Source organism: Nocardioides daejeonensis, assembly GCF_003194585.1.
Taxonomy (GTDB): domain Bacteria; phylum Actinomycetota; class Actinomycetes; order Propionibacteriales; family Nocardioidaceae; genus Nocardioides; species Nocardioides daejeonensis.
Genome location: NZ_QHKZ01000008.1, coordinates 1 through 57,671, shown reverse-complemented (window position 1 = coordinate 57,671; position 57,671 = coordinate 1). Strand labels below are relative to the sequence as shown.

Genomic DNA, 57,671 nt, shown 5'->3' with positions numbered 1-57,671 from the left:
CAACCGCGGCAACCGAGGCAACCGCGACGACTGAGCTGGGGCTGCACCAGTTTCCCCGCCCGGGCGGGGAAACTGGTACTTGTATGCCGTAGCTACGCACACCAAGTGCAAGATTCCCCGCTTGGGCGGGGAATCTTGTTAACTCCTGGGACTCAGGAGAGCTGGCGGCGTACCTCGGCGGCGACGAAGGAGCCGTCGGCGCGGCCCTTGACCTGGGGCTGTACGACGCCCATCACCTTGCCCATCGCCTTCATGCCTTCACCGGCGGCACCGGTGCTGGCGATGGCGGCGGTGACGATGTCGGTGACCTCCTGCTCGGAGAGCTGCTGGGGCAGGTAGTCGGTGATGACGACCAGCTCGGCGCGCTCCTGGTCGGCCTTCTCGGGGCGCCCGCCCTCGTCGAAGGCGGTGGCGGCCTCGCGCCGCTTCTTCGCCTCGGTGGAGAGGATGCCGATCAGCTCGTCGTCGGAGAGCTCACGCTGCTCCTTGCCCGCTACCTCGGCGTTGGTCACCGCGGTCAGCAGCATCCGCAGCGTGGAGGAGCGGATCTCGTCCCGCGCCTTGATGGCGGTGGTGAGGTCGGTGCGAAGTCGGTCCTTGAGCGCGCTCATGTCACCCATTGTGGCAGCCTTGCCCCATGCTGCTCACCCGGATTCTGGGCGTCGGCGCCGCCACCGGCGTCGCCCTGGCCGGGTACGCCGCCGCCGAGGCTCGTGCCTACACGGTGCGAGAGGTCGCCCTCACGCTCCTGCCGGCAGGCAGCAGGCCGGTCAAGGTACTGCATCTCAGCGACCTGCACATCACGCCTGGGCAGCAGCGCAAGCGCGACTGGGTGCGCGACCTCGCCGCTTGGAGCCCCGACCTGGTCGTCAACACCGGCGACAACCTGGCGCACCGGCGCGCCGTGCCGACCGCCCTCGATGCGATGGCGCCGCTGCTCGACCTGCCGGGCGTCTTCGTCTTCGGCTCCAACGACTACTTCGAACCCGGCCTGCGCAACCCCCTGGCCTACCTCGCCCCCGACCGCGGCAAGCGCCACGTCGACGTGCCCCAGCTGCCCTGGCGCGATCTCCGCTACGGGTTCGCCTCGGCAGGCTGGCTCGACCTGACCAACCGACGTGAGCGGTTGCGGGTCGCGGGTCTCGATCTGGCGTTCACCGGTGTCGACGACCCGCATCTGGGCTACGACGATCTGCCTGCGGTCGCCGGCCCGGCCCCGGACGACGCCGACGTGCGACTCGGGGTGGCGCACGCGCCGTACCTGCGGGTCCTTGACCAGTACGCCGCCACGGGGCACGAGCTGATCCTGGCCGGGCACACCCACGGCGGTCAGGTGTGCCTGCCGGCACTCGGCGCTCTGGCCACGAACTGCGACCTGGAGCCGGCCCGCGCCAAGGGGCTCCATCGCCACCCTGCCGACTCGCGCGAGGGCGACCCCGGCTCATCCTGGCTGCACGTATCGGCCGGGCTGGGCACGAACCCCTACCTGCGGTTCCGGGTGGCCTGCCGCCCTGAGGCAACCCTGTTGACGCTTCTCCCCCGGGGCTGATTTCGGCGGCTGCCGTGGGCTCGGGTATGCTCCGTCACGGTTCACGAGCGGTTCGCCGATCGTGATCGGGCTGTGGCGCAGTTTGGTAGCGCGCTTCGTTCGGGACGAAGAGGCCGCAGGTTCAAATCCTGTCAGCCCGACACCATGATTCAGGCCCGGAGGGGTTTCCTCTCCGGGCCTGAATGCATCTCCGCGCGGGTCTTGTCGGGCCCACCTCATAAGGTCACGCCATGAGCTCCACACGCAAGAGTCGCCCCACCTTCCGCTGCAGCGAGTGCGGCTGGGAGACCACCAAGTGGGTGGGTCGCTGTGGCGAGTGCCAGGCCTGGGGCTCGGTGGCCGAGGCGGCAGTGGTCACATCACGCGTCAGCGCATCGCCGGTCTCTGCCCAGGCGGTGCCCATCGGCCAGGTCTCGGTCGAGGAGTCGCAGATGCGTTCCAGCGGGGTGGCGGAGCTCGATCGGGTGCTCGGCGGCGGCCTCGTGCCCGGGGCAGCGATCCTGCTGGCGGGTGAGCCCGGCGTCGGCAAGAGCACGATCCTGCTCGAGGTCGCCGCCCAGACGGCTCGCGTACGGCGCCGCACCCTCTACCTGACCGGCGAGGAGTCCGCCTCCCAGGTCCGGCTGCGTGCCGATCGCACCGGAGCCATCCACGACGAGCTCTACCTCGCCGCTGAGACCGACCTCGGCGCGCTGCTCAGCCACATCGAGCAGGTCCGGCCCGAGCTCCTGGTGATCGACTCGGTGCAGACCGTCAGCGCCAGCGACGTCGAGGGCGTCCCCGGCGGCGTCAGCCAGGTCAAGGAGGTGGCGGCCGCACTCATCCGGGTCGCCAAGACCCGCAACATCACCACCGTGCTGGTCGGTCACGTCACCAAGGAGGGCAGCATCGCGGGCCCACGGGTGCTCGAGCACCTGGTCGACGTGGTGCTGCACTTCGAGGGCGACCGCAACTCCCGGTTCCGGATGCTCCGTGCGGTCAAGAACCGTTTCGGCCCCGTCGACGAGGTCGGCTGCTTCGAGCTCGGCCCCGACGGCATCGAAGCAGTCGCCGATCCGACCGGCCTCTTCGTCGAGCACCATGCACAACAGGTGCCGGGCACCTGCGTCGCGGTGAGCATGGAGGGCAGGCGGCCGCTCCTGGCCGAGGTGCAGGCGCTGGCCTCGCCAGCCACCTCCGACAAGGTGCGCCGCACCACCTCCGGCGTGGACTCCTCGCGGGTGGCGATGGTGCTGGCGATCCTCCAGCAGCACGGGGGGATCCGGCTGCACGATCGAGACGTCTTCGTTGCCACGGTCGGCGGCGCCAAGGTGCTCGAGCCGGCCAGTGACCTCGCCATCGCGTTGGCGCTGGCATCCTCCCTCCACGACCGACCACCGCCGGTGGGCCTGGTGGCCATGGGCGAGCTCGGGCTGGCCGGCGAGCTGCGGCGGGTCCGTGACCTGCCGCAACGCCTGGCCGAGGCGGCCCGCCTCGGCTTCAAGTACGCCGTCGTGCCCAACAAGGCGGCCCACGGCGGCAAGGAGCGCCTCGTCGACGGCCTCAAGGTCCTGGAGGTCCCCGACATCGCCTCGGCGCTCCGCCTGCTCGGCTTCACCGGCCAGGCGAGCCACCGCTCCTGACCGTCGTGGGCACCTGCTCCGTTGCCGGGGTGCCGACCCGCCACGCCGGAATCCCCACGACTCCGATGCCGCCCGCTGCGTACACTGAGGCGACCACCAACGGATGCTGAACGGGGACGGCGTGGCCAACATCGAACAGGCGGACGAGAACCTCCGGCTGCGCGCAACGCTGTCCTCCATCGCCCCCGGTACGCCGCTGCGTGACGGCCTCGAGCGCATCCTCCGCGGGCGCACCGGTGCGCTGATCGTGCTGGGCCACGACAAGGTCGTGGAGTCGATCTCCACGGGCGGGTTCACCCTCGACGTGCCGTTCACGGCGACCGGTCTGCGTGAGCTCGCCAAGATGGACGGCGCCATCATCGTCGACGCCGACGTCACCCGGATCCAGCGCGCGGCCGTCCACCTGATGCCCGACCACACCATTCCCTCGGAGGAGACCGGCACCCGGCACCGCACGGCCGACCGGGTCGCGAAGCAGACCGGCTTCCCGGTCATCTCGGTCTCTCAGTCGATGCAGATCATCGCCGCCTATGTAGGTCAGACCCGGCATGTGCTGGAGGACTCCGGTCAGATCCTCTCCCGCGCCAATCAGGCGTTGGCCACGCTCGAGCGCTACAAGCTTCGGCTCGACGAGGTGTCGAGCACCCTCTCCGCCTTGGAGATCGAGGATCTGGTGACGGTTCGCGACGTCGTCGTCGTAGCTCAGCGCCTGGAGATGGTCATCCGGATCGCCCGCGAGATCGAGGACTACGTGCTGGAGCTCGGCACGGACGGCCGGCTGCTCTCGCTCCAGCTGGAGGAGCTCGTCACCGGCGTCGACAGCGAGCGGGAGCTGGTGATCCGCGACTATCTGCCGAGCGGACGACGCCAGAAGTCCCCAGAGGAGCTCGTGCACCGCATCGAGTCCCTCTCCCCCACCGACCTGGTCGATCCCGCGTCTCTTGCCAAGGCGTTGGGCCTGGGCACCAGCGAGCACCTCGACGGCGCCGTAGCACCGCGTGGCTACCGCCTGCTGGCCAAGGTGCCCCGGCTGCCGGCCTCGGTCGTCGATGGCCTGGTCGAGCACTTCGGCACCCTGCAGAAGCTGCTCTCCGCTGGCATCGACGACCTCCAGGCGGTCGACGGAGTCGGCGAGCTCCGGGCCCGTAGTGTCCGCGAAGGCCTCTCGCGATTGGCCGAGTCCAGCATCCTCGAGCGCTACGTCTGACCTGCGCCGCGGGTAGTCCCGGAGCAGGTCAGGTGTAGCGCGGGCGACGGACGCAGACCGGTCCGGGCGGTGAAGAGCCCGGGCGGTTGAGGACTCCTGCCCCTTCAGCTCTGGGCCGCATGCCGGGAGATCCTCTGTCGGGTCCGCAGGCGGGGAGATGCGGTCGGGCTCGCCCTCACACGTGACCGGTGGCATGAGAGATAGCCGACCCGGGCGGCCGATGCGAGGACACACCGACGCGTGGCTGACGGCATCCCCCGAGCGCATCACTCCCGTCTGCGGGCTCGCCACGACACCGAGGAGAGAGATGCACAGAATCAAGACTCGGGGTGCCGCTTGGACGCTCGCCGCGTTGGCGAGCGCCACCCTCACCCCCACCACCGTCCTGGCAGCACCCGTCGGAACGGGGCAAGCACCTGCCGCGCAGGCCGCCGGGCTCAGCAACCCCGGCGGCTCGCTGGTCTTCATCCGCGATCACGATGTGTGGATCGCCAACGGCGACGGCAGCAGTGCCCACCGCGTCACCCGCGATGGGACCAGGAACCGGCCGTACCAGTCGCCGTCGCAGTCCGACACCGGCGTGATCGCCGTCGGCCACGGCAAGGACATCGTGACGATGACCCAGGGCGGGACGGTCCTCAAGCGGCTGGACCCGCCACCGCTCGTCGGCCCAGCCAACACCCCTCCCGCCCATGTGTCGATCTCGCCGGACGGCAAGCACATCATCTACACGCTCGCCGCCTACCAGTGCGACCTCGGTACCCCGGGCTGCCGTCCCAGCGTCGCCTCCGGCATCACCCGCTCCGACCGGCTCACGCCAGCGACGACGTACGGCATCACGACGATGTGGTCGCCGTCGTGGGTGAGCAACACCCGGGTGATGCTCAGCGGCGGCTATCTCTACCAGATCATGCTGAAGGATCTCGGCAAGGATCCGGTGCACTGGTTCGACGACCAGGACCTGGTGCCACCGGGCATGTCGACGGATCTCGAGGACGGTGAGCTGTCACCGGACGGCAAGCGTTTGGCCGCGGTTCGCGGCTACGGCGACGACATGCGGGTCACCTGGTACGAGGTGACCGGCAACGCCAAGGTCGGTGCGCCACCGCCTCCGCCCGAGTGGACCTGCATGACCGAGCCGGCGATGGCAGGGATGGCGTCGCCCACCTGGGCTCCCGACAGCCGCAACCTGGCCTGGGAGGAGCCGGACGGCATCTGGACAGCGATCACCGACACCCCTTGTTCGACGCCGCGCCGCATCATCCCCAACGCGAGCCAACCCGACTGGTCGGCGGCGCGCCTGGCTCCGGGTTCGCAGCGGCTGGCGGTGAAGAAGAAGCCCTCTGTGGCCGGGAAGCCGATCGTTGGTCGCACCTTGAGCGCTCGCGCGCCGAAGTTCCAGCCCAGTGCCACCAAGCTCAGCTACCAGTGGTGGTGCGACGGTCGCCCGATCAAGGGCGCCACGAGCACGAAGCTGCGCTTGACCGGCAAGCACCGAGGCTGCCGGATCCAGGTCAGGGTCACGGGGAAGCGCACGGGTCACGTGGCCGCCAAGGCGCTCAGCAAGCCGACCAAGAAGGTCGCCGGGCGCTGACGCCCGCCTCAACCAGAAAGTCCCGGATGTTTCTCAGGTCGAACTCGCTTCCAGACCTGCGAAACATCCGGGACTGCTTCACGGCGGCTCAGGGCTCCTGCGCCCCGTCGCCGGTCGCGCGCTCCTCCGTGGGCGTGCTGGGGTCATCGGAAGGACCAGCCTGCCGTTGGCCCTTCTTCTTGTCCTTCTTGTCCTTCTTCGAGTCGGACTTCTTCTGGTCCGCGCTCTTCTTCTCCTTCTTCGGCTTGCGCGTCTTGACGATCACTTCGCCCTTCGGCTTGGTGAGCTCGAAGTACTGATCGACCGGCTCACCCCCCAGGCTCGCGGCGATCGCGTGGTAGCCGCCGGGCCAAGCCCAGTTGCCGAGTACGCAGCCCTCGGAGGACCGGCGCCCGTTCCAGGCGATGGTGACGACAGCGGGCTTCGCACGTCGCACCACGACGTCATGGGTGCCGAGCACCTGGCCGCAATGTGCGCTCGACCAGATGGGGTCGCTGCCCGAGGTGATCTTCAGCGCGACCGTACGACGTGACACCACGAAGGTGCAGGCCTCCCGGTCGGTGCTCAACTCCAGGGGGATCTCGATACGCGGTCCGCCAGCGGGCTCCCGCTCGATGGTCGGTGCGACGGTGACCTCAGCCGGGTCGCAGGGACCGTCAGGATCGGCCAGCACCACCTTGGGCTTCTTCTTGCGCGGCTTCTTCGTGGTCTGCTCCGTGCCCTGGTCAGGACCGGCTGCCGACGTGTCGCCCGACGCGCGACCCGCCGTGTTCTTCTGTTCGTCGGACCCGCCGCTGAAGAGTCTGGTCACCGTGAAGACGAGCAAGAAGACGACACCCAGCACCACGGCGCGGCGTACCCAGTAGACCCGGGCGGGCAGCGGACCACGGGGTTGCATCGAGCTCATGGGGTCACGGTAGTCAGCCGATCCGCGGCGTTCCGGTTGCCACTCCGAGCCCCGGCCGGCCGCGCACACCCGGCGGTCGCTCCCTAGGATGCAGGGCGATGGACGATCTGCACACGAAGGTGCTCGACTGGTACGACGCCGCGGCGCGCGACCTGCCGTGGCGCCGTCCTGAGGCAAGCCCGTGGTCGGTGATGGTCAGCGAGTTCATGCTCCAGCAGACCCCGGTCAGTCGTGTGCTCCCGGTGCACGAAGCCTGGCTGGAGCGGTGGCCGAGACCGGCGGCCCTGGCTGCCGAGGAGGCCGGCGAGGCCGTGCGTGCCTGGGGTCGTCTCGGGTACCCGCGCCGGGCGCTTCGGCTGCACGCGGCAGCCGTCGCGATCGTCGCCGAGCATGGCGGCGAGGTGCCGGACGATCGGGAGACGCTGCTCAGCCTGCCGGGAGTCGGCGACTACACCGCGGCCGCGATCGCCGCCTTCGCCTTCGGGCAGCGGCAGGTGGTGCTCGACACCAACGTACGCCGGGTCTTCGCCCGCGTGATCGAGGGCGAGGAGTTCCCACCCACCTCGGTGCGCCGCGCGGAGCGTGACCTGGCCGCCCGGCTCCTGCCCGACGACGTACCGACCGCGGCGACCTGGAGCGTCGCGGTGATGGAGCTGGGCGCGCTCGTCTGCACCTCGAGCAATCCCACCTGCGGCGGCTGCCCGATCAGCGACCAGTGCGCCTGGCTGGAGGCCGGACGGCCGGCGTACGACGGCCCGCCCCGCAAGGTCCAGACGTACGCCGGCACCGACCGCCAGGTTCGTGGGCGTTTGCTGGGGGTGCTCCGCGATGCGCCGGGCCGGGTGCCGAAGGCGCGGCTCGACCAGGCCTGGCATGAGCCCGTGCAACGCGAGCGAGCATTGCAGAGCATGCTCGACGACGGCCTGGTGGTGCAGCACGGAGACCTCTACGCACTCCCCTGACTCCCTCCACACAACGTCCTGCCATCAGGTGCCGCAGGCAACCACCACGCAGGACGTCCCGCACAACGTCCTGCCGCCCGGCCGCCCCGACAACCACCACGCAGGACGTCGCGGGGGGCAGCCGAGCTGGAAATGCAGAAGAGCCGCGGAACCCGAAGGATCCGCGGCTCTTCCGACTCAGGCGCTTCAGCCGATCAGGCGTCACCCTCGGCTCGGGGAACGTCGGGGGCTCCCGCGTCCTCACCACCGTCGAGTGCTGCCTCGAGCGGCGGGGCGTCGGGCAGGGGGCTGACCTTCTGGCCCACGAACGTGAAGGACGCCTCGGGGCCCTCGCCCTCGACATCGACCAGCACGATCTGACCGGGGCCGACCTCGCCGTAGAGCATCTTCTCGGCAAGCACGTCCTCGATCTCACGCTGCACGGTGCGACGCAGCGGTCGAGCACCGAGCACCGGGTCGAAGCCCCGCTTGGCGAGCAGGTCCTTCGCCCCCTGGGTGAGCTCGAGCGACATGTCGCGGTCCTTCAACCGAGCCTCGACCGACGCGATCATGTTGTCCACCATGGCGACGATCTGCTCCTGCGTCAGCGGCGGGAACACGATGACCTCGTCGACACGGTTGAGGAACTCCGGGCGGAAGTGCTGCTTGAGCTCCTCCGACACCTTGCTCTTCATCCGCTCGTAGGTGCCCTGGGTGTCGGACGCGTTGCCGAAGCCGAGGCTGACGCCCTTGGCGATGTCACGCGAGCCGAGGTTGGTGGTCATGATGATGACGGTGTTCTTGAAGTCGACCACCCGGCCCTGCGAGTCGGTCAGGCGACCTTCCTCCAGGATCTGCAACAGCGAGTTGAAGATGTCGGGGTGGGCCTTCTCGACCTCGTCGAAGAGCACCACGGAGAACGGCTTGCGGCGCACCTTCTCAGTGAGCTGGCCACCCTCCTCGTAGCCGACGTAGCCGGGGGGCGAACCGAAGAGCCGCGACACGGTGTGCTTCTCGGAGAACTCCGACATGTCGAGCTGGATCAGCGCGTCCTCGTCGCCGAAGAGGAACTCCGCAAGCGTCTTGGAGAGCCAGGTCTTGCCGACACCCGACGGTCCGGCGAAGATGAACGACCCGCCGGGACGCTTCGGGTCCTTCAGCCCTGCACGGGTACGCCGGATGGCCCGGGAGAGCGCCTTGACGGCCTCCTCCTGACCGATCACCCGCTTGTGCAGCTCGTCCTCCATCTTGAGCAGTCGCGTGGACTCCTCCTCGGAGAGCTTGACGATCGGGATACCGGTCGCCACGGCGAGCACCTCGGCGATCAGCTCTTCGTCGACCTCGGCGACGACATCCATGTCGCCGGCCCGCCACTGCTTCTCGCGGTCGGCCTTCTTGAGGATGAGCTGCTTCTCCTCGTCGCGCAGCGATGCAGCGGCCTCGAAGTCCTGGCCGTCGATGGCGGCCTCCTTGCGCTGACGCACGTCGGCGATCTTCTCGTCGAACTCACGCAGGTCCGGCGGCGCCGTCATCCGACGGATCCGCAGTCGGGAGCCGGCCTCGTCGATCAGGTCGATGGCCTTGTCCGGCAGGAACCGGTCGGAGATGTAGCGGTCGGCCAGCGTCGCCGCCGAGACCAGCGCCTCGTCGGTGATGGTGACACGGTGGTGGGCCTCGTAGCGGTCGCGCAGACCCTTGAGCATCTCGATGGTGTGGGCGATCGAGGGCTCGTTGACCTGGATCGGCTGGAAGCGGCGCTCGAGCGCGGCGTCCTTCTCGAGGTGCTTGCGGTACTCGTCGAGCGTGGTCGCGCCGATGGTCTGCAGCTCACCACGTGCCAGCATCGGCTTGAGGATGCTGGCCGCGTCGATGGCTCCCTCGGCAGCGCCGGCGCCCACCAACGTGTGGATCTCGTCGATGAAGAGGACGATGTCGCCGCGGGTCTTGATCTCCTTCAGCACCTTCTTGAGGCGCTCCTCGAAGTCACCGCGGTAGCGAGAGCCGGCGACCAGGGCGCCGAGGTCGAGGGTGTAGACGTGCTTGTCCTTCAGCGTCTCGGGGACGTTGCCCTTGACGATGTCCTGGGCCAGCCCCTCGACGATGGTGGTCTTTCCGACGCCCGGCTCACCGATCAGCACCGGGTTGTTCTTCGTGCGCCGCGAGAGGATCTGCATGACCCGCTCGATCTCCTGCTCGCGCCCGATGACCGGGTCGAGCTTGCCCTCACGCGCATCCTGGGTCAGGTTGCGACCGAACTGGTCGAGAACCAGCGACGACGAGGGCGCCTCGCCACCGGAGCCACCGGTCTGGGCACCTGCCGTCGCGCTCTCCTTGCCCTGGAAGCCGGACAGCAGCTGGATGACCTGCTGGCGGACCCTGTTGAGGTCGGCGCCGAGCTTCTGCAGCACCTGGGCAGCGACACCCTCACCCTCACGGATCAGGCCGAGCAGGATGTGCTCGGTGCCGATGTAGGAGTGGCCGAGCTGCAGCGCCTCCCGCAGGGACAGCTCGAGCACCTTCTTGGCGCGCGGGGTGAAGGGGATGTGACCCGAAGGAGCCTGCTGACCCTGGCCGATGATCTCCTCGACCTGGGCGCGCACCGCCTCCAACGAGATGTCGAGGGACTCCAGCGCCTTGGCGGCGACACCCTCACCCTCGTGGATCAGGCCGAGCAGGATGTGCTCGGTGCCGATGTAGTTGTGCGAGAGCATGCGGGCCTCTTCTTGGGCCAGCACGACCACCCGCCGGGCTCGGTCTGTGAACCGCTCGAACATCTCTGAGTGCCTCGCAATCTGGTGTAGCCACAGGCGCACCCTGACGGGTGCAGACAGTGGTACCAACGTCTAGCCCCACCCTACGTGTTCCCGCCGGCCCAACCCCGTCGGTCCGCTCTCAGCGAACAGGGACCACCCGGCCGTACGCCGTCACCTGAGCTTGACCCGGACCTCACGGGTGACGATGTTCCCGGCTGTGTCGGTCAGCCTGACCGTGGCTCGGGCGACGACCCGCTTGCGCCCGAGCGCGCCCAGCACCGGCTTCACATGCTTCTTCCTGACGGTCAGCAGCAACGTCGTCCGCTTGCCCTTGACCGTCGACCCCTTGACCGCCGGGAGCGGAAGCATGGACGGCCGACCAGCGATCTTGATCGCGCCCGCAGCCTTGAGCCGCACCTCCTCACCGGCACGCACCCTCAGCTTGATGCGGACCTTCTGCCGCTTCTGCTTCTGCACGTCGGCGGCGGTCACCCGCACTCCACGGACCTCGTCTGCAGCGATGCTGCGCCAGAGCTGACCGCCTCCATCCGTCGTGGCGAACCACAGCGTGTCACCGGCGCCGGTCAGCCCCAGCGGCGGCCGTGCCGGCTGGCCCGGGCGCAGGTCGATCGCCAAACCAGTGCCGCCCACGGTGCCATCGGACGACCACAGCTCGCTGCCGTTCCAGCGGGTGAGCGCCGGGAACCACACGCGCCCGGCTGCCACCGCGAAGCCACGGTCCTGGGACTGCAGGTCCAGGCCCCGATCGCCCGCGGCGAAGGAGGTCAGCCGCTTCGTGCCGGCGGCGGTGCCGTCAGTACGCCAGAGCTCCTGACGGCTCCCACGCCTGCCCGGGACGAAGGCGAGGCGATCCATCACGACCACGTCTTGCCCGTTGAGAGCATCGCCGCGCTTCTTGGAGAGCACCTTCAAGAGACGGGTGCCGGCCTTGCTGCCGTCCGTGATCCACAGCCGCTCGTCCGGCTCAGTGGTCTTGAACAGCAGCTTGCCGTTCAACTCGACGAGCGTGGCCGGATTGCTGGGTGCTCCCTTTGCCGGGTTGAGATCAGCGACCTGCCGGGTCCCCGAGACGGTGCCGTCCGAGCGCCACACCTCGGCTCCGTCAGGCCCGCCGTCGTTCACGAAGTACAACGTGTCACCGACCGAGGTCAGCTGCGAGACGTACCCGCCTTCGGTCAGCAGGGTCACTCCGCCTCCGTCGCCGTCGTACCCGTAGAGCGACCGGGGACCGTAGAGCCTCTCGGAGTGGGTCAGGAAGATCGTCCCATCGGCGACGACAAGGTCGTGGAAGAAACCACCTGCAGGGAGTTCTGCGACGGCCCGGGTGCCCGCTGACGTGCCGTCGGTCCGCCACAGACCGAGATCCTGGCCCTGCTCAGGGCTATGGAGAAAGTAGAGGGTGTCACCGACCGTGTCGAAGACGTCTCCGACCCCGGCCCGATGCTCCGGATCAGAGACAGTCAGCCGGGTGGTCCCGGTCGCACTGCCGTCGGTCACCCAGAGCTCAACGCCCTCCGACGCCGACCCGGCCGTGAAGTAGAGGCGGTCGCCTGCCGGACGGATCGCCTGGATCGCGAGGCCATCGAACGCGGGATCTGCCAAGAGACGCTGCGGGGGCTTGTCGGCGTCGACCATCCACAGCTGCCGATCACCTGCACCACCGGCGATGAAGACCAGGGCGTCTCCCCAGCGGGTCAACGCGGCGGGAGCCTTCTCCGTCGGCACCTTCACGACGCCACTCTCGGAGGTCGCAGCGTGCGCCGCGACGGGCGTGACGAAGCCCGCGGTGACGCCCGCCACGGCTACGGCGATGACGCAGCCGACCGCGCGCTGTCGAGCGACCGAGATCCAGCTCTCCGCTCCGTGACGGCCGACGGTCCTGTTCTTGCCGTGCGACACGGCACCCCCCGAGATTTGAGAAGACGTGGTCCTCGACTGTAGCCCAAACCCGCGACGTCGACCTGCGGATACGAAATCCCCTGCGAAGACGACGGCGCGGGTGGCGCCTCCCCTGGGGAGACGCCACCCGCGCCACTCAGATCAGACCCGATCAGTGCGCGGCGTTGTAGGCCTCGCGCACCTCGGCAGGGACGCGGCCCCGGTCGGAGACCTCGTACCCGTTGGACCGGGCCCAGTCACGAACATCGGCGGCCGACGGGCCGGAGGAGGTCGCCGCACGACGGCCGGCACGGCGACCACCACCCACCTTGCGGGCGTGGCCGACATAGGGCGCCAACGCTTCGCGAAGCTTCTCCGCGTTGGCGGAATTCAGATCGATCTCGTAGGAGGTGCCATCGAGACCGAAGGTGATCGTCTCGTCGGCCTCGCTTCCGTCGATGTCATCGACGAGGACGATGTTGACCTTCTGTGCCATGCAATACCCCTGTGGTGACTGCGGCTGATGAATAGGACTCGCACATCATGACACGAGAATGACCCCGATAAACCCCGGGCGGCACGGGAATTCTTCAGCGATTCGCAATCGCGAGGAGAATCAGGAGTTCCGGGCGAAAACCAGTTCCAGGCCGCGGAGCGTCAGCCAAGGCTCGTGAACGGTGAAACTGGCACATTCCGCCATGACAAGGGGGGCGAGGTGGCCGGTGGCAATGACATTGACCTCCTCCTTGGCGAGTCCGAGTTCCGCGATCATGCGCGCGACCAAACCGTCCACCTGCGCAGCGACACCGAAGACCAAGCCGGATTGGAGGGCCTCCACCGTGTTCTTTGCGATCACCGACCGGGGCCGCAACAGCTCCACCTTGCGCAATTGGGCGCCGCGACGACCCAGCGCCTCGAGCGAGATCTCGATACCCGGCGCGATGGCACCGCCGACATACTGTCCTTGAGCAGTGACGACGTCGAACGTGATCGCGGTCCCGAAGTCGACCACGATGCTGGCGCCCGCATATCCCTTCGCTGCGGCGAGGGCATTGATGATGCGATCGGCGCCGACCTCACGAGGATTGTCGGTGAGCACCGGAATGCCGGTCCGGATCCCCGGTTCGACGACGACCGAGCACACGTCGGCGAACCGACGCTCGAGCATTTCACGCCATTCGTGCAGCACAGCAGGAACCGTGGAGCAGACCGCGATACCTGAGAGGTCGCAGGGATACTCGGCCAGAAGCCCTCGCACCAGCAACGCCCATTCGTCACTGGTCCGACGCTCATCGGTGGCGACCCGCCAATGTGCCTCGATCTCACCCTCGACCACGAGACCGAGGACGGTGTGGCTGTTGCCGATGTCGACCGCGAGGAGCGTCATGGCTCAGGCTCCGTCCGGCCGCAGGTCCATCCCCACGTCGAACACGTTGGTGGAGTGGGTCAGCGCACCGACCGCGATGTAGTCGACACCCGTAGCGGCGACCGCGGCAGCGGTCTCGAGGGTCAGCCCCCCCGATGCCTCGAGCGTCGCGCGACCAGCGTTGAGACGCACCGCCTCACGCATCTGGTCGGGGACCATGTTGTCGAGCAGTACCTGCGTAGCGCCGGCGTCGAGCACTTCGGCCAACTGCTCCAGCGAGTCGACCTCGACCTGGATCGGCAGCGGCGGTGTCCGGTCGGCGTACGCCTCCTGCACGGCACGGTACGCCGCCACGACGCCACCGGCGGCAAGCACGTGGTTGTCCTTGATCAGGGCCTGGTCCGAGAGGGACGCGCGGTGGTTGACCCCGCCACCGCACCGCACGGCGTACTTCTCCAGACGCCGCCAACCGGGGGTGGTCTTGCGGGTGTCGCGTACCCGGGCACCGCTCCCCCCGAGAGCGGTGACCCAACGCGCGGTGTCGGTGGCGATCCCGGAGAGACGGCAGAGGAAGTTCAGCGCGGTGCGCTCCGCGATCAACAGCTGCCGGACCGGCCCGGCGACGGTGAGCAACGTCGTACCGCGCTGGACTGCGGTGCCGTCGTGGACCGGTCGCTCCACCCGGACCTCGCTGCCGACGACGTAGCGGAAGACCAGCTCGGCGACGGCGGTACCGGCGACGGTGCCCGCCTCCCGGCTCACCAGGTCGGCCACGCCCTCCTGCGAGCCGGGGATCGTCGCCGCACTCGTCACGTCATCGGTGGGCACGTCCTCGGCCAGCGCGAGCGCGACATGGTCGTAGAGCCCGCGGGGATCAAGGCCGGCCTTCTGCAGTTCGGCGACGAGAGCAGCAGGCAGGTCGTCGAACCCGAGGCGCGCAACGCTCGGCGTGGTGGGTTCGCTCGGTCGCTCGCTCGTACCCCGCTCGGCTCCGTCGCTCGGCGTGGTGGGTTCGCTCGGTCGCTCGCTCGTACCTCGCTCGGCTCCGTCGCTCACAAGGCGGCTCCTTCTGTCGAGACCAGGTCGGCCGTTCCGACCGTGTCGGTCGCCGGGCTCGGACGGAACTCCCGTCGCAGGCGGCGGTCGGCAAGCGTGGTGTCGTGGTGCCCCGCGCAGGCGACGTCGTCACGCTCGGGATGATCTTCGCGCCAGTGGGAACCGCGGGTCTCGGCACGCGCGAGAGCGGCGCCGGCCAGCGCCAGGCTGACCTGCAGCAGGTTGGTGGTCTCCCAAGCCGCTACGCCCACCTCCGGCGCAACCTCGTCGACCATCGTCGCGAGCTCGGTGAGCGCCTGGCGCAACCCGGCCTCGTTGCGGAGCACACCCACGCGCCCGGTCATCGCCGCCTGCAGGCCCGGCCGTACGTCGGCCCGGACGATCCCAGGCACGCGCACGTCGGGCAACGGCGCACCCCAGGACCGCAGCTCGCCCGGCAGGACCTGGGCGATCCGCCGGGAGAAGACCAACCCCTCGAGGAGCGAGTTGGAAGCAAGTCGGTTCGCGCCGTGGACGCCGGAACAGGCCGCCTCCCCGGTCGCGTAGAGGCCCGGGATGTCGGTGCGGCCCCACAGGTCGGTGACGACACCGCCGGAGGCGTAGTGCTCGGCTGGAGCAACCGGGATCAGGTCGACGACCGGATCGACGCCGTGGGAGCGGCAGGTGCTGAGGATCGTCGGGAAGCGACGCTCCCAGAACGCGGTCCGCTGCTCCAGCGTCGTCGCATCGAGGGGAGCGTCGGCAGGTGCACCGAGGTGACGACCGTCCAGCCACATGTGCGGGCGGTCCTGCTCGTGCATGCGCCGGGTGATGGCCTTGGCGACGACGTCGCGGGGAGCCAGGTCGGCGAGCTCGTGCTGACCCTGCATGAAGCGGCCGCCGTCGAAGTCGACCAGCACCGCACCCTCGCCGCGAACAGCCTCGGAGATCAGCGGCTGCTGACCACTGGAGTCGGCACCGAGGTACATGACAGTGGGGTGGAACTGCACGAACTCCAGGTCGCGCAGCCGGGCACCGGCCCGCAGCGCCAGCGCCATGCCGTCCCCGGTGGACACTGCCGGGTTCGTGGAGGCCGAGAAGACCTGGCCGATCCCGCCACTGGCGAGTACGACGGCGCGACAGTGCACCGCGCCGACGCCGTCACGCTGGCCCTCGCCGATCACGTGCAGCGTGACGCCCGCAACGCCGCCGTCGGCGTCGCGGAGCAGGTCGAGCGCGAGCGCATGTTGGATGACCTCGATGGAGGGTGCTGCCTCGACCGCGGCGATCAGCGCACGCTGGATCTCCGCACCGGTGGCGTCGCCGCCCGCGTGAGCGATGCGGTCCCGATGGTGACCACCTTCGCGGGTCAACGAGAGCACACCGTCGTGGTGGTCGAAGCGGGTGCCGAGCGCGATCAGCTCCCGGACCGCCGCCGGGCCCTCGTTGACGAGCACCCGCACGGCCTCGAGGTCGCAGGCGCCTGCGCCCGCGACCAGCGTGTCCCGCTCGTGCTGCTCCGGCGTGTCCCCCGGTCCCAAGGCTGCCGCGATCCCGCCCTGAGCCCACTGCGTGGAGCCCGCGTTGAGCACGTCCTTGGTCACCACCATCACGGTGGCTCCGTCGTCGTCGGCGCGGGCCCGGAGCTCGGCGTCGATCCGCAGCGCGGCGGTCAGTCCGGCGATACCGGAGCCGATGACCACGACATCGGAGCGGGTCACCCAGCCCGGCTCGGGAGCGGTCAGGCGACCCGGCAGCAGCGGATCAGGCGTCGTAGGCACGGGGTGATCCTCCCACCAGTCGCTTCAGCGACCGGCGGTGATGTCGCCCCGCACCAGGCCGCTGCCCTCGGCCGCCTCCGCGGGGTCGAAGCCGGTGGCCAGGATCTTGTTGTCGCCATCGACGAAGACCACGGACGGCTGGTACCCGCGGGCCTCGGCCGTCTCCATCTGGCCGTAGCCGATGAGGATCACCAGATCCCCGGGGTGCACCAGCCGTGCGGCGGCTCCGTTGATGCCGATGACGCCCGAGCCCCGCTCGCCCGCGATGGTGTAAGTCTCCAGACGAGCGCCGTTGGTGATGTCGACGATGTGGACGAGCTCACCGGCCAGGAGGTCGGCAGCGTCGAGGAGGTCCTCGTCGACGGTGACAGACCCGACGTAGTGCAGATCTGCCTGGGTGACGGTGGCCCGGTGGATCTTGCTCTTCATCATGGTGCGCAGCATCAGTTGTCTCCTCCTGCGGTGGACTGTTCCTCAGCTCTGCCCAGGAACACCGGAACGTTGTCGATCAGCCGGGTGTTCCCGACCTTGGCGGCGACCAGCACACGGCCCTCGCCGCGGCTGGGCGCCTCGGCCAGGTCGGGAGCGGTGACGACGAGATAGTCGACCTCCACACCGGTCTGGTCGGTGAGCTCGGAGAGCGCGGCCATGCGGACCGCATCGGGGCCGTCGGCCGCCTTGAGGACGCCGGCGCGCAGTGCGCGCGAGAGGCCGAGTGCCAGCTCGCGCTGCCCCACGTCGAGGTAGCGGTTACGAGAGCTCATGGCCAGGCCACCCTCCTCCCGTATCGTCTCGGCACCGACGACGTCGATGCCCAGGCAGAGGTCGGCGACCATGCGGCGTACGAGCACCAGCTGCTGGTAGTCCTTCTGGCCGAAGACGGCGACGTCGGGGCGGACCAGTCCGAAGAGCTTCGCCACCACGGTGAGGACGCCTCGGTAGTGGCCCGGACGGGTAGCGCCCTCCAGCACGGTGCCCAGCGGGCCCGGCTCGACGGTCACGTGCGGGTCGCCGCCGGGGTAGACCTCCTCGACCGCGGGCGCGAAGACCACGTCGACGCCCTGCGCGGCGCACAGGTCGAGGTCGGCCTCCAGCGTGCGCGGGTAGCGGTCGAGATCCTCGCCCGCCCCGAACTGCAGCGGGTTGACGAAGATCGAGACCACCACCGGCCCGACGCCGGTGGTCGAGCTGACGCCAGTGGTCGAGCTGACGCCGGTGGTCGAGCTTGTCGAGACCCTCTCCTTCGCAACGCGCATCAGCGAGGCGTGGCCGTCATGCAAGGCGCCCATCGTGGGCACGAAGCCCACCCGGCGACCGGCGGCGCGATGCGGAGCCAGCAGCTCCGCAAGCTCGGCGCGGGTGCTGGCCAACTGCGGGCGGACCATCAGCCGACCACCCGGTTCGGTGTCGGCAGCCCGGTCAACGAGGCCTCGAGCACCTGCGACATCTTGGCGGCACGCAACGGCAGCAGCCGACCGTCGGCGACGGCACGGTCGAGCGTCGAGCGGGCCATCGCGACGTACGACGGGAGCGTGTGTGGTGCGCTGTGCACGAGGTCGGCGAGGTGGGCCCGCACGGTCTCCACATCTCCACGCACGATGGGCCCGGTCAGCGCGCGGTCCCCTTGGTTGAGGGCGTTGTCGAGGGCAGCCTCGAGGAGGGGGCGCAGCGTGTCGGCCGGGTGGTCGCCGCCGGCGGCGGCCAGCATCTCCATCGCCTCGGCAACGAGGGTGACCAGATGGTTGGCGCCGTGGGCGAGACCGGCGTGGTAGAGCGTGCGACGCTCCTCAGGCACCCACATCGGACGGCCGCCGAGATCGGCGACCAACGACTCCACGAGCTCCCGCTCGCCGGTGCCGGCGGTCACGCCGAAGACGCAACCGCCCAGCCGCCCGAGGTCGAGCGCCGTGCCGGTGAAGGTCATCGCCGGGTGCAGGGCGATCGGCCGGGCGCCGGCCAGCGTCGCAGGGTCGAGGACGGCCAGGCCGTGCCTGCCGGAGGTGTGGACGACGTACTGCCCGGAACGGATCGCGCCGGCGGCGGCAAGGGTGCTCACCACGTTGGCGAGCATGTCGTCGGGAACCGTGAGCAACAGCAGGTCGCACGAGCGAGCGACGGCTGTGGGCTTCTCGACCGGGATTCCCGGGAGCAGATCGGCGATCCGGGCGCGCGAGGCCTGGGATTCGCCAGCGACCGCGACCACCGAGTGCCCGGCGTCGCGGAGTGCAGCGGCCAGCACGGCTCCGACGCGTCCCGCGCCCACCACACCGACCCGCAATGCTGCGGTCATGACGGTCCAATCTGTTCGTTCCAGTCCCGCCGACCACCCACCGAAGCGGGCCGGATCAGGTACCGGACGTTGCCCTTGCTGGCTCGAACACCAACGCTACGCCTGCCGATTCCGGCTGTGAACCAGAAGGATCGGTGGGCTGGGTCACACGGCGCGGGATCACGCCGTACGGCGCGCGATCACCCGGTAGAGCACCGGATCCTCCCCCCGGTACGGCGAGAGGCCGGTCGACTCGATCTCGAAGAGCAACTCGTCGAAACCGAAGGTGCCCACCAGGCGCTCCCGGAACGCCTCGGCGTTCTGGAACCGGCGGTAGTGGTTGCCGTGCACCTTCTCCGCGTCGCTGTCCTTGTCGGTGCGGAACTCGGCCGCGAAGAGATCCCCCGGTCGCGCGTGGGTGCGAACGGCGGCAAGCAGCCGCTCCTGGATCTCCTCGTTGATCGCGTGCAGGAAGAAACGCAGATAGAAGAGCACCGGTCCGCTCCGCGCACCGGCACCGCGGTCGAGGACAGCACCCAGAGCCTGCTCGTCGGCCACGTCGCAGACCTCGAAGGCGACCTCCTCGAGGCCGAGCCCGGCCGCCTTCTCGCGAGCGTGCTCGATGCCGACCGGCGACTGGTCCAGCCCCAGGACGCGCCGTCCCGCGGCCCCGAAGGCACAGGCGTCCCGACCGTCGCCGCACCCGATGTCGACCACCGTCGCCGGCATGGCCGGGTGCGCGTTGACGAACTCGAAGAACGTCGAACCAGCCCTGTACTCGTTGGTGGCGTAGAAGTTCGCCCAGTAGACCTTGGTGCGCTGGTCGGTGGTGAGCACGCCGTCCTCCGCGGCATCCACCCGGCTCAGGTTCCAGTTGAAACCCGGCTTCGGCAACCGCCAGTCCTCCCCGTAGAGGTGCGCGAGCAGGCGCTCGGGCTGGCGGGGAGCAAGGAAGCGGCCGCCTGCGAAGTCGACCTCCTCGGTGCCGTGCCAATCGGCGCGCCGGAAGGGCGTCGTGCCGGCCACACCCCACGTGATGCGGTAGTTGTCGGCGTCGTCGAACCAGGAGTGGAAGAGGTCGATCTTCCGCCCCGACTCCGGGTCGTGGATATGCAGCAGCCGGTGCCGGAGGTCGACCACCAAGCCGGACCTACGCAGCTCCAGGGCGATCTCGACAAGCTCGCCAGCGACGTCCTCCCCGGTCGCGTGCGACGAGATGTACGCCGCGTCGAAGTCGTTGTCGTGGCTGATCGGGCCACCGTCTCGGACATGCCCGAGCAGACTTCCGTAGACCAGGAACGGCTCGAGTCCACGCTCCGCGAGGACGGTCCGCGTCTGTCCGAACAGGGCCGCGACGTCGTCTCCCCAGGAGGCGTTCTGCTCCAGCGGCGGCACGAAGCTGCCGGACTTGGAGAGCTTGTGACCGGATGCCAGGAGTGCGAGCAGCTCCTCGATGCTCCCGTCGCCGGCCCGACGAGGGCTCAGCCACATGCCGTGACCGGCGATCGGCAGCACCTGGCCGCGGAAGCGCACGGAGACCCGCGCACGCCGACCGAGGAACGCCCACAACCCCTGCACCTGGAAGCTGAAGACCCGTACCTCCTGCGGCGAGTGTCGGCGGTCGTCGCGCGGACCGGCCGTGATGCCGCTCCCGCGGCTGCGCCGGGGGGCCTGACCGTCCTCCTTGACGACCTCCATGCCGGAGAGCGGGACACCGGCCGTGGGATAGGTCGAGGAGATCAGGTGGGGACCGACATAGAGGTCGACGGGCGCAGGCGGCAGGTCGGCCGGGACCGAGACCCAACCGACGAGCTGCCTCGCGGTGAACCTCTCGACGATCCCGACCACCGGCGGCACCGGCTGCGGACGGAGGCTGCGGCGTACGTCGGCCAGGCGGGAGCGGAGAGTCACCCGCCGAACCTTACCGAGACAGACCCGGATCTCCCGCCGCTCCGCGCCCTGCGACCAACACCTCGCCCACAGGCCGGAGCGGCAACGCCGCCTGTCCTTCCGAGCACAGTCAACGCCGGAAACGGCTGAGCAAGGAGGTCGAGGCGGGCGGCTCGGCTGCCCCACGCTGCGTGGCCCGACGCGCCCGACGCTTCAGCCTGCGTTGTCCTCGCATCTCGATCCGCACCAGAGCACTGCTGACTCGCACGGCGGTCTCCAGGGAGACGACTGCCGGCGGCAGGAGATCCTCCGACATGGGCGCGTCCGCCGGGATCTCCAACCGGCCCAGGTCGCCGATGATGTGCAGTCCCTCCGCCTGAAGGGCCTGCAGGTCGGAGACCCGCTGCTCGCTGCGTCGGCGCGCGAAGTCCATCGCCCAACGCGGCAAGGGCGGCACCGGCGGCTCGCCCTCGACCACAGGCTGGGTGCGCATCGCACGCAGCACGCCCTGCCGCATCAGCCGATGGAAGTCCTCCAACGTCCCGCCGCGTTCCTTCAAGTCGATCGCGAACTGACGCAGGAGCTCCACCTCGGGGTAGGTCAGCGACCGGTTGGACCGGACCACATGCTCACGGAGACTCCCGTCGGGGAGGCCGAAGAGCCGCTCGAAGACTCCGAAGAGGAAGCCGTGGTCCTGGTCGTTCGCCACCACGACCGTGACGGCGTCCTCCCCCACCACGCTTCCCCAGCGACGCACCTGCTCGGCCGTGTCGTGCGGTCGCCAGGTCGTCTGCCACAGCACATGCGAGTCGTCCTCCCGCATGACCAGGCGCAGGTACTCCTCGTAGCTCAGGGTGGTCCGTGCCTTCACACCCTGCTGCCACTGCGAGGGGATGAAGGTGTCGTAGCGTCGCGCCACCATGAGCACGTGCGGACGCTCGCCGCCAAGGCTCGCGACGACCTGCCGGACCTGGTCATCCGTCGCACGTCCCAGCTGCTCGTGGCTGATCAGCACACGCGAGGCGCTGGCCGCCGCCACCTCGTCGAGCAGGTCCTGCCATTCGGCCGGGTCGCGAGGCGGCGCGCCACGCTGCCCGTGGAAGCCCAGTGCCTCCAGGTAGGGCCGGGGCCGCTCGGGGTTGCCGGGGTAGAGGACCCCCGAGTCGGCCAACCTCGGGCGCAATGCGGCGAAGGCCGACTGGATCGCCGTCGATCCGGTCTTCTCGGGCCCGATGTGGATCAGGTTGGTCCCCTCGGCCAGCCGATGCACCGCGTCCAGCTCGTTCCCCGAAAGCATGCCCTGAGGATAGCCGGGGAGGAGCGCCTGCCTTCCCGGAGCGGATGAGAGACTGTCAGCCATGGCATCCAGCACCGCCGGACCCACGCGCAACGTAGCCGTCCTCCTCGCCGGAGGCGTCGGCTCCCGGGTGGGCCTGGACATCCCCAAGCAGTTGATCAAGGTCGCCGGCAAGACGATCCTCGAGCACACCCTGGGCATTCTGCACAGCCATCCGCAGGTCGACGAGGTGCTGATCCTCATGTCGCCCGGCCACCTCGACCCCGTGCGCGAGATCGTCCGCACGGGCGGCTACGACAAGGTCGTCGGCATCCTCGAGGGCGGCGCCACCCGCAGCGAGACCTCCTTGAAGGCGCTGGAGGCGATCGGCGACCCCGATGCCCTGGTGCTCCTCCACGACGCCGTGCGTCCCCTGCTGAGCCACCGCATCATCGGTGAGTGCTTCACGGCGCTGGCCGAGCACGAGGCAGTCGACGTCGCGATCCCGTCGGCGGACACGATCATCGAGGTCGACGAGCACGACGTGATCCGCGCGATCCCGCCACGCGCCTCGTTGCGTCGCGGGCAGACCCCGCAGGCGTTCCGGGTCGGCACCATCGCCCGTGCCTACGAGCTGGCGATGGCCGACCCCGACTTCGTGGCGACCGACGACTGCTCCGTCGTCCTCAAGTACCTGCCCGAGGTGCCGATCACGGTCGTGCGCGGCGACGAGCGCAACATGAAGGTCACCGAGCCGATCGACGTCTACCTGGCCGACAAGCTCTTCCAGCTGACGGTCCAGGACCAGCCCGAAGGCCACAGCGACGAGGAGTACGCCGCCGCGCTGACCGGCAAGACCATGGTCGTCTTCGGCGGCAGCTACGGCATCGGCGGCGACATCGCCGACCTGGCCGAGCGCAACGGTGCCCGGGTGTTCCGCTTCAGCCGATCCTCCACCGGCACCCACGTCGAGCGGCGCGAAGAGATCGTCAAGGCGCGCGACGCGGTGCTGGCCGAGACCGGGCGGATCGACTTCGTGGTCAACACCGCAGGCGTCCTGCCGCGCGGCGACCTGCTGGAGACGTCCGAGGAGACGATCTGGGCTGCGACGGAGATCAACTATCTCGCCCCTGTCTTCATCGCCCAGGCGTTCCACGAGGCGCTGCGTGCGACATCGGGCAGCCTGCTGCTCTTCACCTCCAGCTCCTACACCCGAGGACGCGCGGGCTACAGCCTGTACTCGTCGGCGAAGGCGGCCGTCGTGAATCTGACCCAGGCACTCGCGGACGAGTGGGCTGGAGTCCAGGTGCGGGTCAACTGCATCAACCCGGAGCGCACCGGCACCCCCATGCGGACCAAGGCGTTCGGCGAGGAGCCTGCCGACTCCCTGCTCTCCTCCGACGCGGTGGCCCGGACCTCGCTCGACGTCCTGCTCGGCGAGCAGACCGGTCAGATCATCGACGTACGCCGCGACGACCCGTTGGCCACCCTGCTCGAGCAGGGCTGACCGCGCGGCGCGAGGTGCGGGGCGCTCAGAACTCGTAGCCGAACGCTTCGATGTCCTCGGCGTAGACCTCGGCGACCTTCCGGCGGGTCACCTCGTTGTAGTAGTCCTGGTAGGCACCGTGGCTGCTGCGGTTGGTGCGCGGGATCTCGGGCAGCGCCTCCAGACCCAGCCGCTCACGCACGTGGTTCACGTCCTGCTGGAACGTCTCGATCCGGCCGACGAAGTCAGCTGGACGCCCGGGAGCGTTCAGGGTGCGCACCTGCGGTCGCCCCACCTTCTTGATCTTCGCCGTCCCCTCCAGCACGAACGCATCGAAGTCCTTGGCGAACTCGCCCTCCGGCAACCACGCCTTCGGGTTGCGCTGGATCTTGGCGACGACCCGGGCATCTCCCCGGTCGTAGGCGGCGAAGACCGAGTTGATCATGCTCCACCAGGACACCATCCGAGCCCACGGATTCCGCACGAAGCCGAAGACCCAGTAGTCGGTCAGGTCCGGCTCGGCGTCCAACAGGCCGGCCAGGGTGGCGTGACGGGGCTTGCCCTCCACCCGGCGGACGTCGCCGATCTCCTGGTCCATCATCCGGTCGATCGTCGATCCGCCCGTCTTGGGGACGTGAACGAAGAGAGCCCGGCGGGCATCGGAGACGCGCATGGGGCGCAGTCTAGAGGGCACCGCGGCGGGCTCGTCAGGGGCACCGCCGGGCTCGCCGACGAGCTCAGCACCCGTCGAACGCAGGGTTCCCTTTCAGCGCCTCCGCACCAGACGAGCTCCGACCTCACGCATCAGCTGCCGGGTGCTGAGCTCGTCGACCGTCGGCCTCTGCTGGCTGCGCACGGACGGTTGCGGCCGACGCGCCACGCCGCCCCGGCTCTCCTTGCTCGCGCCCTGGCCGCGCTCGAGCGCCCAGGCCATCAGCGTGGCAACGCGGTCGACGCTGAGCCGCTCCGGCTCCGTCGGGTCCGCCGCACGGACCCGAGGCTCGACCTGCAGCAGCCAGGCGGGGTCACCGATCACCGTGGCGCCGCAGCCGGACAGGAAGTCGACGCGTTCGGCGTCGAGCTGCCGGACCCGGTCGACCGCCCAGGCCGGCAGCAGGATCGGCGTCTCCCGCGGATCCTTCGGCATGTCGCGCAGGGCGCGCGCGATGTGCACCTTCAGTCGCTCCCGGTAGCGGTTCCGGTCCACCGAGCCCTCCGACACCGCCTGGTCGAGGCTGCGCAGGAACTCGGCGACGCTGAGCGAGATCGAGCTGTTGCGCGACGGCGCAGCCTCAAGCCGGTGATCCGGTACTCCCATCAACTCACCGAAGACCTGGAGCAGGTGGCTGTGGTCCCCTTCCCGGGCGATCACGAACGTGAGCTGACTCGGGTCTCGGCCCGGCCTCCGAGCCCACTTCGCCACCTGGTCCGCGAGCCGGTGCCGTGCCCAGAAGTGCTCGTGGTGCTCCTCGCCGCCCGCGTCGGCCAGCACCAGTCGCAGCCAGTCGTCGTACGCCGGCGCACGCAGCGACCGCCTGACCCGTTGCTGCCACTGCGACGGCAACAGCCGCTCCAGGGGGCGCACCACGTAGACGACCTGCGTCGTAGCCGGGCCGAGCCCCCGAAGCAGGCGATCCGCTTCGTCGTCCGACACCGACGCGAAGTCCTCGTTGCTGATCCACTCACGCGCTGCAGCGCCGGATGCGCGCAGCCGCTCGACCTCCTCGACCCACCCGGACTGCCCGCTGCGCAGGTCGTTGACGGCCGCACGCGCTCGGGCACCCTCGGAGAGGATGCGGATCCCGGCCTGGGCGAGCGGCTCGCGTCCCACAAGGAACGCAGACTGCAGCGTCGTCGAACCGGTCTTCGGCGGTCCTACGTGGAGCAGCGTCGTACCCTCCATGAGCGGACTCACTTCTGTCCGGTCAGCCATCCCGGCTCCTCCCCCGTTCTCAGAACTCATAGCCGAACGCCTCGATGTCCTCGGCGTAGACCTCGGCGACCTTCCGGCGGGTCACCTCGTTGTAGTAGTCCTGATAGGCACCGTGACTGCTCTTGTTGCGACGCGGCAACTTGTCCAGGGGCGTCAGCCCGAGGCGCTCCCGTACCCGGTTGGCGTCGTCGTGGAAGTTCTCGATCGTTCCGACGAAGTCCGCGGAGCGCTCCTTGGCGTTGAGGGTGTGCACCTGGGGACGACCGACCTTGGCGATCTTCGCCGTGCCCTCCAGCACGAAGGCGTCGAAGTCGTGAGCGAACTCGCCTTCCGGGAGCCAGGCATCCGGGTAGGTCTCGACCTTCTTGACCGCCTTCGGCTCGCCGGCCTCGTAGGCGGTGAACACCTTGTTGACCATGCTCCACCACGACACCATGCGGGCCCAGGGATTCCGCACGAAGCCGAAGATCCAGTAGTCGGCCAGCTGCGGCTCCGCCGCGAGGAGACGACCCAACGGCGCATGCCTGGCCCGTCCGTCGACCCGGCGAGTGTCACCGACCTCGCGGTCGAACATCAGGTCGATCGTGGACCCGCCTGTCTTCGGCACGTGGACGAAAAGGACCCGTCGGGAGTCGGAGACGCGCATGCGGGGAGTCTAGGAGACGGCCCCTGGTCACCACACCGCGGTGACCGGGCAGGGAGCTGGCGACACCTCGTCCCGCCGGCGACGCTCACTGACGAATCCCCCGGTCGGCTGGTGAGAGGATGGACGACGCCGTCACGACGGACGCCGCCGCACCGTCGCGAGGCGATGACGCCAACCACGAGAACAGGACTGTGATCTCTCGAGATGCCCCTGCCTACCTATGTGATCCTCGGCGCCCAGAAGTGCGGAACCTCCAGCCTGAGTGCCACCTTCCGTCGTCATCGGCAGATCCACACCTCGCGTCCCAAGGAGCTGCACTACTTCGACCGCCCCAAGGGCCGCACGCTGGAGTGGTACGCGGAGCAGTTCAAGCCACTGCCTCACCACCGGGCCTGGGGTGAGGCCACCCCGTCCTACCTGTACGACGCCGAGGCCCGCGACCGATGTGTCGAGGCCCTCCCTGACGCGAAGTTCATCGTCATGCTGCGCGACCCGGCCAAACGCGCCTACTCGCACTTCTGGCACAACCATCGCCTCGGCTTCGAGGATCTCGAGGTCTTCGAGGAGGCACTCGACCAGGAGCCGGCACGCCTCGACGGCGACTCACGCACGGCGCGAATCCGGTTCTCCTACCTGGACCGCGGCCGCTACATCGATCAGCTGGAGGCACTCGAGGAGCGGGTCGGCCGGGAGCGCATTCACGTCGTTCTGCTGGAGGACCTGGTCGCCGAGCGGGTACCGACGCTGGAGCAGGTCTTCACCTACGTAGGCGTGGATGCCTCCTGGGCGGAGAAGATCCCCGCGGTGCACACCAACAAGTACCGGGTCGAGCAGAGTGACGGCAGCACCGTGGCCGCGGCGTATCCACCGCTCAACCAGCAGACCCGCGCCCGGATCGTCACCGAACTGGCACCGGAGACCCGGCGCCTGGAAGCCTGGCTGCACCGCGACCTGTCGGCCTGGCTCCACGCCTGAGCAGGCGCCTCGACACCCCGAGCCCCACGTGCTCGACGGTCAGTGACTGCCCAGCCGTCGCCGGACCTTGCCGAGGAGACCGGAACTCTCCGCCTCCTGCTGCAACTGGCTACGGACCCGGCGTACCGTCTTGCGGCGGATGGCCTCCTCCTGCCGGAGCCGGTGGAATCGGGTCATCGTCTGGGCGAACGCCCACAGCTCCCGGTACTCCTCGCGGAGAGCCGCGATCGGCGCACGATCGCCCGGCGCATCGGAGCCGGCCTCGACCAGCAGCGCGTCGAACGTCCGGTCCGCCAGATCGCTCAGGACCCGAGGTACGGCGATCTCGTCCCAGCCGGGGCTCATCCGCCGCAGTGCGGGGTCAAGCAACTCGTCGACCGGGTGCGGACGCTGGTCGATCGGTGGGTCGAAGGTGATCCCGAGGCTGTTGCCGACGCCGGCCAGCTCCGTACGCCAGTCCGCGAGCAGGTCGGGGTAGTGGACGAACTTCCGGGGCGAGTCCGCGGTGAGCTGCTCCGACAGCAGCGCCACGTTGATCCACCCCGACACGGCCGCGACGTCGCGGACGCTGTAGTAGGTGGTGCGGCTGGCAGAGACCTCGGACGGATGCCGGAGCATGATCACGAAGCCCGGCTCAACACCCAGCTCGCGGGCCACGTCGACCCACAGCTCGGTGAACCAGACCATCCGGGGGTCCTTGAGGACCAGCCGCGGGTTCGTCTCGAACCTGGCCTCGAGCCACTCACGGATCGTCCTACGGACCTCCGGGTCGGCCTTGATCTCCGCGACGACAGTCTGGCCGTCGGGGTCGCTGTCGAGATTGCCGAGCCCGGTGCCCTTGAGGAATCTCTTGTGCAGATCGACGACCCAGCGCGGCTCGAAGAACCCGGTGGGGTTGGTGTCGTTCCCCTTGATGGACGCCGGCACGTGGAATCCACTCGCTGCCAGGGAGCCCGCCATCGAGCTCGTTCCGCTGCGCCCAGGACCGATCACCAACACCAGAGAGCGTTCGTCCACCCGTAGTTCCTCCACCTGCGCATTGCTCCCGAGAGCGCTCGACTCGCGAACCTTACCAGCAGGTCGGCGCCCGATCAGCGACGTCGGAACCGGCCGGCAAGCCGTCGGTACGACGACCGCTGGGACGTGCCCGCAGCCTGCTTGCCGGGTGCGGGCGCGCTGCGCTCGTTCGTCCCGCGGTCGTCACCGGTGCCGCGCTGAACCTGCCCGGAGCGCACCGCTCGCCGGCTGCTCTCGGCGATCGCGGTGAGCAGGCGATCGACCTCGTCACCGGAGAAGCGCGACAGTCCCTGGGCGTCTCCTTCGCCGAAGGCGGCGTCCGGAACCCGTAGTCGTTCGAGGTCGCCGACGACCCTCAGGCCCTTCGTCTGGAGGTGGCGGAGTCCCTCGATCCGGCGCTCCGACAGCTCGGTGACCGCTGCGCGGGACCAGACGGGGAGCAGCGGGAGCGGAGACGGGCGATCGACTGTCGGCAACCGCTCCAGCCGTCGCGCTGCCTGCCGCACAAGGGCCACCTTCGCCTCCGAGCTGACACCACGGACCGCGAACGCCTTGTTCCAGCGCCGCAACAGCTCGATCTCCTCGTAGCCGTACGAGCGGTTCGTCCGCGGCACCGGCGCCTCCGCCAGGAAACCGAGCGGCAGGCCCAGCAGTCGCTCGAACGCCGTGAACAGGGCACTGCGGTCGTCCTCGTCCGCCACCAGGATCGTCAGGTTCTCCCAACCGACCAGCTCACCCCAGCGCTGCGCCAATCCCACCGTGTCGTGCGCCGTCCATACGAAGCGCCATCCGTAGTCGTCGGGCCGAGGAGGGCCGAGGACGAGACGCAGCCAGGCGTCGTACGACCGGGTCTCCAGCTGTTTGACGTTCTGCTGCCACTCCGAAGGGAGGTACCTGTCGTAGCGCCGAGCGACAGCCACCACATGGGGATGCTCAGCGCCATAGTGCTCGACCACGCGGCGGGCCTCCTCGCCGGAGGCACGCCCGAGTCGCTCGGAGCTCAACACCACCCGACGATCACCGGCAGCGGCAATCTGCCGCTCCACGAGCTCGTACTCCTCGGGGTCCGGCGGCTTGGTCCCACGACGCAGCTGCCAGTCGAGGAGATGCGCCAGCGGGCGCTGCTGCTTGGCCCGGGAGCCCGGATAGCACACGCCGTGCTCTGCCAGCTCGGCCTGGCGAGCGAACAACGCGAACTGCAGCGTCGTCGACCCGGTCTTGGTCGGACCGAGGTGGAGGAGACGCGTCCGCTCCGGCAGCGGCGTGAGACTCTTCGGCTCCATGGCACTCCCTCCGCGAGGGCTCAGCGCGACCTGAGCCTGCGCGCCGCACGCCGCGACCACGGCTCGGGGCGCGCCTCGCGCAGCCGCGCAAGCTCGGCCTCGGCCTCCGCCGCGCGGGTCAGGGCGTCTTGCTCTCGCTTGATCGAGACCTGCAGCATCTCGGCGACTGCCTCTCCCATCGTCTCGACCGGCACGTGCGGCACGTAGTCCGCACCGGGATCCTCGCGTGGTCGGATCGCCCGGATCTTCTCCGGGTCGCCGACGACCCGGACACCGCAGGCCTCGACGTAGGAGGCGCGCCGGGCGTTCTCCTCGCGGATCCACTCCCATGCCCATGGCGGATGCACGGCGCCCCGGGGGCCCGGCTTCGGACGCTCATTGAGCTTGAGCCCGCGGATCAGGCCCCGGCTGATGTAGTGGGCGCGCAGTGGCCGGGGCACCCCGGTCGACTCGGTGATCGCGTTGAGGGCACGCACCATCTCGCACTCGGCGAAGGAGATGCCGCGGTTGGAGCCCGCCGGCTGGTCGCGCAGCGCTTGCTGCGGAAGCCCGAGCAGTCTCTCGAACGTCCGGAGGATGTCTCCCGGATCGTTGTCGTCCAGTACGACGAGCGTGAACCGCTCGGGGCCGACGACCTCGACCCAGCGATCCACCATCGACTCCACGTCGTGGTGACCAAGCGCGTCACGTCGTTCGAACGGCGTCGGGTCGTCACCGAGCACGACGCGCAGCCAGTCCTCGTAGGAGTCCGGAATGCCCGCCTTGACCCGCTCCTGCCAGAGCGAGGGCAGGAGCCGATCCAGGTTCCGCACCGCGGCGACCACGTGGACGTCGTCGCCGCCCAGCTCGTCGACCAGCCTGCGCGCCTGCTCGGCGGTGGCGCGCCCGAAGTCCTCGTTGCTGACGCAGACCCGCATGTCGGCGACGCCCGCGACCTCCTCGACCAAGTCCGTCCAGTGACGCATCGGCGGCACCTCGGTGCCGGCCGGACGGCCGGCCAGCCCCATCGCCCAACCCGCCTTCCGGCGGCGAGCCCGGGCACGTGGCACGTAGACACCGTGCCCCAGAAGCTCCGCGCGCCCGTCGAAGAGTGCCGACTGCACCGCCGACGTACCCGTCTTGTGGGGCCCGATGTGCAGCAGGTGGGTCCGCTCGCCCAACAACAACGAGTCGTCCGACTCCGCCATCTCACACTCCCAACGATCCGCTACCACGGCAGGCGTCACCCTACCTGTGCCGCCGAGCGTCGGTTCCGACGCTGTCTCTCGGCTCTCCATCTCGCTCGGCTCGGCGGTGGCGAGGACCTTGAGAGCCGGCCGTCTAGGCGTCGCCGCGCGGCACGATCACCGCGTCGACGAAGCGCTCGCCGGCCTTCCCGTCCTCCAGGTCCAGGTAGTCCGCGCGGAAGACCTCGTAGTCGGACCGGTGGCGCGCCTGTACGCCGTCGAGGTCGCGCAGCTGGCCGACGACCTCCTCGGTCGTCCGGGCGAGCGGGCCGGGTGCGGTGAGCTCGAAGTCGAAGAGCCAGCCGCGTGCCGCCTTGTAGCGCTCCAGGTCGGGGACATGGAAGATCATCGGCTTGCCGGTCACCCCGAAGTCGAAGCGCAGTGAGGAGTAGTCCACCACGGCCGCATCGGCAGCCAGGTAGAGATCGCTGACCTCGGGGTAGTCCGTGACGTCGATGCTGTTCCCGCGCGAGCCGTGGCGGAGCCGGGTGCGGGCGTTGAACGCATGGCCGCGAATCAGCAGGACGTAGTCGTCGCCCAGCCCCCGCTGGGCTTCCTCGAAGTCAAAGAAGTCGACCATGACCGCTGACTGGTCGTCCTCAGCGAGGTAGTCGCGGAACGTGGGCGCGTAGAGCACCACCGTCTGGTCCGGGCGGATGCCCAGCGACTCACGCACCCGGTGGCGCAGGGCGTCGCGCTCCGAGGAGAAGAGGACGTCGTTGCGCGGATAGCCGATCTCGAGGACCTCGCCGTGGAAGTTGAACTCCCGTCGGAGCAGCGGCGTGGCGTAGCGCGCCGGCGAGACGAGGTAGTCCCACTCCGCCGCACGCGCGTCGTACGCATCGATCTTGGCCTGCGAGAACTGCTGATGACGCCAGTGGGTGTGGCCCATCACCTTGAACGGATAGCCGTGGAAGGTCTGGACGAGCACCTGACCTTCACGCTTCTGGAAGTACTCCGGCTGGTACATGTTGTCGACGTAGTACTTCACGGAGCCCAGCAGGTCGTACCACTCGCGGCTGTTGACGAGCACCGGGGTGCTCCCCTCAGGCACTGGCACACCGTAGTCCTGAACGGCCCAGTAGACCGGCAGGTCCGAGCCGCGGCGCCGCAGCGCCTCCTGGATCGAGAGTCCGTTGTCGGTGGCACGCTCGCCGAAGTAGGAGCGGAAGAGGATTCCCCTGGTCAGGCCCGACGTCGTCGAGCGCCGGCTCCTCAGCTTGTTCTGCGCGTACTTGCCCCGGACGTCGCCCAGCGGGCGGGCGAGCCGGAGCTGAACCGCTCCAGTCGGGCCGCGGAGCAGGTTGCCCTCGTGGTCGTGGGTGTCCACCCGCACCGGCAGGTCGGAGCGTAGGCGCGGACCGATCTGGAGCGGGAAGCTGAGGTCGCTGCCGTCCAGCAGGTCCACGAAGAGGTCGTACGAGCCGGCCGCGAGCGGTTGCCGACCGAACCGGTAGAACTCGTGACGCAGGTCGAGAACGGCCCGGAACTCGCCCTCCCGCACCTCGGCGGGCGCGCCGATGCACTCCATGTCGAAGCGGACCGCACGCAGACGGAACCGGTCGAGCGACCCGAGCGCGAGGCCGTCGATGACGAGCTCCCCGGTCGGCGTCGTGGTAGCGGACTCCGCCAGAGCACGCGCCGTGCTCTCGATGACGATCAGCTCACGGCTGCGGTTCGTCTGCACCACCAGATGCTGGTCCGCTCGGGGTCGCGGTACGTCGGAGGGTGCGACCACCAGCCGCTGCCCTCCCTCGCCGGCAACCCGGATCTGCCACTCTCGCCCCTCGCCGGGTGCCGGCGGGGGAACCGGTGGAAGCTCGAGCGCGAAGTGGTCGTCGGCGACCCTGGCCGTCACCCGGGCACCGCCGCTGACCGCCTCCACTCGTGCGATCCGATGCCCTGCCGCAAGCGTTCCGCTCAGCCGGCGCCCCCCGACGCCGAGCCCGTGGACCTCGACGCAGTTGCTGTCGAGCACGAAGCGGAGCGCCTGACCGAACCGCCATTCGGCACGGACGCGCCGCCCGTCCCCGAGCAGGCCGCCCGGCACCCGCCCCGCCGCGCCACTGCGCAGGACCCGCGTGACCGGTGTCGTCGCCGTGAAGCCTGCCGCAACCACCTGCAGACAGACCTCCCACTGGTCGCCTTCCTCGGAGTGCTCCACCAGCTCCTCGACCGGGAACCGGATACGGAAGGTGCCTGCGGAGTAGTCGCACCAGAGGTCGTCCATCGCCAGAGGAGTGCTGGCCCGAGGGCTCTGTGTGGCGCTATGGACGAACTCGACGCCACTGCGCACGTTGCGCAGGATCAGGGAGATCTGTGCGGAGAAGCGCGCCAGGTCCACCTTGAGGATGAAGGCCGAACCGGTCAGCTCTCCCCAGACCCGGCCCCCGTCCTCGATCCACCGGATGTTCTCGACGGAGTGTTCGACGGTCATCTGCTCCGGGCGGAGCAGGAAGAGGTCGGTAGGCAGAGCGGGGTCGTCGTGGAACGGCATCTGGAGGAGGATGCCGTCGTCGCGGACCTCTGCCGGCCAGAGGGACGCCTTGGTGTGCTGACGGCGTACCAGCTCCTGCGCGTCGGCACGGCGATCTTGACGTGCTAGCTCGACCAACACCCGTTGAGCCGGCTCCGTCGCCTCCCAGACCCACGGCTCAGCCTGAGCGGAGTAGTGACGCACCGCCGCCGTCAGCTCCTCCCAGTAGGTGTCGTCGATCGTCCCCGCGCTCGCCAGGTACCAGTGGAAGTGAGCGTTGAAGAGGGTCGCCAGCCACCCTTGGTAGCCCCGGGGAGACAGTTCCTTCCGGAAGCTCTCCTCGCTCAGCCGCCACGCCTCGATCCGGGCCCGGAGGTCCTTCAGGCTCGCGGTCTGCTGGCTGATGGAGCTCTTGTCGTCACGCGCCCGGTACTCGTAGACGACGTCGGGGATGACGTCGATGCTCGTCGCTCGTGCGAAGAGCTGGGTGATGATCGGCTGGTCCTCGTAGGCGACACCCTCTCGGAACCAGAGCCCCTGGCGCTCCCAGAAGTCGCGGCGGAAGACCTTGTTCCAGGTGTAGAGGTTGCGCAGCAGCGGCAAGAACTCGTCCAGCGTCACGGCCGTGCGCGGATGCGTGTGAACGGCGGGGAGCCAGGTCGGCCGCCAGCGCCTTCGGCTGTCGAACCTCTCCACGGCACCCATCACGATCTCGGAACCCGATCTCGAGGCCTGCGCCATCAAGACGCGGAGAGCGCCGGCCGGAAGCCGGTCATCGGAGTCGACGAACGTCAGGTACGAGCCGCGCGCGGCACGGACGCCGGTGTTCCGGGCCGCTCCCAGGCCACCGTTCGGGCGGGTGAGCAGTCGCACCCGCTGATCACGGGCTACGTAGCGCTCGGCGATACGCCGCGAACCGTCCGGCGATCCGTCGTCGACGAGGAGTACCTCGATGTCGCGGAAGTCCTGGGCGAGGATCGAGTCCAAGCACTCCGCGAGGTACTTCTCCACGTTGTAGAACGGGACGATGACACTCAGCCGGGGGCGTCTCAGGCGTTGGCCGACGCGGGTCCGCGCCGTGCGGGCAGCAAGTCGTCGTGCAACGTCTCCGAGGTCAGGCATCCATCATGCTTTCGAGAGGGAGTGATCAAGCGGGCGGTTGTCCGGCCCGTCGCTCGACGGACTCGGCGACGGCTACCCATCTGTCGCCGTACGGGACGAGCCGGTCCTGCCAGGGCTTGCCAGCACCGGCGTAGTGGACGATTCCAGGAGCCAGGTCCTCCAGCTCCTCGAGAGCGGGAAGCGCGTTCCACTTCGCCTCGAGCTCCGCACGCCGGTGCCCGGCGTAGGCGTTCATCAGGTCCTGGTCGTTGAGGCCGTACAGGCCGACCAAGGGCACCCACTCCTCGACGAAGCGGTCCGCGCGCATCTGCGCGAGGTCGAGCACCAGCACGCCGCAGTTGATGGCCATGAAGTCGAAGGCGTGGCGAGCGGACATCGTCCGGCGCAGCTCCGAGGCCTCCCGCGGGCCCAGCTGATCGCCGGCCTTGCGCCACAGCGAGGACGCCGCCTGACGGCCGGGCCTGCCCGCCACGGGGGCGCCGGCCAGGTCGACGGCTGCCAGCTCGCGGACATCTCCCTCGGTGACCGTGTCGATGTCGATGTAGACGACGCGGTCGAGAGCCGGCAACAGCTCCGGCAGCAGGAGCCTGTCCATGGTGGCCACGGTGATATGCGGGATCATCCGCAGCACCTCGCCGTAGGCGACTCCGTCGCAACCGAGGAAGGTCACCGGGACCTCCGGGAAGCAGCGGTGGAACCAGCTGCGGTACTGCTCGTCGAGTCCCCGAGCAGTGATCCACAACCGGACCGGGCCGGACGCATGGGAGACGATCGACTCGACCGTCACCGGGAGCAGCGACTTGAAGTTCGCGTCGAGGCTGAGCGTGACGTCAGTAACGGCCCCCTCGTCGACACCGTCGTGCGGGCCATAGCGGTGGGTGTCCGCTGCGACGGCGGCGACGGCGGCCGCCACGTCGAACTCCGGAGGCGCCAGCTGCAACGGCTTGGCGAAGCGCTCCTTGGCCTCGCTCACGGCCGCGGCGGTCCGGTTGCGCCAGTCCTCGCGGACGGTCTCCTCCGCCGCGCCACCGAGGATGAGCTCCAGCGAAGGGCGAAGAAGCTCTCGGATGCCTTCCTGCATGGCGACGAACTCGGGGCGCCCCGGAGCCATCCCGAGCAGGCCGTCGAAGCGGACGTCGCCGAACTTCTTCGGCTCGAACCTCGCGGGCAGACCGAGCGAAGTGGCCGGGAGATAGGAGTGCAACCGACTCGTGTAGACACCGTCGAGCTCACGCTGGTAGCGGTCGAGCAGTGCGAGCGCCGCGCGTGTCCCGGAGGTGAGGTCGAGGTCGCGGACCGACTCTTCGGCGTGGGTGATCAGCGTGGTCGGTCCCTCGACGGAGTCCTCGGCACCGTCCGGCAGGTCGATGACCGCCGTGGTGCGGTCGGCGATCCGCTCGACCTGGTCCAGGTCCGGGAAAGCCGCGTTGACCGTGGTGGTGAGGCACCCGGTGAAGAAGGCGTCCACCCCGGCGCTGAGCAGCAGGTCGACGGTGGTCCAGTCACGACAGCCGATGGGCCCGTTCTCTCGGAGGTGGGCGATCGTCGCCTCATCGAGCGCTGCAGGTCGGTTGACGTGGAAGGAGACATAGAGAGGCCGGATGTTGGGGTGGTAGGGCAGCCCGTACTTGATCCGGTACGCCGGGTGCATGTGCCAACCGAACGCAAGCATCCACGTCGCCTCGGGGATCGGGTCCCCCTCGCTGAAGTCACGGCTCACGCGCACCAGGTGGACGTCCTGCTCAGGGGAGTCGATCCAGAGCTCGGGACGGATCCGCTGCTGGACCTCGGCTGCGAGCTCCCCCATTCCGTCGAGGCCGCTGAACCGCACCCCGCGGAAGCGAGCAACGTTGCCGAGCATCGCCAGCGTCTGGACGTAGTCGCCCACGTTCTGCGACGCTCGCTCGAGGTCTGGCTGGTGATAGTCGAGGACCCCGAGCCGGACCGCACCCGCCGGCGGCTGCTGCACTGGCTCGGGCTTGAGCCAGTAGGCGAGCGCACCGAACCTGCGGCGCTCCTCGTCAGTCAGCTCGTCCAGACGGGCTTCGACGCGATCGCCGAGCTCCTTGGCGACCTCGACCTCGCCCACGACGATGAGCTGCCCCGCAAGCCGGACCAGCACCCCCGCCGGGTGATGGTGCCGGGCGATGGCGACGGCCAGTGCGACTCCGGCCTCGCCTCCGCTGGCAAGCGCCGCCTCGGAGGCTTCCACCGGCACGAGCTCAGCCAGGCGCTCCTCGGGGACCTGCTCGTAGAGCTTCCAGGCCCGCTCCTCTTCCTTGAGCTGGCCGAGCACCATCGCGAGGCCGATCCGACGCAGATCGTTGTCTTCCCGGTTGAGGCCCAGCGCAAGAGCACGCGCGACATGCAGCTCGCGCACGCTGAGCAGCTCACGAACCGTCTCGACCAGGGCGAGCTCGATGGGCACACCCTGAGCGCTGAGCTCACCCAGCACTGCCAGGGCACGGGCGCGTCGCGCCTCGGTCCGGACGTCAGCGAACGTGATTCCCCGCTCCGCCAGCGTCGTCTCGTCGAAGTCGGTGTCGCCGACCACCGCTCCGGCCAGCCGGTGCAGACGCTGCGTGACCCGGCTGTTCGCCGTCTCCAAGCGCGTCACCTTGCGGCGCAGCTTACGAAGCTCCTGGGCCTGTGCCTGGTCGGCCAGCTGCGGACCTGCATCGGGAGCAGGCCGGACCGAACGCCAGACCCTGCCGACCGCCGCCCGCACCGCCGCGGTGGGAGCAGAAGGTGCTGTGGGACCGTGGGGTTCAGGCATGGCCGCACCTTAACCGACAGCACCCCGCGGCTCAGAAAACGCTGGGCCGCAGGTGAGTCACCTCACCGCCTCATCGACGGACGAGATGGACTTTCGCCCTCATTTCCACCCGAAGCTCGGGGTGCTCCGCTACGAACTCATCCACGGCGTCTCGGCATCCCGACCACATGTGGTAGTCGTCGATGACGATTCGCCCGCCGGGAACGAGGTGCGGCGTGATCCTCTGCAGGCACGTCATGGTGGACGCATACCAGTCGCCGTCGACATGCGCCAGCGCCACCGGGCCGTCGACGCGGAGGGTCTCCTCGAAGAGCCCCTCGATCAAGGCCACCCGATGGTCGGCGATCGCCAGGTCGTGTCTGGCGAAGGAGTCCGTCACCTCGGTGAGCAGGTCGTCTCGGTAGCCGTAGTAGGTCTGCCCGTCCCGGGCGACGGCCCTGCCCTCAGCAATGGTGCGGTAGCGCTCCTGCGCATCCTCGCTGTCAGCCTCGGTGGGGGGCGGGATCGTGGCGAAGACGTCGTAGACCCGCATCTCCCGATCCGGCGCCTTCGCAGCAGCCATCACGATCGCCGACCCGCCGCGCGCGGTACCCGCCTCGATGACCAACCCCTCTCGGCCCGCACGCTCCATCTCCAGCACGCAGCTCGCGAGCGAGAGCAGGTGCATCTCCTCGAGGTAGGTCAGGCCCTCGTCGCGGACGGCGCCGGCCAGTGCCTGGATCCGCTCGGGGACGGGGGCGTCGGGGAAGACGTCGAGCGACGCCTTGCGAAGCAGCGCCAACTCTCGCGCCTGCTTCTCTGCCCGCGCGCGGAGCACCTTGACCTGCTCCTCCCGCCGCTGTAGTCGCCGACGCAGACGACGTACGCGCTGGCGCAGTTCGGGAGCCGACTTCTCGGCACCGGACCGCTCAGGACGGATCTGGGGCAGATTCACGCCGCGAGCGTAGCCCAAGAATCGCGTCCACCACCCGGGAACTGGCATGCCCGTCGTGGTGCCTGTTGAACCGCGCGTTGAAGGCGTCGAGCTCCGCGGCGTACCGGTCGCGGAGGGCGGCCGGGTCCCCGACCTCGCTGATGACTGCGGCAGTGTCGGCGACGAGGGGCCCGGGCGTGGTCTCCTCGAAGGGGTAGAGGAAGCCGCGAGAACCGTGGGCGTAGTCGGCCAGATCGGGCACCAGGAAGACCAACGGGCGACCGGTGATCGCGAAGTCGAAGCGCAGCGACGAGTAGTCGAGGACCGCGACGTCGGCGGCGAGGATCAGGTCGTTGATCTCAGGGTGATCGGTCACGTCGATGACTCCCGGCCGGTCGCTGCCGGCAGCATGGAAACGGTGCCCACGCATCAGCAGCACGTGATCCGGCAATGCCCGGGTGAAGGCGCCGACATCGAGGGCCTGGAACTGCTCGGCGGCCCGGAAGTCGCTGGCGAGATCATCGCGCCAGGTCGGGGCATGCAACACCGCTATCCGGTCACCGATCCCCAGCTCGGCACGGACCTGTTCCCGCCGCCTGAGGGCGGACTCCCCCACCAGGGCATCGTTGCGCGGGTAGCCCTCGTGCACGATCGGCCCGGTCCAGTCGTACTGCTCGCGGTAGTGGCGGTCCATCGCCTGCTCCGGTGTGACCAGCAGTGACCAGGTGCCCGACGTGTGGTCGAGCTGGTAGCGGATCCGGCGCGGAGAGAAGTTCTTGGACCGCCAGAGCACCTTGCCCATCGTCTTCGACGGGTAGCCGTGGAACGTCTGCACCAGCAGCTGGTCCTTGCGCGGCCGGTACCACCGGTCGGGCTCCACGTTGGTGACCACGAGGGCTGCGGTCGACCAGGCGTCGTACCACTCCCGGCTGCGGACGAGCACCGGCTCCGTGCCCTCCGGCACCGGCACCGCATGGTCGGCGACCGCCCAGAGCATGCGGAGCCCGGGCTCGCGACGGGCCAGCTCCTGTTGGATCGCCAGCGGGCTGTCCGTGACCGCGGTGCCGGCGTACGACGTGAAGAGGGCGAGCCCGCGGTCGATCGGCGCGGCGCCGTGCCGGCTCTGCAGCTGCGTCTGCCGGAAAGGGCCGCGTTCGTCGTCACGCAGCGGGGCCGCCAGGCGGAGCTCCAGGCGACCGTCGGGTGCGGTCACCTCGACCCGGTGGTGGGCTGCCGCCAACTCGAGGGGCAGGCGTCCGGCGAGGGCCGGGTCGGGCTGGAGGTCGGGCAGGTCGAGCGGGCCAGGGGCCAACGGACCTTCAGGCCGGAATCGGCGCCGGCCGCGCAGCGGGAGCACCAGGCCGGGGCCGACCAGGCGCACGGCGTCGCCGACGACCACGACGTCGGAGACCTGATCCGCCGCGCTCCGGAGCTGGGGAAGCCGGGCCCGGATCCGGGCGGCGCTCAGCACGGCACTCCGCTGGAAGTCACCCGCGTGAAGGGTGACGGAGAGGTCGCTCTCCGCATCAGCGATCCGGACCTGGAGAGCCCCCTGGTCATGACACTGGTGGCGGCGCGCGGAGAACCGGGTGGCGGCCGGATCGTCGACCTGCCGGGCACCGAGCAGCGCGGGACCGGTCACCTCGATCCGGGGCGGGTACGCCGCATAGTCGAGTGCCCGGACCACCGCGAAGAGCTCCAGGTCGACGCCGGCGTCGGAGAGCGCACACCGGCGGATCCGCAGCTCCAGCCCGCACAGAGCCGGCTCGACCTCGAGCATCGCCTCCGGCGTCTCGGTGGGCTGGAGTTCGCCGAAGTCGGCATACAGGCGACCGCCGACGAGCACCGTCGGGTACTGACCGGCGACGTAGGCCCGCTCCGCGACAAGATCGGCGAGCTCGACCCATCTGCCCGTGGCGGCCAGCCAGGCGCGGAGCCGCTCCTCGACGGGCAGCTCACGCAACTGCTCGGCCTGCGCACAGGCTTCGGCCAGGCGCCCGGCAAGAGCAGCTCGCTCGGCCGCGGCCAGGTGCTCGGCGTCGATCAGGAAGGGCTGCGCGGCGGCGACCAGGTCGGCCGGCTTCGTCCGACGGTTGCGCCGGAGCCAGTCGGGGAGCTGGGTCGCAACGGCGGGGACCTCCCCGAAGCGGGTGGTGCTCGTCCGGGCGTGCGACCGATCACGCCAGCGTCGTCGCAGGTTGGCGAGAAGGCTCCGCGGCTTCGAGCTCATCACGTTCCGCAGCTCGACCGTGTGCCGTGCTCCGCGGGGGCGGAGCGGCTCAGGCGCGCTGCTTGACGGGCTCGGCCGCCATAGCCAGCCAGGCGTCGAGCTCGCTGCGCAGCACGTCGATCTCCTGCTCAAGCTCGGAGACCCGGACGATCGCCTCCGCGGCGCGCTCGTCGGCCTCGTCGGCCCGACGCGCCTCCGTCTCGATCCGCTGCTCGGCCTGGTCGGCTCGACGCGCCTCTGCCCCGAGCTTCAAGGTGGTATCGGCGACCCGGCGGTGCGCCGCAGCGAGCTCGCCCTCGAGATCGTGGATGAGCAGCTGCCGCTCGGCGATCCGCTCCGTCATGGCCCGCGCGAACGCCTGGTTCTCGGCAACTCGCTCCGCCTCCATACGGCGGTAGGCCTGCGCCTGCTCGGCACGCTCCCGAGCCGCATCGCGGCGGGACTGGAGCAGCTCGCTGTGGGTGATCTTGGTGGCGGCCGCCCCGAGCAGGACGGCGAGGGCCGCAGTCAGGGAGACCACGACCAGGGACCCCGTGGCCACGGCGCCGGCCACAGCCAGGCCGGAGACCACGAGGAGGGCGACAGCGACCGTCAGCCGGGTGCTCCGCTGACGGCGACGAGCGTTGGGGGAAGCCATAGGGCAACCGTAGCGATCCACTGCCGAGTTTTCGGGGACGCGCGCCGGAGCGCCGGGAGGCCGCGGCGGCGTACTCGCCCCTCCGCTCCCCGCCGGTACGCCGTCAGGCGGGATCCGGCTCGGCGCCCTTGGGTCGCCCCTCGCCCGGCGCGCTGTCGTCAGGAGGGACTCGGCAAGCGCGTTCGAGGAGCAGGGCGGCGACACACATGAGCAGACCGGCGACGGCACCGACACCCGAGCGGAGCATCCGCTCGTCGGCCAGGGCGGCCTCGCTGCCCACCCAGGTCAGCGCGTAGCCCGCGTACCCGCCGGCGGCGAGCGCACCGACCAGGGCGCAGGCCTTGGCCAGCACCAGCCGGTTGACCGCCCGGTGCGGCTCCAGATAGCGCCGCTTGACCACGGTCTGACGGGTGATCCACGCGGTCCACCCCAGCGCGGCGGCAACCAGCAGGAGCGCCGTGACCTGGGCCCAGCCGACCGTCGGAGGCGCTTCGCCGAGCCGCTGCGCGACCGGACGCACCGCCCAGCCGAGCACGAGCCCGACAACACCCCAGACGACGAGCACTCCGGGAGGCGTGGTGCGGACGCTGCCAGGCTCCGGCGGCTGGGTCATGGAGTCACTGGAGGTCGAGGATCAGGTCTTCGCGCAGGGTGATGCCGCTCTCGTCGAGGCCGACCAGCAGCTCCGCGATGGGGCCGAAGCCGAGCAGCACGGCGTCCGACTCGAGGTCGTGCCAGGGCCGCAGCACGAACGCGCGCTCGGCGGCCCGGGGGTGCGGAAGCCGGAGCTCGTCGGTCGAGGAGCGGCGGTCGCCCACCACGATCAGGTCGACGTCGAGGGTGCGCGGCTCGTTGGCCTCACCGGTGCGGACCCGCCCGAAGGCGTCCTCCACGGCGAGCGCCCGGTCGAGCAGCGTGCGCGCGGAGAGAGTGCTGTCGAGCTGCACGACGGCGTTGAGGAACGGCGCGGCGCCCTCCGGGCAGCCGACCGGCTCGGTCTCGTAGACGGGCGAGACGCCCGTCACCCAGACCTCGGGGGTGTCGGCGAGGGAGTTGACGGCGCCTTGAAGGCTCGCCATCCGGTCGCCTTTGTTGGAGCCGATGGAGAGGACGCACCGACGGATCGGGTGCATCTCGCCGGTGAGGGTGTCGGCGTCGATGATGTGAGGGTTGGGGGTCTCAGTCACGGCGTGGTCATCCTCTTCCGGGTGATCGTGAGTGCGACGTCCGAGAATGTCGCCTCGATGGGGGCGTCCGGCTTGTGAACGGTCACCCGCGCCCATTCAACACGACCGTCGGTGAGGCAGACGTCCGCGATGCGTTGGGCGAGGGTCTCGATCAGGTCGACTGGATCGGACTCCACGGCGGCCTTGACCGAAGTGACGAGACTTCCGTAGTCGACCGTCTCACGCAAGTCGTCGCTGCGGGCCGCGGGCGTGGTGTCGAGGCCCAGGACGAGGTCGATCACGAAGATCTGACCCTCGCGCCGCTCGAACGCGAAGACACCGTGGTGTCCGAAGCACTCGATGCCGGTCACCGCCAGCTCGTCGGTCATCGTCCCTCCTTCAGATCCGGTCGCCCCGATCCGGTACGGCGCGCCTCCGCGAAGCGCGCAGCGACCTTGAGCGCGTCCCAGCAGGCACGCACGTCGTGCACGCGCAGCCCCCAGACCCGCCGCTCGGCGAGCAGGGTCAGCAGGGCTACGTGGGCGTGCTCTCGCAGGTCGACGGCACGGGGGCCCGCCTCGTCGGCCAGCAGCCGCCCGAGGAACGCCTTGCGGCTCGCACCGACCAGGATCGGCTGGCCGAGCTCCTCGAAGCGGTCGAGGTGCGCGACCAGCTCCCAGTTGTGGTCGGCGGTCTTGGCGAAGCCCAGGCCGGGATCGAGCACCAGCCGGTCGCCCAGGATGCCTGCCGCGAGTGCGGCGTCGCGCCGGGCGGCGAGCTCGTCGATCACCACGGACACGACGCCTCCCGGGCCGTCGTAGACCGCGTGCTGCTGCATCTCGTCACTGTGCGCCCGCCAGTGCATGGCGACGTAGCCGACGCCGAGCTCGGCCACCGTGTCGAGCATGGCGGGGTCGGCAAGTCCGCCGGAGACATCGTTGACCACCACCGCACCGGCCCCGACCGCCGCGCGGGCGACCGACGAGCGCATCGTGTCGACGGAGACGGCCACCCCGGAGCCGGCAAGCGCCGAGATCACCGGGATCACCCGGGCGAGTTCCTCGCCCTCGACCGGACGCGTCGCACCGGGGCGGGTCGACTCACCGCCGACGTCGACCAGGTCGGCACCGACGTCGACCAGCGCCGTGCCGTGGTCGATCGCCGTCTCCGGGGTGGTCCAGCGGCCACCGTCGGAGAACGAGTCGGGCGTCACGTTGAGGACGCCCATGACCCGCGGCCGCGCCAGCGAATCCCAGAGCGACACGGGTCAGCGCCTGCTGTGGATCAGGGCCATCGCCTCGCTGCGGGTCGCAGGATTGTGCATGATCCCGCGAACCGCGGAGGTGATCGTCCGGGCACCGGCCTTGCGCACACCGCGCATGGTCATACACAGGTGCTCGGCCTCGATCACCACGATCACCCCGCGTGCGTCGAGGATCTCGACCAGCGCGTCGGCGACCTGCGTGGTGAGCCGCTCCTGCACCTGGGGGCGCTTGGCGTAGACGTCGACCAGCCGGGCCAGCTTCGAGAGCCCGGTGATCTTGCCCGACTCTGCCGGGATGTAGCCGACATGGGCGACCCCCGTGAAGGGCACCAGGTGGTGCTCGCACATCGACCAGAGCTCGATGTCACGCACCAGCACCATCTCGTCGTGCCCGAGGTCGAAGGTGGTGGTGAGCACCTCCTCCGGCGACATGCGCAGCCCCGAGGTCACCTCGGCGTACGCGCGAGCGACTCGGGCAGGGGTGTCCTGCAGGCCCTCTCGATCGGGGTCCTCCCCCATCGCGAAGAGCAGCTCGCGGACAGCGGCCTCGGCGCGGTCATGGTCGAAGGCGGGCACCGCGGCCGGATCGAGCTCGAGGCTGATCGGGTCGGTCATGCCCCGGCCCCCGAGGGGCCGGTCGAGTCGGGGTCGCCGTGCAGGTCGCCGCCAGGTCCGGGCGGCGTGATAATGACCTCGCTGCGCGACTCGTCGTCGCCGTTGGCCGCCACGACCACTGGCGGGATCTCCGAGGGCACCCGGTCCGGCGAGCCGGTCCAGGCCGGCCGCTCGGGGCGACGGCGCAACGGAGCGAAGACCTCGGCCACCTCGGCCTTGTCGAGCGTCTCCCGCTCCAAGAGGGCGACCACGAGAGCGTCGAGCACGTCGCGGTTCTCCTCGAGGATGTCGAAGGCCTCCTGATGGGCATGGTGGAGGAGCTTCTTGGTCTCGTCGTCCACGATCGCGGCGACGTCCTCCGAGTAGTTCCTGCTGTGTCCCATGTCGCGGCCGAGGAACGGCTCGCCCTGGGTCTCGCCGAGCTTGATGGCACCGAGGCGCTCGGTCATGCCGTACTGGGTGACCATCGCCCGGGCCAGGTTCGTGGCCTTCTCGATGTCGTTGCCGGCACCGGTGGTCGGGTCGTGGAAGACCATCTCCTCGGCGGCCCGCCCGCCCAGCATGTAAGCGAGCTTGTCGAGCATCTCCGAGCGAGTCTGCGAGTACTTGTCCTCGTCGGGCAGCACCATCGTGTAGCCGAGTGCCCGGCCGCGGGGCAGGATCGTCACCTTGTGCACGGGGTCGGTGCCCGGGAGCGCCGCGGCGACGAGGGCGTGGCCACCCTCGTGGTAGGCGGTGATGAGCTTCTCCTTCTCGCTCATCAGACGTGTCCGGCGCTGCGGTCCGGCGATCACCCGGTCGATCGCCTCGTCCAGCGCAGCGCTGTCGATGATCTTCCCGTTCTGGCGAGCCGTGAGCAGGGCGGCCTCGTTGAGGACGTTCGCGAGGTCGGCACCCGTGAAGCCGGGGGTACGGCGCGCCACTCCGAGCAGGTCGACGCTCTCGGGGATCGGCTTGCCACGCGAGTGGACCTTGAGGATCTCGTAGCGCCCGTTGAGGTCGGGGGCGTCGACCTGCACCTGGCGGTCGAAGCGGCCAGGCCGCAGCAGCGCCGGGTCGAGCACGTCCGGACGGTTGGTGGCCGCGATCAGGATGACCCCTCCGCGTACGTCGAAGCCGTCCATCTCGACGAGCAGCTGGTTGAGGGTCTGCTCGCGCTCGTCGTGACCGCCACCCATGCCTGCGCCGCGGTGGCGGCCGACGGCGTCGATCTCGTCGATGAAGACGATCGCAGGCGCGTTCTCCTTGGCCTGCTCGAACAGGTCGCGGACCCGGCTGGCGCCGACGCCGACGAACATCTCGACGAAGTCCGAGCCGGAGATCGAGTAGAAGGGGACCCCTGCCTCGCCCGCGACAGCCCGAGCGAGCAGCGTCTTGCCCGTGCCCGGAGGCCCGTAGAGCAGGACGCCCTTCGGGATCTTGGCGCCGACCGCCTGGAACTTGGCAGGCTCCTGGAGGAACTCCTTGATCTCGCCCAGCTCCTCGATCGCCTCCTCGCAGCCGGCGACGTCGGCGAAGGTGGTCTTGGGCATGTCCTTGCTGATCAGCTTGGCCCGCGACTTCGCGAACTGCATGACCCGGCCGCCGCCGCCCTGCACGGAGTTCATCAGGAAGATGAAGAGCAGGATGATCAGCGCGAACGGCAGCAGCGTCGCCAGCAGCTGCCCGAGGAAGCTCGGCTTCGGGTTCTCGGAGTTCGACTTCGCGATCTTGCCGGCGTCGACCTGCTCACGCACCTCGCGGATGAGATCGTTCTGCTGTCCGCTGACCCAGTGCGTGCTGACCTTGCGGCCACCCTTGCGGTCCACGCTCTTGTCGAGGACCGCCTGGATCTCCTGGTCGTTGTCGATGAAGGTGATCTCATCCACTTGGCCGGAGGTGATGTAGCCCTCCATCTCGGAGGTCTCGATCTCGTCCCAGCCACCGCCGGGCGCGAGGAACTGCAGGGCGAGCAGCACCCCCACCACCGCAAGGACGATCCAGAGCCAGGGCCCCTTGAATATGCGCTTCACAGGCTTCTCTCGAGCAGGCTCAGGGCAGGCCTGAGCAGCGACGTACGTGGGTTCTGACGGTACAGGAGCCGCGCAACGGCCACGGCCGCCGCCCCAATTCCCCGCCCGGGCGGGGAAACTGTCGCTTGTCGGCCGTAGCTACACGCACCAAGCGAACAATTTCCACGGCAGGTGGGCCGCTTGGGGCGGCCCACCTCGGCACGCCGGACCCGCTCAGAGGCAGCGCGGGCGCTTGGCCTTGAGTACGCGCTGCATCCGTAGCTCGGCGTCCCGGACCCGGACCTCGGCCTTGACCTTGCCGGAGTGGCGCGCCAGGCGCTGGGCCTTCTTGGTCAGCGTGTACGGCGCACTCCGGTCCACGCGGACCTGATGGGCGCCGATCCGGAACTCAACGCGAGCGACCAGCTTGCCGCCACCGCGCACTCGCGCCTTGAGCTTGCCTGCCCCGGTGCAGCGCACCTTCAGGGCGGTGGCGGCCAGCGCCTTCTTCAGGGCCGCCTTGCGCTCCTCGACGGTGGGACCCTCCGGCTCGACCGGCGGCCCGGCGCTGACACAGGAGTCGTCGAACGCCTGCACATCCTCGCCTCGGGCTGCCGCGATGGTCCGCTCCACCTGCTGCGCCATGGCTACATGCCCGCAGTACGACGGGTGGAAGGTGGCGCCATCATCGAAGGTCTGGAGCGTCCGGATCCACTGCTTCTCCGGTGCCGCACAGGCGGTGTGCTCAGCGGCGTTCGAGGTCTCCCGCATGTCGACGAACTCGACGCCCTGCTGGGCGGCGACGCTCTCGAGCATGTCCGAGAGCAGGTCGATCATGCTCTGGATGTAGTCGGCTTCTACTGGGGTGATGCCCAGCGCCTGGAGGGAGCCGCACCCGCCCGCTGGAAGGTAGGTGCCATAGCCGACGACGAAGATCTCCGCGAGCGGCGAGCGAACCTTCGCATCCGAGATGCCCTCCACCAGGTTGACTCGCGCCGTCTCGATCCCGTCGAGTGCCTTCTGGTTGCCGTCGGCATCGGTGCTGCAGTCCTGTGGCCCGACACAGGACGCCGCCAGACCGACCAGGCCCATGTCGTTGCCGCCGAGCGTGCCGAAGGTGATCAGCGTGGTGTCGGGGCTCAATGCTTCGAGCTGCGGCGGGTTATCACGCTGCGGCGCGAACAGGTCCGTACTCTTCGCGCCGCCGCAGCTCGCGTCCGTGAACTCCTCAACGCCGAGGGCGGCCGCGATCTGCGACGGGAAGTTGTTCTCGCTGCGCTCACAGGCGCCTGCTCGCATCGGCTTGATCCCGGGGCCGGAGACGAACGAGTCGCCCAGCGCCACGTAGCGGTCGCCACCTTCAGCGGCGACGCTGCTTCCCCCCGGTACGACGCTGAGCACCACTCCCGCTACCAGCCCGACCGCCGACCACACCACTGCTCTGTTCACCACGGATCCCTCCCTGATCGCTCGGGAAGGAAGGTAACACCCTGTGACGGTAGTCACGGCGTGTCCAGCACCAGGTGAGGAGCGCCCAAACCGCGATGACGATCGCGACCTCGGCCAGGACGTACCCCGGCCAGGGGCCGAGCAGGTCGAGCGCGGAGGCGCCGCGCGGCTTGCCGTTCAGATAGCCGTAGTTGGTGCCGAGCCAGCCGTTGATCACCATGACCGCCACCGCCCACGTGCTGGTGAGGAGCACCGTCGTACGGAAGGAGCGCCAGGTGGGAGCCAGCCCCAGCCCCCAGACCAGATAGACCGCCGACCACACGATCAGCCAGTGCATCCCCCAGAACATCCAGAACCTCGGCTCGCCCCATCCTGAGCCGAGGTCCGGCGTGAGCATCCCCTGCAGGGTGAGGGTCAGGCCCCACAGCCAGTTCGCTGTCACCGCCCAGCCGCGATGGGTCCACAGCGCGTACGCCGCGACGACCCAGGCGACGTCGCAGATCTGCAGCGGCAGCGAGGTGTCGAGATCCCACTCGCCCGGCAAGAACTGGAGCACCTGCATCGGCACCGTGAAGAGCGGGATCGCGAGGGCGAGGCCGCGGCTCCAGTCGCCGTTGCCCCTCGCTCGTTGCCGGCGGCCGACAGCCACGAGCGCGACGCACCCGACCCCGAAGACGACAAGCATCGCCAGGTGGACGGGCCCGAAGGTGGTGAAGTCGGTGCGTTCGGCGGAGAGCATGCAAGCAGTGTCAACCGCACCGGTGCTCAACCGCGTGAGTCCACGTACTCAGGCGGTCCGGGTCAGGAAGAGCATCTGGCCGAGGCTCGCGTCGGCCAGGTAGGAGCGCGCGATCGCGATGCCGACCCTGGGCAACACCGCCTCATCGGCCACGACGAGATACAGGGGCTCGTAACGCGGCTGGAACTTCGCCTTGAAGGCGTGGAGCGATCGGAAGCCGTACAGCGGTTCCAGCAGTCCTCCCAGGTGACCGAGCGCGTCATCGACCATCCCCCGATCGGCGAGCTCATCGGCGCGGGCCAGCGGTGCGCCGGAGAGCGAGACGATCCGGTGCCCCTGGTCTCGGAAGTGCAGACATGCGCTCGCGATGATCAGCTCCATCGAGTAGCGGAAGCCTCCGGAGAGCCGGCGCATGAGGTCCAGCGTCCACCCTTCGACCTCGCCGCTCGCAGCGTGAATCGGCATCCAGCTGGTCACTCCGTGCACGGTCATGTCGGCGTCGATCGCAACGGCGATCCAGACCTCGGGATCCATCGCCTCCTCCAACCCGCCGAGGGTGAAGCCCATCTCGGGGAGACGTTTGTCGTGCACCCACTCGTCGCAGATGGCGGCGATCTGCACCCTGATGCTCCGGGGAGCCTCCGCCAGCCGGTAGAAGCCGACCGTGATCCCCTGCTTCTCCGCCTGGTTGAAGGCCGAGCGGACGTCCTGCCATCTCTTGCCGCGGAACTCCAACGTCGGGAGATCCACGATCGCCTCCTCGGCAACCTGCACAGCGACCCAGCCGCGCTGATCGGCCCACTCGGCGACCTCACGACTGCAGGTGAACAGGCACGGAATCATGCCGGCGTCGAGCGCCGCGGCGACGTACTCGTCAGCGACAGCCGCTGACCCCACCGAGACCGAGATCGGATCACAGAGACCGATGGCCACGCCCGAGGAGACCCGGTAGGCGATCGCGCCGTCACTGCGCCCGAACCACCAGCGGTTCTGCGGCCAGGTCATCATCCAGGAGAGCCGGTTGGCTGAGCCGTGGGCGGTGAGCATCTGCCTGGCTCGGCCGCGATGCGCATCCGTCGGCAGAGCGCCGATGCTTCCGGGCCCTGCCTTCCGCAGTCCCCGGCGACCCGGGTTGCGGAAGGCATGCCGTCCCCAGGTGAGGACGACCAGGCCGACCGTGTCGAGGACCAGGCTGAGCCACAACAGCCCGCTGTTGTCAGCTGCGTCGGCCGCGATGAACCCCGCCGTCGATGCGGTGGCGACCCAACTGGCGAAGGTGACCGCCACCGCCAGCCGCCACCACGATCGCCGTCCCCGAACCAGCCCGTTGGCGACCAGCAGGTCTGCGCCGATGAAGAGCGTGACCCACCACCACGACTGAGGGTCGCCCCCGATCGTGCCGAATGGTCCCTCCCGGTCGACGATCTGGCCCAGGAAGGTCAGCACTGCGCTCAACCAGAAGAAGCCCGCAGCCGCCAACCGCAGATCGCGGCGGGTCAGAGCGGGACGCAGCAGGTCGCGCACCAACTCCCGCGGTGAAGCCGGCTTCCGCCCGACCACCCAGGGGCCGGCAGTCAGGCCCACGAGCACGGCGACCAGGTGCTCGACGTCGTACAGGAATCCGAGAAAGGTGAGCGAGACCAGCGTGTACCCGAGCAGCGCGAACCGAACGCGTGCCCGCCAGGGCCTGCGGAAGGCGGCCGAGACGACCATCGCGGCACACATCCCACCGGCGCTGAAGCCCAGATCAAGGTCTTCGGCGAGCCGTTGGGCCCAGTCCCAGTCCAGCTCCGCGAGTCCGAGCACCAGCAGGCCACCGAGCACCGTGCCTGCCAGCTGGCCCACGACCACGCACCATGCGGTGACGCGGCTGCCGAGATGCCACTCGCACAGGCCCGACAGCAACAGGAAGAAGCCCAGCACCACCGGGTACTGCCAGGGCGCGAGAGCGAAGAACGGCCCCGTGAGGAACGTCCACCATCGGTGGTCGAGGATCGCGGGCGGACCGTAGGCGACGTCGACCAGCCAACCCTGGGCGGAGAGCGGAGACCACAGCGAGCCCGTGACCAGGCCCAGCACGAGGATGACCCCGGAGACGCCGAGACTGAACGGGACCCTTCGCATCCACTGCCCCAGACCCATGCCAGGCATCGTAGGAGGTCTGCGACGTGGCGTGGCGCACCTCAGCAGTGCAGGTCGGTCAACGCCCGCCGCAAGCTGGCCACCGCACGTGAGGAGTGGCTCTTCACGGTGCCCTCGCTGATCCCTAGCTCGGCCGCGGTCTGCTCGACCGAGAGATCGAGCCAATGCCGCAGCACGACGACGCGCCGCTGCATCACGGGAAGCTCCTGCAGCGACCGGAACAGGTCGGAGCGGTCTGCGACATCGCTCTCGTCGACAGCCGGCGCCTCGGGCAGGTCGGCATGGGCGAGCTCACGCCGCCAGGGACGGCGCGTCTCGTCGATTCGCGCTCGCACCAGGATGCGACGTACGAACGCCTCCTCGGCGCCCCGGCGCCGCACGCGTGGCCACGCGACGTACGCCTTCTCCAGCGCCGTCTGCACAAGATCCTCGGCCAGCGCCCAGTCCCCGCAGAGTGCATAGGCGATCCTGCGCAGGTGGGTACGACGAGCCGCGACGAACTCGGTGAAGGTGCGGTCCCGCTCGGCCTGGTTCACCGCACCGTCCGGGGCGCAGCGTCAGGCCGCGCGGCTGCCAGCAGCTCCGCTTGAGCATCGAGATGGCCGGAGACGTCTCGCGCGGCGACACCCCCGCGGGCGTCCGTGCGAGCACCGAAGTAGAGGCTCTGCCCGTCACCGAGATCGACCTCGAAGACGTGCAGGTTGCCGATTGTCGTGTCACCGAGGAGCCTCAGCTTCTCCGGCAGCCGCAGGGTGTCGCTGGCTCGGTCGTACCTGATCTGGTGAAGGTCGTCGATCGTGAGCACGATCTCCTGCCCGCCGGGCTCCGGAGCCACCGCGCTCGGGGAGCTGGTTGGCGCGAAGGCCGGCCGCACTGCATCCCCGTCAGGATGTGCCTGCAGGAAGGCCATCGGCACCACCACTGTTGCCACCGCTGCCGCAGAGACCGCCGTCATCACCGAACGCCGCCGCCTGCGCAGGGCCCGACGCCCGGCCTCCAGGTCGTCGGCGACGCCGCGGGGCTGCGGTCCGTCGCCGAAGGCCCCTTCGATGCGGGTGGGCCAATCGAGGTCAGGCATGTCTTGCTCCTTCTCTTCCAGGGTGCTCTTGTAGAAGAGACGGAGCGTGCGGCTCACCGGGTTGTCAGCGAGGACGGAGACGCCCGATGGTCGAGGTCAGCCGACCGGTCTCGACAGGCTCGACCTCCGGGGGCCGGCTCGACCGCAGGGTCAGGAGTAGACGTGGGGCGCGAGGGTGCCGATGTCGCGCAGGTTGCGGTAGCGCTCCTTGTAGTCGAGGCCATAGCCGACCACGAACTCGTTGGGGATGTCCCAGCCGACGTACTTGGGCACGACCGGCATGGAGAGCGCCTCGGGCTTGCGCAGGAGGGTGGCGATCTCGACGCTGGCCGGGTTGCGGCTCGACAGGTTGGAGATCAGCCAGCTGAGCGTCAGTCCGGTGTCGATGATCTCGTCGACGACCAGCACGTGCCGACCGGAGATGTCGGTGTCGAGGTCCTTGAGGATGCGCACGACGCCCGAGGACTTGGTGCCCGAGCCGTAGGAGCTGACCGCCATCCAGTCCATCTCGAGGTGGCGGCCCATCGCTCGGGAGAGGTCGGCCATGACCATCACGGCGCCGCGGAGGACGCCGACCATCAGCAGGTCCTTGCCCTCGTAGTCGGCGGAGATCGTGTCCGCCATCTCCTGCAGCTTCGCCTGGATCTGCTCCTCGGTGAAGAGGACGTTGATCAGATCGCTCTCGACATGGGCGGAATCCATGACGTCAGCGTGCCACACGTTCTCGGGGCCGGCTGCACCCGGTCCGCTCACAGGGCATGCCGATCCGTCGCGTGAACGGGCACCGATCACCTACCCTCCCGTCATGTCGTCCACCGTGGCCAATGCACTGCTCGCCATCGTCGGTGGCTGCGGCCTGGCCGTGTTGCTGCTGATCCCGGTGGCGGCGTACCAGTACCGCCGGGACGGTCGCCTCGGCCTCGGCGACCTGACGGTGATGCTCGGCGCAGCGATCTACGGGCTCGCGCTGTGGTGCTACACGATGCTTCCGCTGCCCGACGAGGGCTATGCGTGCGTGGGTCGTCAGCTGACGCCGGGAGCGACGATCCACGAGATCGACCCGGTCCGCGGGCAGGGCTGGGCGACGCTGTTCCGCGACCCCGCCTTCCTGCAGGTGGCCCTCAACCTGGTGCTGTTCCTACCCCTCGGCTACTACGTACGCCGGGTGCTCGGCCGGGGTGTCGTGGTCGCCACTCTCGTGGGCCTCGGCGTCTCGCTCACCATCGAGGTCACCCAGGCCAGCGGGCTCTGGTTCCTCTACCCGTGCGCCTATCGACTCTTCGACGTCGACGACCTGATCGTCAACACCGCTGGCGCCGCCATCGGCTCGGTCCTGGCCGTGCTGCTGGTGCGCCGTCACCCGGACTCCCGGCCGCTGCCCACCCGGATCACGCTGGGACGGCGGTGGATGGGCATGGCCTGCGACGCGCTCTTCGTGCTGCTGCTCGGCTCTACCTGCGCGGTCCTCTACCGCGCCTGGATCCTCTACGGCGTCGACGGCGAGATCGACATGCGGCTGCAGACTGCCCTGCAGTGGGGTGTTCCCGGCCTGGTCGAGGCGGTCTTGGTGCTGGCCGCCGGACGCACCGTCGGGGAGTGGGTGGTCTCGATGCGAGCGGTTCGCGGCCGGCTGCCGGCGTGGTTCGGACGACCGGCGAAGCTGCTGCTCGGCGTCGGGCCGCTCCTCCTGCTCGGTGCGAGCCACGCACCGTGGACCGGGCCTGCTCTGGCCGCCTTCCTCCTGGTCACGCTGCTGGCGCCGCTGGCGACCCCTGACCGGCGCGGCCTCAGCCACCTCGCCTCCGGCCTCGATCTCGAGATCACCACCCCGCACTCGAACGCGGGCTGAGTCACCGCCTGCCCGTGCTCGCGCTCCGCCGAGGCCGATGCCCAGCACATGGCGACTCTCCTGTGCGTACGGCGGTGGCAGGCGTCGGGAGGGCCTAGGCCTTAGAGAGCACGGGTTGAGGTGAAGCGGAGGACGGGGTAGGCCGCGGAGGGAGAGCCGGACGCACCGACGCGCGGTGGCTGGAGACGTTGCGCTCGAAGGAGCCCAGGAAGATCGACCCAGCGCTGGCCCCGCCAGTCGGTGACCAACCGATCGACCTCGACCACGTGCTCGTAGGTGAGCTCGTCGCCGGGCGCCCCCGCAGCGACGGCGGCGCTGCGCAGCACCCGGGTGCGCAACGCCTCCGGCAGCTCCGCCAGGGCGGGCACCGGCAGACCGTCCGGCGTGGCGATCCTGGCCAACGCCTCGTCGGCCAGGGCGTCGAGGAGCTCCATGTCGGGACGCAGCAGGTCGGCGGTCCGGGCGAGCGCCGCGGCGACCCCGGGGCCGAGCTCCCGCTCCAGGGCCGGCAGCACCGAGCGGCGTACGCGCACCCGGGCGTAGCCGGGGTCCTCGTTGTGCGGGTCCTGCCAGGGCGTCACACCCAGCGCAGCGCAGGCGGCCTCCGTGTCGGCCCGGGTGAGGTCCAGGAACGGCCGCTCGAAGCGACCGAAGCGACGCCGCATCCCGGCCACCGACCGCCCACCCGAGCCTCGCGCCAGTCCGAGCAGCACTGTCTCCGCCTGGTCGTCTCGGGTGTGTCCGAGCAGCACCCGCCATGCACCAACGCGGTCGGCCACCTCCTCGAGCACCCGGTAGCGGGCCTCCCGAGCGGCCGCCTCGGGCCCCATGCCGCGGGCATCGACTCGCACCGTCGCCGTCAGGGTCTCGTCGACCCCGAGCTCGGCCATCAGCGCGACCGTCGCGGCAGCCTGGTCTGCCGAGCCCGCCTGAAGTCCGTGGTCGACCGTCACGCCGATCACCCGCTGACCGAGCTTGTGGGCCTCGAAGACCGTGGCCGCCACCAGAGCGGTGGAGTCGGCGCCGCCCGAGCAGGCGACCACGATCACGTCGCCGGGCTCACCCGCGGCGAGCACGCGGCGTACGCCGAGGCGAGCGGCGGCGAGGGCTGGGTCCAAGCGCACTCAGGTCACCTGCTCAGTCACCCGTGGACGCGGCTGATCCACGCATCGGGGTCGTGGATCTCGTCCTTGGAGGGCAGGTGCTCCGGGCCGGACCAGACCGCGTTGAAATCGGCCATGCCGACCTTATCGACGACGTGTCGCACGAACGCGGCGCCGTCGCGGTACTGCGCCATCTTCGCGTCGAGACCGAGCAGGCGGCGCAGGATCCTGTCCAGCGGGCCGATGCCTTTGCGGCGCACCGTGAACTTGCGGCGGATCTCGGCGACCGAGGGGATCACCTCGGGGCCGACGCCGTCCATGACCACGTCGGCATGGCCCTCCAGCAACGACATCATCCCGGTCACCTGGTCGATGACCTCCCGCTGCTCCGGACTGCTGATCGCGTCCATCAGGCTGCCGCCACGGAGCGCGGTGAGGGCGCTGCGGAGCCCCTCCTCCAGCGCCTCCTGGTCAGGCACCATCGTCTCGGCCAGCCGCTCCACCTGGGCGAGCAGGTGATCGCGCATCCAGGGGACGGCAGTGAACTGCACCCGGTGAGTCTCCTCGTGCAGGCAGACCCAGAGCCGGAAGTCGGTGGGGTCGGCCTGCAGCTCACGCTCCACATGCACGACGTTGGGAGCGACCAGCAGCAGACGGCCGTGGGGTTGATGGAAGGGATCGAACTGTCCCAGGACTCGGGAGCCCATGAAGCCGAGCAGCAGGCCGATCTCGGCGCCGGTGATCCGCGAGCCGATCGCCTTGGTCGCGGCGCCGGGCTTCCGCTTCGCCATCACCGCCGAGACGACGGGTCCGAGCACCGTCTGGAAGCTGTCGGCGTTGGCGCGAACCCAGCTCGGCCGATCGACGACGAGGATGGGCGCGGTTCCCTCCGGTGCCTCGAGCCCGGTGAACTCACGGACCAGGCCGGTCGAGCGGTGCGCGCCCGCGCGCAGCTGCTCCACGGCCCGCTTGGCCTCGTCACGGTTCGCCGCCGGGCCGTCGCCGACCAGCCGCGACCCGACGCGCACGGCGGTCTCCCAGTCGATGAAGCCTTCGGTGCCGGCGTCGCTCATGCCGTCCCTCCCCGTTCTCCGCTGTAACGCGGGGTTGTGGTCACTTCACCAGGGCTGTGACGCTGCTCTTCGACAACAGCACCGCACAAGTCAGCCGACGCTCCACTCATGCGGCGACCCTACGAGATCGCTGCCAACCGGACGCCGACCCGCCCGCCAGCACCAGCCGGGAGCGGAAGGCGTGGAACCCACGCGCTGCGTCGAGGCTCAGCTGCAGTGGCAGGCCGCCAGGGCGGCGGTGAAGTCGTCGATGGCTGCCCGCGCGGCCAATGCCTTGGCTGGATCCACCTTGTCGGCGAAGACCACGAACGTGAGCACTGCCCCGTCGAGGTCCAACACCGTGCCGGCGAAGCCATGGACCCCGGTCAGGGTGCCGGTCTTGGCCCGCACCCGGCCCAGCCCCTCCGGATCACTGGCGGCAAGGCGGTAGGTCGCCGAACCGTTGAACCCCGCCACCGGAAGTCCCTCGATCACTCCGCGGAGCTCCGGTCGCTCGGCCGACCGCGCCAGCACGGCCAGGAGGGTGCGGGCGGTCAGCTCGTTGTGCCGGGAGAGTCCGCTGCCGTCCACGATCGTCGCCCCCTTGAGCGGAACGCCCAGGCGCTTCATCACAGCGGTCACACCTCGCACGCCACCGTCGAAGGAGGCACCGGTGCCCTCGTTGATACCGACGTGACGGGCCAGCACCTCGGCCCCGTTGTTGTCGCTGGCGGCAATCACCTGCTCGGCAATCTGCTGCACCGGCGCGGACTCCACCCCGGCGATCTCGGCACCTGCGCCAGCCTTCCCGCGGCGCGGAGTGCCCCGCACCTTCACCCCCGCTTCGGAGAGCAGCTTGGCGAACCTCCGCGCCGCCTCCGGCGCAGGGTCGGCGAGATGGCCCTCACCCGCAGCCGGCCGGCCCTCGTCGGCCCAGAGCGAGGTGATCGGCGCGACCTCACTCGGGAAGTAGCCCGGCTCCCACTCAGGGCTCAGTCCCGGCCCCGTGAAGAGCGAGTCGTCGAAGCGCAGCCGCACCTCGGTTCGCCCGTCGCCCAGCAACGCGGCCGCGGTCTCGGCGGCGAGCGTGGTCAGGTCGGCCCGCTGCGGCCAGGTCGTCCCCTCCGACGGCTCCGTGGCCAGGAACGGGTCGCCACCGCCGACCAGCACGACCGTGCCCGGCTTGGCGCCGCGGCGTACGACGGTGCGGAAGGTGTGCTCCGGGCCGAGCGACTCCAGCGCCGCCAATCCGGTCACCAGCTTGAGCAGCGAGGCCGGGGTACCTGGGCCGCCTCCGTTGTCGAACCACACCCGCCCGTCGGGCGCGCCCACCGCGGCGACGACGTGCGGACCGAGGTCCTGGTCGGCGAGCGCGCGCCGCACTGCCCGGCGTACGGCGTCACGCGAGGCGGGGGCCGCAAGGTCGACCGGGGTCGCGACCGGCACCGGTGCGGCCAACTCAGGAAGGTCCAGGCCGGTCGGCGCGGGGACCTCCTCCGGCTGGGTGGGAGCTGCGGCGGCGATGCCCAGCCGCCGACCCAGATCGACCTCGAAACCGACGAAGGCAGTGGCGAGAACCACCAGGACCAGAGCCGTCGGCAGCCAAACCGACGGACCGCCGAAGAGTCGGCGGGCGATGCTGGGTGACACCGGGGCTCCTCCTGGCGAATACACGATCGGGGCTATTGTGCGCGAGAATGTCCCCCGCACTCCCGCTCGGGGTGCGAATCTTGTCGGATCCGGCGTCAGAGTTCGCCGGCAGATCGTGGAGGAAAGCGCGTGGAGTTCGACGTCTTGGTGGAGATCCCCAAGGGCTCGCGGAACAAGTACGAAGTGGACCACGAGACCGGTCGGATCCACCTGGATCGGATGCTCTTCACCTCCATGGCCTACCCGGAGGACTACGGCTACATCGAGAACACCCTCGGCAACGACGGTGACCCGCTGGACGCCCTGGTGATCCTCCAGGTGCCCACCTTCCCCGGCTGCATCATCCGCTGCCGCGCGATCGGCATGTTCAAGATGACCGACGAGGCCGGCGGCGACGACAAGATCCTCGCCGTGCCCGCCACGGACCCGCGCTGGGGTCACCTGCAGGACATCGAGCACGTGTCGAAGTTCGACCGCCTCGAGATCCAGCACTTCTTCGAGTCCTACAAGGACCTCGAGCCCGGCAAGTCCGTCGAGGAAGGCTCGGAATGGGTCGGTCGCGAGGCTGCTGAGGCCGAGATCGCCGCCTCGATCGAGCGGTTCAAGGGCGCTGCCCACTGACCTGGGCCGTCGCGCACTACTGATATGTAGTCCCTGTCTGTCAAGAGGCATGGCGAGACGCCGCCGCGGCTGGTTGCTGCGGCGGCGTCTCTGTTCTGGGTTGGGGGTCGCGACGGGCGGAGCGTGTCTGGCGACGCACGCGG

General features: G+C 69.7%; 49 protein-coding genes and 1 tRNA gene (1 of these 50 running past the window's edge). 11 read left to right on the top strand and 39 right to left on the bottom strand.

Annotated elements, in window-relative coordinates; genetic code table 11:
• Window positions 1-34, top strand: the 3' portion of a protein-coding gene (locus tag DNK54_RS18205; RefSeq protein ID WP_162602543.1) for a transglycosylase domain-containing protein. The gene continues 2,345 nt to the left of window position 1, outside the view; 34 of the gene's 2,379 nt are visible here — the last part of the coding sequence; its start codon lies off the left edge, out of view; the stop codon is at window positions 32-34.
• A gap of 118 nt (window positions 35-152) precedes the next feature.
• Here DNK54_RS18205 and DNK54_RS18200 read toward each other — a convergent pair whose 3' ends face one another.
• Entirely contained in the window at window positions 153-611 is a 459-nt protein-coding gene (locus tag DNK54_RS18200) for a GatB/YqeY domain-containing protein (RefSeq protein ID WP_110208534.1), read from the bottom strand.
• A 26-nt stretch (window positions 612-637) separates the two neighbouring features.
• Here DNK54_RS18200 and DNK54_RS18195 point away from each other — a divergent pair, with 26 nt between their 5' ends.
• The 5 genes from DNK54_RS18195 (at window position 638) to DNK54_RS18175 (ending at window position 5,972) form a co-directional block, all read left to right on the top strand.
• The gene (locus tag DNK54_RS18195) at window positions 638-1,549 is read left to right on the top strand and encodes a metallophosphoesterase (RefSeq protein ID WP_110208431.1); all 912 of its coding nucleotides are present in this window, start codon (window positions 638-640) and stop codon (window positions 1,547-1,549) included.
• Window positions 1,550-1,615: 66 nt separating this feature from the next.
• Window positions 1,616-1,689, top strand: a tRNA-Pro gene (locus DNK54_RS18190).
• Between the two features lie 90 nt (window positions 1,690-1,779).
• Window positions 1,780-3,171 carry a DNA repair protein RadA gene (radA, locus tag DNK54_RS18185; RefSeq protein WP_110208430.1) on the top strand — a complete coding sequence of 464 codons (1,392 nt, stop codon included), beginning with the start codon at window positions 1,780-1,782 and terminating at the stop codon, window positions 3,169-3,171.
• Window positions 3,172-3,274: 103 nt separating this feature from the next.
• Complete coding sequence (gene disA / locus DNK54_RS18180) at window positions 3,275-4,378, top strand: DNA integrity scanning diadenylate cyclase DisA (protein WP_110208429.1); 1,104 nt, start codon at window positions 3,275-3,277, stop codon at window positions 4,376-4,378.
• 307 nt (window positions 4,379-4,685) lie between these two features.
• Window positions 4,686-5,972 (top strand): TolB-like translocation protein, encoded by a 1,287-nt coding sequence (locus DNK54_RS18175; protein ID WP_110208428.1) that lies wholly within the window; start codon window positions 4,686-4,688, stop codon window positions 5,970-5,972.
• A gap of 88 nt (window positions 5,973-6,060) precedes the next feature.
• On the opposite strand, the gene DNK54_RS18170 is transcribed toward DNK54_RS18175, so the two are convergent.
• On the bottom strand, window positions 6,061-6,879 hold the full coding sequence (locus DNK54_RS18170; RefSeq protein ID WP_110208427.1) for a hypothetical protein: 819 nt from the start codon (window positions 6,877-6,879) through the stop codon (window positions 6,061-6,063).
• A 98-nt stretch (window positions 6,880-6,977) separates the two neighbouring features.
• On the opposite strand from DNK54_RS18170, the gene DNK54_RS18165 reads away from it, so the two are divergent.
• Window positions 6,978-7,841 (top strand): HhH-GPD family protein, encoded by an 864-nt coding sequence (locus DNK54_RS18165; protein WP_110208426.1) that lies wholly within the window; start codon window positions 6,978-6,980, stop codon window positions 7,839-7,841.
• Window positions 7,842-8,035: 194 nt separating this feature from the next.
• Here the strand turns inward: DNK54_RS18165 and DNK54_RS18160 are convergent, their stop codons facing one another.
• From DNK54_RS18160 to DNK54_RS18110, 11 genes are all read right to left on the bottom strand, one after another.
• A complete protein-coding gene (locus tag DNK54_RS18160) occupies window positions 8,036-10,594 on the bottom strand; it encodes an ATP-dependent Clp protease ATP-binding subunit (RefSeq protein ID WP_110208425.1) in 2,559 nt (852 codons plus the stop codon).
• A 150-nt stretch (window positions 10,595-10,744) separates the two neighbouring features.
• Entirely contained in the window at window positions 10,745-12,493 is a 1,749-nt protein-coding gene (locus tag DNK54_RS18155; RefSeq protein ID WP_110208424.1) for a hypothetical protein, read from the bottom strand.
• Between the two features lie 151 nt (window positions 12,494-12,644).
• A complete protein-coding gene (locus tag DNK54_RS18150) occupies window positions 12,645-12,968 on the bottom strand; it encodes a histone-like nucleoid-structuring protein Lsr2 (protein WP_110208423.1) in 324 nt (107 codons plus the stop codon).
• Window positions 12,969-13,088: 120 nt separating this feature from the next.
• Window positions 13,089-13,859 (bottom strand): type III pantothenate kinase, encoded by a 771-nt coding sequence (locus DNK54_RS18145; protein ID WP_110208422.1) that lies wholly within the window; start codon window positions 13,857-13,859, stop codon window positions 13,089-13,091.
• Window positions 13,860-13,862: 3 nt separating this feature from the next.
• The gene (nadC, locus tag DNK54_RS18140; protein WP_239460176.1) at window positions 13,863-14,894 is read right to left on the bottom strand and encodes a carboxylating nicotinate-nucleotide diphosphorylase; all 1,032 of its coding nucleotides are present in this window, start codon (window positions 14,892-14,894) and stop codon (window positions 13,863-13,865) included.
• Complete coding sequence (locus tag DNK54_RS18135; RefSeq protein ID WP_239460175.1) at window positions 14,891-16,654, bottom strand: L-aspartate oxidase; 1,764 nt, start codon at window positions 16,652-16,654, stop codon at window positions 14,891-14,893. The genes nadC and DNK54_RS18135 overlap by 4 nt, the downstream gene beginning before the upstream one ends.
• Before the next feature lie 24 nt (window positions 16,655-16,678).
• Entirely contained in the window at window positions 16,679-17,098 is a 420-nt protein-coding gene (gene panD / locus DNK54_RS18130) for an aspartate 1-decarboxylase (protein WP_110208421.1), read from the bottom strand.
• Window positions 17,098-18,039, bottom strand: a complete 942-nt coding sequence (panC, locus tag DNK54_RS18125) for a pantoate--beta-alanine ligase (protein WP_110208420.1) — start codon at window positions 18,037-18,039, stop codon at window positions 17,098-17,100. Before panC ends, panD begins: the two co-directional genes overlap by 1 nt.
• Window positions 18,039-18,944, bottom strand: a complete 906-nt coding sequence (locus tag DNK54_RS18120; RefSeq protein WP_110208419.1) for a Rossmann-like and DUF2520 domain-containing protein — start codon at window positions 18,942-18,944, stop codon at window positions 18,039-18,041. The genes panC and DNK54_RS18120 overlap by 1 nt, the downstream gene beginning before the upstream one ends.
• A 159-nt stretch (window positions 18,945-19,103) precedes the next feature.
• Window positions 19,104-20,834, bottom strand: a complete 1,731-nt coding sequence (locus DNK54_RS18115) for a class I SAM-dependent methyltransferase (protein ID WP_110208418.1) — start codon at window positions 20,832-20,834, stop codon at window positions 19,104-19,106.
• 109 nt (window positions 20,835-20,943) lie between these two features.
• A complete protein-coding gene (locus DNK54_RS18110) occupies window positions 20,944-22,110 on the bottom strand; it encodes a hypothetical protein (protein WP_110208417.1) in 1,167 nt (388 codons plus the stop codon).
• 61 nt (window positions 22,111-22,171) lie between these two features.
• On the opposite strand from DNK54_RS18110, the gene DNK54_RS18105 reads away from it, so the two are divergent.
• Entirely contained in the window at window positions 22,172-23,596 is a 1,425-nt protein-coding gene (locus tag DNK54_RS18105) for a bifunctional cytidylyltransferase/SDR family oxidoreductase (RefSeq protein ID WP_110208416.1), read from the top strand.
• A 25-nt stretch (window positions 23,597-23,621) separates the two neighbouring features.
• Here DNK54_RS18105 and DNK54_RS18100 read toward each other — a convergent pair whose 3' ends face one another.
• The 3 genes from DNK54_RS18100 to DNK54_RS18090 form a co-directional block, all read right to left on the bottom strand.
• Window positions 23,622-24,248: a sulfotransferase family 2 domain-containing protein gene (locus tag DNK54_RS18100; RefSeq protein ID WP_110208415.1), complete on the bottom strand. Its 627-nt coding sequence runs from the start codon at window positions 24,246-24,248 to the stop codon at window positions 23,622-23,624.
• A gap of 93 nt (window positions 24,249-24,341) precedes the next feature.
• A complete protein-coding gene (locus DNK54_RS18095) occupies window positions 24,342-25,508 on the bottom strand; it encodes a hypothetical protein (protein ID WP_110208414.1) in 1,167 nt (388 codons plus the stop codon).
• 19 nt (window positions 25,509-25,527) lie between these two features.
• Window positions 25,528-26,154, bottom strand: a complete 627-nt coding sequence (locus DNK54_RS18090; RefSeq protein WP_110208413.1) for a sulfotransferase family 2 domain-containing protein — start codon at window positions 26,152-26,154, stop codon at window positions 25,528-25,530.
• Between the two features lie 204 nt (window positions 26,155-26,358).
• Here DNK54_RS18090 and DNK54_RS18085 point away from each other — a divergent pair, with 204 nt between their 5' ends.
• Window positions 26,359-27,129 (top strand): sulfotransferase family protein, encoded by a 771-nt coding sequence (locus DNK54_RS18085; RefSeq protein WP_110208412.1) that lies wholly within the window; start codon window positions 26,359-26,361, stop codon window positions 27,127-27,129.
• 39 nt (window positions 27,130-27,168) lie between these two features.
• Here the strand turns inward: DNK54_RS18085 and DNK54_RS18080 are convergent, their stop codons facing one another.
• From DNK54_RS18080 to hpt, 20 genes are all read right to left on the bottom strand, one after another.
• Window positions 27,169-28,146 carry a sulfotransferase family protein gene (locus DNK54_RS18080; protein WP_110208411.1) on the bottom strand — a complete coding sequence of 326 codons (978 nt, stop codon included), beginning with the start codon at window positions 28,144-28,146 and terminating at the stop codon, window positions 27,169-27,171.
• Between the two features lie 74 nt (window positions 28,147-28,220).
• Window positions 28,221-29,429, bottom strand: coding sequence for a hypothetical protein (locus DNK54_RS18075; protein ID WP_110208410.1), 1,209 nt, complete (start codon window positions 29,427-29,429; stop codon window positions 28,221-28,223).
• 20 nt (window positions 29,430-29,449) lie between these two features.
• Window positions 29,450-30,616, bottom strand: a complete 1,167-nt coding sequence (locus DNK54_RS18070) for a hypothetical protein (RefSeq protein WP_110208409.1) — start codon at window positions 30,614-30,616, stop codon at window positions 29,450-29,452.
• Between the two features lie 133 nt (window positions 30,617-30,749).
• The gene (locus tag DNK54_RS18065) at window positions 30,750-34,253 is read right to left on the bottom strand and encodes a bifunctional glycosyltransferase/CDP-glycerol:glycerophosphate glycerophosphotransferase (protein WP_110208408.1); all 3,504 of its coding nucleotides are present in this window, start codon (window positions 34,251-34,253) and stop codon (window positions 30,750-30,752) included.
• A 25-nt stretch (window positions 34,254-34,278) separates the two neighbouring features.
• Complete coding sequence (locus tag DNK54_RS18060) at window positions 34,279-37,029, bottom strand: glycosyltransferase (protein ID WP_162602542.1); 2,751 nt, start codon at window positions 37,027-37,029, stop codon at window positions 34,279-34,281.
• Between the two features lie 70 nt (window positions 37,030-37,099).
• Window positions 37,100-37,963, bottom strand: coding sequence for a TylF/MycF/NovP-related O-methyltransferase (locus tag DNK54_RS18055; protein WP_162602541.1), 864 nt, complete (start codon window positions 37,961-37,963; stop codon window positions 37,100-37,102).
• Window positions 37,938-40,172: a CDP-glycerol glycerophosphotransferase family protein gene (locus DNK54_RS18050; protein ID WP_110208405.1), complete on the bottom strand. Its 2,235-nt coding sequence runs from the start codon at window positions 40,170-40,172 to the stop codon at window positions 37,938-37,940. The genes DNK54_RS18055 and DNK54_RS18050 overlap by 26 nt, the downstream gene beginning before the upstream one ends.
• 49 nt (window positions 40,173-40,221) lie before the next feature.
• Window positions 40,222-40,809, bottom strand: coding sequence for a hypothetical protein (locus DNK54_RS18045; RefSeq protein WP_110208404.1), 588 nt, complete (start codon window positions 40,807-40,809; stop codon window positions 40,222-40,224).
• 103 nt (window positions 40,810-40,912) lie between these two features.
• A complete protein-coding gene (locus DNK54_RS18040) occupies window positions 40,913-41,422 on the bottom strand; it encodes a DUF3180 domain-containing protein (protein WP_110208403.1) in 510 nt (169 codons plus the stop codon).
• Window positions 41,423-41,426: 4 nt separating this feature from the next.
• Window positions 41,427-41,996: a 2-amino-4-hydroxy-6-hydroxymethyldihydropteridine diphosphokinase gene (folK, locus tag DNK54_RS18035; RefSeq protein ID WP_110208402.1), complete on the bottom strand. Its 570-nt coding sequence runs from the start codon at window positions 41,994-41,996 to the stop codon at window positions 41,427-41,429.
• A complete protein-coding gene (gene folB, locus DNK54_RS18030) occupies window positions 41,993-42,364 on the bottom strand; it encodes a dihydroneopterin aldolase (RefSeq protein WP_110208401.1) in 372 nt (123 codons plus the stop codon). The genes folK and folB overlap by 4 nt, the downstream gene beginning before the upstream one ends.
• Window positions 42,361-43,239, bottom strand: coding sequence for a dihydropteroate synthase (gene folP, locus DNK54_RS18025; RefSeq protein WP_476739118.1), 879 nt, complete (start codon window positions 43,237-43,239; stop codon window positions 42,361-42,363). Before folP ends, folB begins: the two co-directional genes overlap by 4 nt.
• Before the next feature lie 3 nt (window positions 43,240-43,242).
• Complete coding sequence (gene folE, locus DNK54_RS18020; RefSeq protein WP_110208399.1) at window positions 43,243-43,854, bottom strand: GTP cyclohydrolase I FolE; 612 nt, start codon at window positions 43,852-43,854, stop codon at window positions 43,243-43,245.
• The gene (gene ftsH / locus DNK54_RS18015) at window positions 43,851-45,866 is read right to left on the bottom strand and encodes an ATP-dependent zinc metalloprotease FtsH (protein WP_110208398.1); all 2,016 of its coding nucleotides are present in this window, start codon (window positions 45,864-45,866) and stop codon (window positions 43,851-43,853) included. The genes folE and ftsH overlap by 4 nt, the downstream gene beginning before the upstream one ends.
• A 213-nt stretch (window positions 45,867-46,079) precedes the next feature.
• Entirely contained in the window at window positions 46,080-47,297 is a 1,218-nt protein-coding gene (locus DNK54_RS18010; RefSeq protein ID WP_162602540.1) for an SGNH/GDSL hydrolase family protein, read from the bottom strand.
• Window positions 47,206-48,033 carry a YwaF family protein gene (locus tag DNK54_RS18005; RefSeq protein WP_110208396.1) on the bottom strand — a complete coding sequence of 276 codons (828 nt, stop codon included), beginning with the start codon at window positions 48,031-48,033 and terminating at the stop codon, window positions 47,206-47,208. The genes DNK54_RS18010 and DNK54_RS18005 overlap by 92 nt, the downstream gene beginning before the upstream one ends.
• 48 nt (window positions 48,034-48,081) lie before the next feature.
• The gene (locus DNK54_RS18000; protein WP_110208395.1) at window positions 48,082-50,175 is read right to left on the bottom strand and encodes a bifunctional lysylphosphatidylglycerol flippase/synthetase MprF; all 2,094 of its coding nucleotides are present in this window, start codon (window positions 50,173-50,175) and stop codon (window positions 48,082-48,084) included.
• Window positions 50,176-50,216: 41 nt separating this feature from the next.
• Window positions 50,217-50,711, bottom strand: a complete 495-nt coding sequence (locus tag DNK54_RS17995) for a SigE family RNA polymerase sigma factor (protein WP_110208394.1) — start codon at window positions 50,709-50,711, stop codon at window positions 50,217-50,219.
• Window positions 50,708-51,253 carry a hypothetical protein gene (locus DNK54_RS17990; RefSeq protein WP_162602539.1) on the bottom strand — a complete coding sequence of 182 codons (546 nt, stop codon included), beginning with the start codon at window positions 51,251-51,253 and terminating at the stop codon, window positions 50,708-50,710. Before DNK54_RS17990 ends, DNK54_RS17995 begins: the two co-directional genes overlap by 4 nt.
• Window positions 51,254-51,403: 150 nt before the next feature.
• Window positions 51,404-51,955: a hypoxanthine phosphoribosyltransferase gene (gene hpt, locus DNK54_RS17985; RefSeq protein WP_110208392.1), complete on the bottom strand. Its 552-nt coding sequence runs from the start codon at window positions 51,953-51,955 to the stop codon at window positions 51,404-51,406.
• Between the two features lie 103 nt (window positions 51,956-52,058).
• Here hpt and DNK54_RS17980 point away from each other — a divergent pair, with 103 nt between their 5' ends.
• Window positions 52,059-53,102 carry a VanZ family protein gene (locus tag DNK54_RS17980; RefSeq protein WP_162602538.1) on the top strand — a complete coding sequence of 348 codons (1,044 nt, stop codon included), beginning with the start codon at window positions 52,059-52,061 and terminating at the stop codon, window positions 53,100-53,102.
• 101 nt (window positions 53,103-53,203) lie between these two features.
• Here the strand turns inward: DNK54_RS17980 and tilS are convergent, their stop codons facing one another.
• From tilS to dacB, 3 genes are all read right to left on the bottom strand, one after another.
• The gene (tilS, locus tag DNK54_RS17975; RefSeq protein ID WP_110208390.1) at window positions 53,204-54,226 is read right to left on the bottom strand and encodes a tRNA lysidine(34) synthetase TilS; all 1,023 of its coding nucleotides are present in this window, start codon (window positions 54,224-54,226) and stop codon (window positions 53,204-53,206) included.
• Between the two features lie 17 nt (window positions 54,227-54,243).
• Entirely contained in the window at window positions 54,244-55,278 is a 1,035-nt protein-coding gene (locus tag DNK54_RS17970) for a zinc-dependent metalloprotease (RefSeq protein WP_110208389.1), read from the bottom strand.
• 207 nt (window positions 55,279-55,485) lie between these two features.
• On the bottom strand, window positions 55,486-56,907 hold the full coding sequence (gene dacB / locus DNK54_RS17965; RefSeq protein ID WP_162602537.1) for a D-alanyl-D-alanine carboxypeptidase/D-alanyl-D-alanine endopeptidase: 1,422 nt from the start codon (window positions 56,905-56,907) through the stop codon (window positions 55,486-55,488).
• A gap of 129 nt (window positions 56,908-57,036) precedes the next feature.
• Between dacB and DNK54_RS17960 the strand changes: the two genes are divergently transcribed.
• Window positions 57,037-57,528, top strand: a complete 492-nt coding sequence (locus tag DNK54_RS17960) for an inorganic diphosphatase (RefSeq protein WP_110208387.1) — start codon at window positions 57,037-57,039, stop codon at window positions 57,526-57,528.
• Window positions 57,529-57,671: the final 143 nt, after the last annotated feature.

Bases quoted from the DNA above. Each gene is read 5' to 3' on its own strand.
- DNK54_RS18150 (WP_110208423.1), bottom strand. From the start codon at position 12,968: ATGGCACAGAAGGTCAACATCGTCCTCGTCGATGACATCGACGGAAGC.
- hpt (WP_110208392.1), bottom strand. From the start codon at position 51,955: ATGGATTCCGCCCATGTCGAGAGCGATCTGATCAACGTCCTCTTCACC.
- DNK54_RS18120 (WP_110208419.1), bottom strand. From the start codon at position 18,944: ATGACCGCAGCATTGCGGGTCGGTGTGGTGGGCGCGGGACGCGTCGGA.
- DNK54_RS18045 (WP_110208404.1), bottom strand. From the start codon at position 40,809: ATGGCTTCCCCCAACGCTCGTCGCCGTCAGCGGAGCACCCGGCTGACG.
- DNK54_RS18110 (WP_110208417.1), bottom strand. From the start codon at position 22,110: ATGCTTTCGGGGAACGAGCTGGACGCGGTGCATCGGCTGGCCGAGGGG.
- DNK54_RS18050 (WP_110208405.1), bottom strand. From the start codon at position 40,172: ATGAGCTCGAAGCCGCGGAGCCTTCTCGCCAACCTGCGACGACGCTGG.
- DNK54_RS17990 (WP_162602539.1), bottom strand. From the start codon at position 51,253: ATGCCTGACCTCGATTGGCCCACCCGCATCGAAGGGGCCTTCGGCGAC.
- DNK54_RS18095 (WP_110208414.1), bottom strand. From the start codon at position 25,508: ATGGCTGACCGGACAGAAGTGAGTCCGCTCATGGAGGGTACGACGCTG.
- DNK54_RS18200 (WP_110208534.1), bottom strand. From the start codon at position 611: ATGAGCGCGCTCAAGGACCGACTTCGCACCGACCTCACCACCGCCATC.
- radA (WP_110208430.1), top strand. From the start codon at position 1,780: ATGAGCTCCACACGCAAGAGTCGCCCCACCTTCCGCTGCAGCGAGTGC.
- DNK54_RS18085 (WP_110208412.1), top strand. From the start codon at position 26,359: ATGCCCCTGCCTACCTATGTGATCCTCGGCGCCCAGAAGTGCGGAACC.
- DNK54_RS18100 (WP_110208415.1), bottom strand. From the start codon at position 24,248: ATGCGCGTCTCCGATGCCCGCCGGGCTCTCTTCGTTCACGTCCCCAAG.
- DNK54_RS17970 (WP_110208389.1), bottom strand. From the start codon at position 55,278: ATGAGCGACGCCGGCACCGAAGGCTTCATCGACTGGGAGACCGCCGTG.
- DNK54_RS18090 (WP_110208413.1), bottom strand. From the start codon at position 26,154: ATGCGCGTCTCCGACTCCCGACGGGTCCTTTTCGTCCACGTGCCGAAG.
- DNK54_RS18000 (WP_110208395.1), bottom strand. From the start codon at position 50,175: ATGGGTCTGGGGCAGTGGATGCGAAGGGTCCCGTTCAGTCTCGGCGTC.
- DNK54_RS18195 (WP_110208431.1), top strand. From the start codon at position 638: ATGCTGCTCACCCGGATTCTGGGCGTCGGCGCCGCCACCGGCGTCGCC.
- folE (WP_110208399.1), bottom strand. From the start codon at position 43,854: ATGACCGACCCGATCAGCCTCGAGCTCGATCCGGCCGCGGTGCCCGCC.
- panC (WP_110208420.1), bottom strand. From the start codon at position 18,039: ATGGTCCGCCCGCAGTTGGCCAGCACCCGCGCCGAGCTTGCGGAGCTG.
- disA (WP_110208429.1), top strand. From the start codon at position 3,275: ATGCTGAACGGGGACGGCGTGGCCAACATCGAACAGGCGGACGAGAAC.
- DNK54_RS18165 (WP_110208426.1), top strand. From the start codon at position 6,978: ATGGACGATCTGCACACGAAGGTGCTCGACTGGTACGACGCCGCGGCG.
- DNK54_RS18105 (WP_110208416.1), top strand. From the start codon at position 22,172: ATGGCATCCAGCACCGCCGGACCCACGCGCAACGTAGCCGTCCTCCTC.
- DNK54_RS18075 (WP_110208410.1), bottom strand. From the start codon at position 29,429: ATGGAGCCGAAGAGTCTCACGCCGCTGCCGGAGCGGACGCGTCTCCTC.
- DNK54_RS18160 (WP_110208425.1), bottom strand. From the start codon at position 10,594: ATGTTCGAGCGGTTCACAGACCGAGCCCGGCGGGTGGTCGTGCTGGCC.
- DNK54_RS18170 (WP_110208427.1), bottom strand. From the start codon at position 6,879: ATGAGCTCGATGCAACCCCGTGGTCCGCTGCCCGCCCGGGTCTACTGG.
- DNK54_RS18065 (WP_110208408.1), bottom strand. From the start codon at position 34,253: ATGCCTGACCTCGGAGACGTTGCACGACGACTTGCTGCCCGCACGGCG.
- DNK54_RS18145 (WP_110208422.1), bottom strand. From the start codon at position 13,859: ATGACGCTCCTCGCGGTCGACATCGGCAACAGCCACACCGTCCTCGGT.
- DNK54_RS18175 (WP_110208428.1), top strand. From the start codon at position 4,686: ATGCACAGAATCAAGACTCGGGGTGCCGCTTGGACGCTCGCCGCGTTG.
- panD (WP_110208421.1), bottom strand. From the start codon at position 17,098: ATGCTGCGCACCATGATGAAGAGCAAGATCCACCGGGCCACCGTCACC.
- folB (WP_110208401.1), bottom strand. From the start codon at position 42,364: ATGACCGACGAGCTGGCGGTGACCGGCATCGAGTGCTTCGGACACCAC.
- DNK54_RS18070 (WP_110208409.1), bottom strand. From the start codon at position 30,616: ATGGCGGAGTCGGACGACTCGTTGTTGTTGGGCGAGCGGACCCACCTG.
- DNK54_RS18005 (WP_110208396.1), bottom strand. From the start codon at position 48,033: ATGCTCTCCGCCGAACGCACCGACTTCACCACCTTCGGGCCCGTCCAC.
- DNK54_RS18040 (WP_110208403.1), bottom strand. From the start codon at position 41,422: ATGACCCAGCCGCCGGAGCCTGGCAGCGTCCGCACCACGCCTCCCGGA.
- DNK54_RS17980 (WP_162602538.1), top strand. From the start codon at position 52,059: ATGTCGTCCACCGTGGCCAATGCACTGCTCGCCATCGTCGGTGGCTGC.
- DNK54_RS18060 (WP_162602542.1), bottom strand. From the start codon at position 37,029: ATGCCTGAACCCCACGGTCCCACAGCACCTTCTGCTCCCACCGCGGCG.